50 protein-coding genes, 1 pseudogene and 2 riboswitches (1 of these 53 running past the window's edge) are annotated in these 56,976 nt (G+C 72.2%); of the genes and pseudogenes, 17 read left to right on the forward strand and 34 right to left on the reverse strand.

Annotation, left to right across the window (positions count from 1 at the left end; translation table 11 throughout):
- The first annotated feature begins 111 nt into the window (after positions 1-111).
- Positions 112-2,394, forward strand: coding sequence for a germacradienol/geosmin synthase (locus tag ABZX65_RS03785; RefSeq protein ID WP_355334158.1), 2,283 nt, complete (start codon positions 112-114; stop codon positions 2,392-2,394).
- 24 nt (positions 2,395-2,418) lie between these two features.
- On the opposite strand, the gene ABZX65_RS03790 is transcribed toward ABZX65_RS03785, so the two are convergent.
- The 5 genes from ABZX65_RS03790 to ABZX65_RS03810 all read right to left on the reverse strand — a co-directional run bounded on the left by ABZX65_RS03790 (position 2,419) and on the right by ABZX65_RS03810 (position 7,304).
- Positions 2,419-3,384 (reverse strand): hypothetical protein, encoded by a 966-nt coding sequence (locus tag ABZX65_RS03790; RefSeq protein WP_355334161.1) that lies wholly within the window; start codon positions 3,382-3,384, stop codon positions 2,419-2,421.
- A gap of 44 nt (positions 3,385-3,428) precedes the next feature.
- Positions 3,429-4,346, reverse strand: a complete 918-nt coding sequence (gene metF / locus ABZX65_RS03795; RefSeq protein WP_355334163.1) for a methylenetetrahydrofolate reductase [NAD(P)H] — start codon at positions 4,344-4,346, stop codon at positions 3,429-3,431.
- A gap of 612 nt (positions 4,347-4,958) precedes the next feature.
- On the reverse strand, positions 4,959-5,624 hold the full coding sequence (gene thiE, locus ABZX65_RS03800) for a thiamine phosphate synthase (RefSeq protein WP_355334166.1): 666 nt from the start codon (positions 5,622-5,624) through the stop codon (positions 4,959-4,961).
- 28 nt (positions 5,625-5,652) lie between these two features.
- Positions 5,653-6,027: an Rv2175c family DNA-binding protein gene (locus tag ABZX65_RS03805; protein WP_355334168.1), complete on the reverse strand. Its 375-nt coding sequence runs from the start codon at positions 6,025-6,027 to the stop codon at positions 5,653-5,655.
- A 65-nt stretch (positions 6,028-6,092) separates the two neighbouring features.
- Positions 6,093-7,304, reverse strand: a complete 1,212-nt coding sequence (locus ABZX65_RS03810) for an FAD-dependent oxidoreductase (RefSeq protein WP_355334171.1) — start codon at positions 7,302-7,304, stop codon at positions 6,093-6,095.
- 70 nt (positions 7,305-7,374) lie between these two features.
- A riboswitch (TPP riboswitch) is annotated at positions 7,375-7,487 on the forward strand.
- Between ABZX65_RS03810 and thiO the strand changes: the two genes are divergently transcribed.
- The 6 genes from thiO to ABZX65_RS03840 all read left to right on the forward strand — a co-directional run bounded on the left by thiO (position 7,483) and on the right by ABZX65_RS03840 (position 13,543).
- Positions 7,483-8,754, forward strand: coding sequence for a glycine oxidase ThiO (gene thiO, locus ABZX65_RS03815; protein WP_355334173.1), 1,272 nt, complete (start codon positions 7,483-7,485; stop codon positions 8,752-8,754). Its footprint overlaps the riboswitch before it by 5 nt.
- On the forward strand, positions 8,751-8,957 hold the full coding sequence (gene thiS, locus ABZX65_RS03820; RefSeq protein ID WP_355334176.1) for a sulfur carrier protein ThiS: 207 nt from the start codon (positions 8,751-8,753) through the stop codon (positions 8,955-8,957). Before thiO ends, thiS begins: the two co-directional genes overlap by 4 nt.
- Before the next feature lie 3 nt (positions 8,958-8,960).
- A complete protein-coding gene (locus tag ABZX65_RS03825; protein WP_355334179.1) occupies positions 8,961-9,773 on the forward strand; it encodes a thiazole synthase in 813 nt (270 codons plus the stop codon).
- A gap of 228 nt (positions 9,774-10,001) precedes the next feature.
- Positions 10,002-11,990, forward strand: coding sequence for a Stk1 family PASTA domain-containing Ser/Thr kinase (gene pknB / locus ABZX65_RS03830; RefSeq protein WP_355334181.1), 1,989 nt, complete (start codon positions 10,002-10,004; stop codon positions 11,988-11,990).
- 40 nt (positions 11,991-12,030) lie between these two features.
- The gene (locus ABZX65_RS03835) at positions 12,031-12,888 is read left to right on the forward strand and encodes a deoxyribonuclease IV (RefSeq protein ID WP_355334183.1); all 858 of its coding nucleotides are present in this window, start codon (positions 12,031-12,033) and stop codon (positions 12,886-12,888) included.
- 94 nt (positions 12,889-12,982) lie between these two features.
- Entirely contained in the window at positions 12,983-13,543 is a 561-nt protein-coding gene (locus ABZX65_RS03840) for a DUF4396 domain-containing protein (protein ID WP_355334186.1), read from the forward strand.
- A gap of 4 nt (positions 13,544-13,547) precedes the next feature.
- Here ABZX65_RS03840 and ABZX65_RS03845 read toward each other — a convergent pair whose 3' ends face one another.
- Positions 13,548-14,162 carry a sulfite oxidase-like oxidoreductase gene (locus tag ABZX65_RS03845; protein WP_355334188.1) on the reverse strand — a complete coding sequence of 205 codons (615 nt, stop codon included), beginning with the start codon at positions 14,160-14,162 and terminating at the stop codon, positions 13,548-13,550.
- A gap of 159 nt (positions 14,163-14,321) precedes the next feature.
- On the opposite strand from ABZX65_RS03845, the gene bfr reads away from it, so the two are divergent.
- Positions 14,322-14,801, forward strand: coding sequence for a bacterioferritin (gene bfr, locus ABZX65_RS03850; RefSeq protein ID WP_188284346.1), 480 nt, complete (start codon positions 14,322-14,324; stop codon positions 14,799-14,801).
- Positions 14,802-14,858: 57 nt separating this feature from the next.
- On the opposite strand, the gene ABZX65_RS03855 is transcribed toward bfr, so the two are convergent.
- Complete coding sequence (locus tag ABZX65_RS03855) at positions 14,859-15,188, reverse strand: (2Fe-2S)-binding protein (RefSeq protein ID WP_355334191.1); 330 nt, start codon at positions 15,186-15,188, stop codon at positions 14,859-14,861.
- A 151-nt stretch (positions 15,189-15,339) separates the two neighbouring features.
- Complete coding sequence (locus ABZX65_RS03860; protein ID WP_355334194.1) at positions 15,340-16,689, reverse strand: class II 3-deoxy-7-phosphoheptulonate synthase; 1,350 nt, start codon at positions 16,687-16,689, stop codon at positions 15,340-15,342.
- Positions 16,690-17,064: 375 nt separating this feature from the next.
- Between ABZX65_RS03860 and ABZX65_RS03865 the strand changes: the two genes are divergently transcribed.
- Positions 17,065-19,830, forward strand: coding sequence for an N-acetylmuramoyl-L-alanine amidase (locus ABZX65_RS03865; RefSeq protein ID WP_355334710.1), 2,766 nt, complete (start codon positions 17,065-17,067; stop codon positions 19,828-19,830).
- 262 nt (positions 19,831-20,092) lie between these two features.
- The gene (locus ABZX65_RS03870) at positions 20,093-22,045 is read left to right on the forward strand and encodes an anthranilate synthase family protein (protein WP_355334196.1); all 1,953 of its coding nucleotides are present in this window, start codon (positions 20,093-20,095) and stop codon (positions 22,043-22,045) included.
- Between the two features lie 84 nt (positions 22,046-22,129).
- Here the strand turns inward: ABZX65_RS03870 and ABZX65_RS03875 are convergent, their stop codons facing one another.
- From ABZX65_RS03875 to ABZX65_RS03895, 5 genes are all read right to left on the reverse strand, one after another.
- The gene (locus ABZX65_RS03875) at positions 22,130-22,786 is read right to left on the reverse strand and encodes a hypothetical protein (protein WP_355334198.1); all 657 of its coding nucleotides are present in this window, start codon (positions 22,784-22,786) and stop codon (positions 22,130-22,132) included.
- Positions 22,787-22,940: 154 nt separating this feature from the next.
- A complete protein-coding gene (locus ABZX65_RS03880; protein ID WP_355334200.1) occupies positions 22,941-23,969 on the reverse strand; it encodes a 6-phosphofructokinase in 1,029 nt (342 codons plus the stop codon).
- 71 nt (positions 23,970-24,040) lie between these two features.
- Positions 24,041-24,724 (reverse strand): response regulator transcription factor, encoded by a 684-nt coding sequence (locus tag ABZX65_RS03885; RefSeq protein ID WP_355334202.1) that lies wholly within the window; start codon positions 24,722-24,724, stop codon positions 24,041-24,043.
- Positions 24,721-26,043, reverse strand: a complete 1,323-nt coding sequence (locus ABZX65_RS03890; protein WP_355334713.1) for a DUF5931 domain-containing protein — start codon at positions 26,041-26,043, stop codon at positions 24,721-24,723. The genes ABZX65_RS03885 and ABZX65_RS03890 overlap by 4 nt, the downstream gene beginning before the upstream one ends.
- Positions 26,044-26,074: 31 nt before the next feature.
- Positions 26,075-26,923 (reverse strand): lysophospholipid acyltransferase family protein, encoded by an 849-nt coding sequence (locus ABZX65_RS03895; protein WP_355334204.1) that lies wholly within the window; start codon positions 26,921-26,923, stop codon positions 26,075-26,077.
- 265 nt (positions 26,924-27,188) lie between these two features.
- Between ABZX65_RS03895 and ABZX65_RS03900 the strand changes: the two genes are divergently transcribed.
- Positions 27,189-28,013 carry an alpha/beta fold hydrolase gene (locus ABZX65_RS03900; protein ID WP_355334207.1) on the forward strand — a complete coding sequence of 275 codons (825 nt, stop codon included), beginning with the start codon at positions 27,189-27,191 and terminating at the stop codon, positions 28,011-28,013.
- Positions 28,006-28,686, forward strand: a complete 681-nt coding sequence (locus tag ABZX65_RS03905; RefSeq protein WP_355334210.1) for a hypothetical protein — start codon at positions 28,006-28,008, stop codon at positions 28,684-28,686. Before ABZX65_RS03900 ends, ABZX65_RS03905 begins: the two co-directional genes overlap by 8 nt.
- 34 nt (positions 28,687-28,720) lie before the next feature.
- Here the strand turns inward: ABZX65_RS03905 and ABZX65_RS03910 are convergent, their stop codons facing one another.
- From ABZX65_RS03910 to ABZX65_RS03935, 6 genes are all read right to left on the reverse strand, one after another.
- Entirely contained in the window at positions 28,721-29,569 is an 849-nt protein-coding gene (locus ABZX65_RS03910) for an endonuclease/exonuclease/phosphatase family protein (protein WP_355334212.1), read from the reverse strand.
- A gap of 4 nt (positions 29,570-29,573) precedes the next feature.
- Positions 29,574-30,515 carry an ROK family glucokinase gene (locus ABZX65_RS03915; protein ID WP_355334214.1) on the reverse strand — a complete coding sequence of 314 codons (942 nt, stop codon included), beginning with the start codon at positions 30,513-30,515 and terminating at the stop codon, positions 29,574-29,576.
- 55 nt (positions 30,516-30,570) lie between these two features.
- Positions 30,571-30,975, reverse strand: coding sequence for a DUF5304 family protein (locus ABZX65_RS03920; protein ID WP_355334216.1), 405 nt, complete (start codon positions 30,973-30,975; stop codon positions 30,571-30,573).
- Between the two features lie 148 nt (positions 30,976-31,123).
- Complete coding sequence (locus ABZX65_RS03925; protein WP_355334218.1) at positions 31,124-32,407, reverse strand: ArsA-related P-loop ATPase; 1,284 nt, start codon at positions 32,405-32,407, stop codon at positions 31,124-31,126.
- A 4-nt stretch (positions 32,408-32,411) separates the two neighbouring features.
- Entirely contained in the window at positions 32,412-32,936 is a 525-nt protein-coding gene (locus ABZX65_RS03930) for an SRPBCC family protein (RefSeq protein ID WP_355334220.1), read from the reverse strand.
- Positions 32,937-33,045: 109 nt separating this feature from the next.
- A complete protein-coding gene (locus tag ABZX65_RS03935) occupies positions 33,046-33,807 on the reverse strand; it encodes a metallophosphoesterase (protein ID WP_355334223.1) in 762 nt (253 codons plus the stop codon).
- A gap of 242 nt (positions 33,808-34,049) precedes the next feature.
- Between ABZX65_RS03935 and ABZX65_RS03940 the strand changes: the two genes are divergently transcribed.
- Positions 34,050-35,846 (forward strand): AMP-dependent synthetase/ligase, encoded by a 1,797-nt coding sequence (locus tag ABZX65_RS03940; RefSeq protein WP_355334225.1) that lies wholly within the window; start codon positions 34,050-34,052, stop codon positions 35,844-35,846.
- Between the two features lie 10 nt (positions 35,847-35,856).
- Here ABZX65_RS03940 and ABZX65_RS03945 read toward each other — a convergent pair whose 3' ends face one another.
- Both ABZX65_RS03945 and ABZX65_RS03950 read right to left on the reverse strand, forming a co-directional pair.
- Positions 35,857-37,485: a GMC oxidoreductase gene (locus ABZX65_RS03945; protein WP_355334228.1), complete on the reverse strand. Its 1,629-nt coding sequence runs from the start codon at positions 37,483-37,485 to the stop codon at positions 35,857-35,859.
- 119 nt (positions 37,486-37,604) lie between these two features.
- Complete coding sequence (locus tag ABZX65_RS03950) at positions 37,605-38,735, reverse strand: glycosyltransferase family 4 protein (RefSeq protein WP_355334230.1); 1,131 nt, start codon at positions 38,733-38,735, stop codon at positions 37,605-37,607.
- A 100-nt stretch (positions 38,736-38,835) separates the two neighbouring features.
- On the opposite strand from ABZX65_RS03950, the gene ABZX65_RS03955 reads away from it, so the two are divergent.
- Entirely contained in the window at positions 38,836-40,116 is a 1,281-nt protein-coding gene (locus ABZX65_RS03955) for a glycosyltransferase family 87 protein (RefSeq protein ID WP_355334233.1), read from the forward strand.
- On the opposite strand, the gene ABZX65_RS03960 is transcribed toward ABZX65_RS03955, so the two are convergent.
- From ABZX65_RS03960 to ABZX65_RS03985, 6 genes and pseudogenes are all read right to left on the reverse strand, one after another.
- A complete protein-coding gene (locus tag ABZX65_RS03960; RefSeq protein WP_355334236.1) occupies positions 40,113-41,246 on the reverse strand; it encodes a M48 family metalloprotease in 1,134 nt (377 codons plus the stop codon). The genes ABZX65_RS03955 and ABZX65_RS03960 overlap by 4 nt on opposite strands.
- A gap of 134 nt (positions 41,247-41,380) precedes the next feature.
- Positions 41,381-42,661: a hypothetical protein gene (locus ABZX65_RS03965; RefSeq protein ID WP_355334239.1), complete on the reverse strand. Its 1,281-nt coding sequence runs from the start codon at positions 42,659-42,661 to the stop codon at positions 41,381-41,383.
- A gap of 53 nt (positions 42,662-42,714) precedes the next feature.
- Positions 42,715-43,773, reverse strand: coding sequence for an NlpC/P60 family protein (locus tag ABZX65_RS03970; protein WP_355334242.1), 1,059 nt, complete (start codon positions 43,771-43,773; stop codon positions 42,715-42,717).
- A 224-nt stretch (positions 43,774-43,997) separates the two neighbouring features.
- Complete coding sequence (locus ABZX65_RS03975; RefSeq protein WP_355334244.1) at positions 43,998-45,026, reverse strand: NlpC/P60 family protein; 1,029 nt, start codon at positions 45,024-45,026, stop codon at positions 43,998-44,000.
- A 346-nt stretch (positions 45,027-45,372) separates the two neighbouring features.
- Positions 45,373-47,025 carry an NYN domain-containing protein gene (locus ABZX65_RS03980; RefSeq protein WP_355334246.1) on the reverse strand — a complete coding sequence of 551 codons (1,653 nt, stop codon included), beginning with the start codon at positions 47,023-47,025 and terminating at the stop codon, positions 45,373-45,375.
- A gap of 176 nt (positions 47,026-47,201) precedes the next feature.
- A pseudogene (locus ABZX65_RS03985) lies at positions 47,202-47,432 on the reverse strand (hypothetical protein); the annotation flags it as partial.
- Positions 47,433-47,569: 137 nt separating this feature from the next.
- Between ABZX65_RS03985 and ABZX65_RS03990 the strand changes: the two are divergent.
- Positions 47,570-48,349: a rhomboid family intramembrane serine protease gene (locus ABZX65_RS03990; RefSeq protein ID WP_355334249.1), complete on the forward strand. Its 780-nt coding sequence runs from the start codon at positions 47,570-47,572 to the stop codon at positions 48,347-48,349.
- Positions 48,346-48,627 carry an Lrp/AsnC ligand binding domain-containing protein gene (locus ABZX65_RS03995; protein ID WP_188281460.1) on the forward strand — a complete coding sequence of 94 codons (282 nt, stop codon included), beginning with the start codon at positions 48,346-48,348 and terminating at the stop codon, positions 48,625-48,627. Before ABZX65_RS03990 ends, ABZX65_RS03995 begins: the two co-directional genes overlap by 4 nt.
- A gap of 70 nt (positions 48,628-48,697) precedes the next feature.
- Here ABZX65_RS03995 and ABZX65_RS04000 read toward each other — a convergent pair whose 3' ends face one another.
- Positions 48,698-49,285, reverse strand: coding sequence for a helix-turn-helix domain-containing protein (locus ABZX65_RS04000; protein ID WP_355334252.1), 588 nt, complete (start codon positions 49,283-49,285; stop codon positions 48,698-48,700).
- Between the two features lie 19 nt (positions 49,286-49,304).
- A complete protein-coding gene (locus ABZX65_RS04005) occupies positions 49,305-49,859 on the reverse strand; it encodes a GNAT family N-acetyltransferase (protein WP_355334254.1) in 555 nt (184 codons plus the stop codon).
- Positions 49,860-49,913: 54 nt separating this feature from the next.
- Between ABZX65_RS04005 and ABZX65_RS04010 the strand changes: the two genes are divergently transcribed.
- A complete protein-coding gene (locus ABZX65_RS04010) occupies positions 49,914-50,810 on the forward strand; it encodes an NAD(P)-dependent oxidoreductase (protein ID WP_355334256.1) in 897 nt (298 codons plus the stop codon).
- Here ABZX65_RS04010 and ABZX65_RS04015 read toward each other — a convergent pair.
- From ABZX65_RS04015 to ABZX65_RS04035, 5 genes are all read right to left on the reverse strand, one after another.
- Positions 50,807-52,177, reverse strand: coding sequence for an aminotransferase class V-fold PLP-dependent enzyme (locus ABZX65_RS04015; RefSeq protein WP_355334257.1), 1,371 nt, complete (start codon positions 52,175-52,177; stop codon positions 50,807-50,809). The genes ABZX65_RS04010 and ABZX65_RS04015 overlap by 4 nt on opposite strands.
- A gap of 164 nt (positions 52,178-52,341) precedes the next feature.
- Positions 52,342-52,458, reverse strand: a riboswitch (SAM riboswitch).
- 111 nt (positions 52,459-52,569) lie between these two features.
- Positions 52,570-53,634, reverse strand: coding sequence for an anthranilate phosphoribosyltransferase (gene trpD, locus ABZX65_RS04020; protein ID WP_355334260.1), 1,065 nt, complete (start codon positions 53,632-53,634; stop codon positions 52,570-52,572).
- Between the two features lie 176 nt (positions 53,635-53,810).
- Positions 53,811-55,445 carry a cytochrome bc complex cytochrome b subunit gene (locus ABZX65_RS04025; RefSeq protein ID WP_355334263.1) on the reverse strand — a complete coding sequence of 545 codons (1,635 nt, stop codon included), beginning with the start codon at positions 55,443-55,445 and terminating at the stop codon, positions 53,811-53,813.
- Complete coding sequence (locus ABZX65_RS04030) at positions 55,442-56,503, reverse strand: Rieske 2Fe-2S domain-containing protein (protein ID WP_355334266.1); 1,062 nt, start codon at positions 56,501-56,503, stop codon at positions 55,442-55,444. Before ABZX65_RS04030 ends, ABZX65_RS04025 begins: the two co-directional genes overlap by 4 nt.
- A protein-coding gene (locus tag ABZX65_RS04035) for a c-type cytochrome (protein WP_355334269.1) crosses the window boundary here: on the reverse strand, positions 56,500-56,976 show its 3' portion. Its footprint extends 333 nt past the window's final position; 477 of the gene's 810 nt are visible here — the last part of the coding sequence; the start codon falls outside the window, past its right edge; it ends in the stop codon at positions 56,500-56,502. Before ABZX65_RS04035 ends, ABZX65_RS04030 begins: the two co-directional genes overlap by 4 nt.

A 56,976-nucleotide genomic window follows, 5' to 3' on the forward strand; every position in this document is an offset into this window, starting at 1 on the left:
CCCGGATTCAACCGATCGGACGGAAAAGCCCGGCGGGCGCTCCGGGGGCGCGCGGTGGCCGCCTAGCGTGAACGGCGGCCCGTGATCACCGAGCGGAAGGCCGTACGAAGCATGCCGCAGCCCTTCGAACTCCCGCAGTTCTACGTGCCGTATCCGGCGCGGCTCAACCCCCACCTGGAACGGGCCAGGGAGCACTCCAAGGCGTGGGCCCGCGAGATGGACATGATCGAGGGCTCAGGGATCTGGGACGAGGCGGACTACGACGCCCACGACTACGCGCTGCTGTGCGCGTACACCCATCCCGACGCGTCGGGTCCCGAACTGGACCTGGTCACCGACTGGTACGTGTGGGTGTTCTTCTTCGACGACCACTTCCTGGACATCTTCAAGCGCAGCCAGGACATGCAGGGCGCGAAGGCGTACCTGGACCGGCTGCCCGCCTTCATGCCGGTGGATCCCGGACAGCCGGTGCCGGAGCCGACCAACCAGGTCGAGGCGGGGCTCGCGGACCTGTGGGCGCGCACGGTGCCGACGATGTCGCAGGACTTCAGGGAGCGGTTCCACGAGAGCACGTACTACCTGCTGGAGGAGTCGCTCTGGGAGCTGTCCAACATCAACGCGGGCCGGGTCTCGAATCCGATCGAGTACATCGAGATGCGCCGCAAGGTGGGCGGCGCGCCCTGGTCGGCGAATCTGATCGAGCACGCGGCGGGCGCCGAGGTACCGGCGCGGATCGCCGGGAGCCGTGCGATGCGGGTGCTGCGCGACTGCTTCGCGGACAGCGTGCACCTGCGCAACGACCTGTTCTCGTACCAGCGCGAGATCGAGGACGAGGGCGAACTCTCCAACGCCGTCCTGGTCCTTGAGCGGTTCCTCGGTCTGACCGCCCAGCAGGCCGCGGACCGGGTGAACGACCTGCTGACCTCGCGGCTGCACCAGTTCGAGCACACCGCTCTCACCGAAGTGGAGCCGCTGTTCGGGCAGTTCGGCCTGACCCCGCAGGAACGTCTCGGCGTCTTCGCGTACGTCAAGGGACTCCAGGACTGGCAGTCGGGCGGCCACGAGTGGCACATGCGCTCCAGCCGGTACATGAACGGCGCGGACGGCAGTTCCCGCGCGGTGGGCGCGGGCGCCGGTATCGGCGGCGGCGCGATCGGCGGGCCGACGGGCCTGGGCACCTCGGCCGCGCAGATCCTGCACTCGCTGGCCGCGACCTTGCCGCAGCGCGCCCGGTCCTTCTCGCACGCCCCGCACCAGCGCACCGACACGGTCCGGCGCGCCGAGATCCACATGCCGTTCGAGACCACGCTCAGCCCGCACTTGGACACCGCCCGGCGGCACAACATGGAGTGGGGCCGGGCGATGGGCATCCTCGGCGCGGAGCCCGGCTTCCCCGTCCCCGGCGGGCTGTGGAACGAACGCAAGCTCGCCGACTACGACTTCGCGCTGTGCGCGGCGGGCATCCACCCGGCGGCCTCGCCGGAGGAGCTGAACCTCACCACGGACTGGCTGACCTGGGGCACCTACGGCGACGACTACTACCCGCTGGTCTTCGGCCGGTCCCCCGACACCGGAGCGGCCCGGCTGGCCACCGAGCGGTTCAAGCTGTTCATGCCGCTGGGCGACGAGCCCGCGCCCACGCCGGTGAGCGCGCTGGAACGGGGTCTGGCGGACCTGTGGCGGCGCACCGCGGGCCCGATGTCCCCCGACGCGCGGGGCAAATTCCGCTTCGCCGTCGAGGACATGTGCGAGAGCTGGCTGTGGGAGCTGGCCAACCAGAAGCAGAACCGGGTGCCGGACCCGGTCGACTACATCGAGATGCGCCGCAAGACCTTCGGCTCCGACCTGACGATGAGCCTGTCGCGGATCGGCCACGGTGACGCGCTGCCGGACGCCGTCTACCGCTCGCGGCCCGTGCAGTCCATGGAGGTGGCCGCCGCCGACTTCGCCTGCCTGCTCAACGACGTGTTCTCGTACCGCAAGGAGATCGAGTTCGAGGGGGAGATCCACAACGCGGTGCTCGTCGTGCAGAATTTCCTGGACTGCTCGCCGCAGGAGGCGATGGACGTGGTCGGGGATCTGATGGCCGCGCGGATGCAGGAGTTCCAGCACATCACCGAGAACCAACTGCCCACGCTCTTCGAGGAGTTCGCACTCGACGACGCGGCGCGCGAGGTGCTGCTCGGCTACGCGCAGGAGCTGCGCGACTGGCTGGCGGGCATCCTCACCTGGCACGAGGGCTGCCACCGCTACGAGGAGGAGACGCTGCGGCGGGACTTCCCACACGTGGCCGCCGTGCTGCCCGCCCAGACCTGGGCCGCGCCCAACGGCCTGGGCACGGCGGCGGCCCGGCTGCCGTCACTGCTGCACGCGGCCCGCACCCAGGCCGGGTAGCGGGCCGGGCGGCGGGGCGAACTCTCAGTAGCGGTAGGGGTCGTACGGGTCGGCGTACTGCGGCTGCTGCTCCTGCTGGGGCGGTTGCTGCTGCTCGTACGGCGACTGGTACTGCTGCTGGGGGATGTACGGCTGCGCCTGCGGGTCGGGCTGCTGCTGGTACGGGTAGCCGTACGGGTCGCTGCCCAGCGGCTGTTGCTCCTGCTCCTGCTGACCGCCGTAGGTCTCGTACCGCGGCTGCGGTTGGGGCTGCGGATACGGGTACGGGTAGGGCTCGCCGCCGCCGGCCGGGGTGTCGTAGCCGTAGGGGGCGGGGGCGGGCTCCTGGTAGGCGCCCGGGTCGTAGCCGTACTCGTGGCCGCCCCAGCCGGACTGGTCGGAGCCGTCACCGGCGTAGGAGGCCGCCGCGGGCTGGGGTTCGCCGCCCCAGCCCGCATAGCCCTGCGCGCCGTACCCCTCGTAGCCGCCGCTGGTGTACGGGTCGGGGGTGTACGTCGACTGGCCGTCGTAGACCGGGTATTCGCCGCTGTCCTCGTGCATCGGGACCGGCTGGTAGATCTGGCCGGAGTCCAACGGCCGCCCGCCGCCGAACAGATCGGGCTCGTCCGCGTCGAGTTCGTCGCGCGGACCCGGCTGCCGGGCGGCGGCGAATTCCTCCGGGTACTCCTCCTCGACCGGGCTGACCTCCAGCACCGGCTCGGTCACCCCGCCCTTCCTGCGGCGGCTGGAGCCGGGACGCCCGCCGAGCGCCCAGCCGGTGGAGAAGCCGCGCTTGTAGGAGAGCGTCACGAAGGACTGGCCCGCGCCGAAGGCGAGCGCGCCGAGCACGATGATGATCACATTGCGCTGGGACACGCCGACGACCACGCCCAGGAACCCGGCGAAGGCCAGTACGCGATAGCGCAGCCGCGCCTTGTACTGGAGCAGTACCTCACCGAGCAGCCACAGCGCGACGATTCCGAAGGCGACGTACAGCACCGAGTAGCCCATGCGCCCACTTCCTTAACTGGACCGAGCCGACTGTACCGAGCCGGTCACGTCCGCTGGTGCAGACCGAGGTTCTCGTAGATCTCCAGCGACGCTGTCGAGTGGTTAAGAGTAATGAAGTGCAGCCCCGGAATGTCCTCCGCCATCAGACGGCGGCACATCTCGGTGGTGAACTCGATGCCGATCGCCCGGACCGCGACCGGGTCGTCCTGCACCGCGAGGATGCGTTCGGCCAGGTCGGAGGGGAAGGGGGCGTTGCCGAGCTGGGCGAAACGCTCGATCTGCCGGACGTTGGTGACCGGCATGACCTCGGGGATGATCGGGGTGCTGCACCCCGCCGCGTCGACCCGGTCACGCAGCCGCAGGTAGTCCTCCGCGTCGAAGAACATCTGCGTGATGGCGAAGTCGGCGCCCGCGCGGCACTTGTCCAGGAAGTGCCGGGTGTCCTCGGCCGGGTCGGTGGAGCGCGGGTGCATCTCGGTGAACGCGGCCACGCCGACGCAGAAGTCGCCGGACTCCTTGATCAGCCGGACCAGTTCCGCCGCGTACGTCAGGCCCTCCGGGTGCGGCACCCACTCCGCGAGCGGGTCGCCCGGCGGGTCCCCGCGCACAGCCAGGATGTTGCGGATTCCGGCGTCCGCGTACTGACCGATGATGTTGCGCAGCTCGGCCACCGAGTGGTTCACGGCCGTGAGGTGCGCGCACGGGGTCAGCGTCGTGTCCGACACGATCCGGTCCGTGGCCCGCACCGTGCCCTCCCGCGAGGAGCCGCCCGCGCCGTAGGTCACCGACACGAACGTGGGGCCGACCGCCTCGATCCTGCGGATCGCGTTCCACAGCGTCCGCTCGCCCTTCTCCGTCCTCGGCGCGGCGAATTCGAACGAGTACGAGCGCTCGCCCCGCGCCAGGAGCTCACGGATCGTGATCGCCCGGTCTGTTCGCGTGGAAGGTGTCCCCAAAGCCATGCCTTGAAGGCTAGCCCCGGCTGGCCACCGTCCGTAACCGGACGGGGCGATATGACCTCGTACGTCCGTTTCCTGGCCACCGGCGGTCCACGGATTGGACACCGGGTGGGCTTGGCGCCCATGCCCGCGCCTTCCCCGGGGCTCGCCCCCCGTCAGGCCCCGCCGAAGCCACCTTCCCCTCCCACGGGTCCCCGCTCTCCCGGGATGCGACCCCGAGCGGTCCCTCTGCCAGGGCGGCACAGCGGGTTTTCCGGGGCGCGGCCCCGGGCGGCCTCCTTGCGCTGGGCGGCACGCCGGGCTTTCAGGGGGCGCGAGCCGGGCGGTCCCTCTGCCGGGGGCGGCACGCCGGGTTTTTAGGGGCGCGGGGAACTGCGCGCTCAGCCCGCGCGGTGGTGCGCCTTTGAGAACCGGCCCCAGCGGGGCAGATGCTGTTGTTTTCGGGCTGAAAGCCCGGTGGGGGCTGGTCGCGCAGTTCCCCGCGCCCCTGAAAAGACCGGCCAGCCGCCCTGGCAGAAAGACCGCCTCGGGGCCGCGCCCCGAAAAGACCGGCTTGCCGCCTGCGGGAGAGGACCGTCCAGGGGCCGGGCCCCGGGAATGCTCACCGCCTAGGTGTCAGGCGAGGGCGGCGCGGAGGGCGGAGGCCGCGCCGGCGGGATCGGCGGCCTCGGTGAGGGCGCGGACGACGACGACGCGGCGCGCACCGGCGGCGCGGACCTGGGCGATGTTGTCGAGGGAGATGCCGCCGATGGCGAACCAGGGCCGGTCGGTCGTGAGCCCGGCGGCGTGCCGGACCAGGTCGAGCCCCGGGGCGGGACGCCCCGGCTTGGTGGGCGTGGGCCAAACGGGCCCGGTGCAGAAGTAGTCGGCGCCGGGCTCCACGGCGGCGGCGTCCACCTCGGAAGGGGCATGGCAGGAGCGCCCGATCAGCACCTCCTCGCCGAGGATGGCGCGCGCGGCCGGGACCGGCAGGTCCCCCTGGCCGAGGTGCAGGACGTCGGCCCGGGCCGCGTGCGCCACGTCGGCGCGGTCGTTGACCGCGAGGAGCTTGCCGTGCCTGCGGCAGACCTCGGCGAGGACGGCGAGGGCCGCCAGTTCGGCCCCCGCCTCGATGCCCTTGTGCCGGAGCTGGATGACGTCCACCCCGCCGCTCAGTACCGCGTCCGCGAACTCGGCGAGGTCGCCGCGCTCGGTCCTGGCGTCGGTGCACAGATAGAGCCGGGCGGCGGCGAGCCGGTCACGGGCGGTGCCCACGGCGATGGCGGCGGCGGTGGTCGTCATGCGGGCGGTTCCCCCTGAGGCGTACGGGTTACACGGCGAGCGCCTGCGCTCGGCGCTTCACCTCGGTCCCGCGATTCTCGCGCAGTGCCTGGGCGGGGGTGCCGGGGAGGCTCGGGTCGGGCGTGAAGAGCCATTCCAGCGCCTCATCGTCCGAGAACCCGTCGTCCTTGAGCACGGTGAGCGTGCCGGACAGGCCCTTGGTGATGGCGCCTTCGCCGACGAAGTCCGCGGGCACCATGAGCACCTTGTTCTCACCGCGGCGGACCGCGATGAGCTGGCCCTCCTTGATGAGGGGGCGAATCCGGGTGATGTCGAGTCCGAGCCGCTCCGCGACCTCGGGCAGCGTGAGCCACGAGGGGACGAGAGCGTCAATGTGTGCGTCAACCGACGAGAAAACAGTCACAGGACAAGGGTGCCACCCGCCGCCGACAACCGCTGCGGCACTGCGCCGTTAGCGGGACGCCCCGCTCAGCGCAGGGCCGCCGACTTGAGCTGCACCGCCGGGTCGGCGGCGAGCGCCGGGTCCAGCACCGCCGCGCGGGCGACCAGCTTGCGGGCCTGCGCCAGGTCCCGCGGCCGGTCCACGGCCAGCAGCGCGGCCAGGGCGCCGCCGCGCAGCCAGCACACCGACCAGGACGGGCTCGCCGGGTCTCCGCGCAGCAGCATCGTGTCGGCGCCCGTGTGGTGCCCTGCGTACTGCACGAAGCGGCCGAACTGCTCGGACCAGAAGTACGGCACCGGGTCGTACGCCTCGTCGCCGCCGAGGACGTTGGCGGCGGCGGTCCGCGGGCCCTGCACGGCGTTGTCCCAGTGGTGGATGAGCAGCCGCTCGCCGTAGCGCGCGGACGGGAACGACGCGCAGTCGCCGACCGCGTACACGTCGGACGCGGTGGTGCGCAGCCGGTCGTCGGCGAGTACCGCGCCGTCCGGGCCGAGGCCGACGCCGGAACCGGCCAGCCAGCCGGTGGCGGGCCTGGCGCCGATGCCGACCACGACGGCCGCGGCGGGCAGCCGGGTGCCGTCGGCGAGCACCACGGCGCCGGGTTCGACCTCGGCGACGGCGGTGCCGGTGAGCAGCCGTACCCCGGCGTCGGCGTACCAGGCCCGCATGTGGCCGGTGATGGTCGCGGGCAGCGCGCCGGACAGCGGCCGGTCCGCGGCCTCCACGACGGTCACCTCGCAGCCCGCCTGCCGCGCCGCGGTGGCGAATTCGGCGCCGATCCAGCCCGCGCCGACCACCACGACGTCCTTGTGGGCGTCCAGCACCGGGCGCAGCGCCGCCGCGTCGTCCAGGGTGCGCAGCAGGTGGACGCCGGGCAGGCCCGCCGTGCCGGGCAGCGCCACGGGGTAGGCGCCGGTCGCGACGACGAGACGGCCGTAGCGCAGGCCGCCCTTGTCGGTGACGACCTCGTGGTCGGCTGGCCGCAGCCCCTGCGCCCGTACGCCCAGGCGCAGATCCACGTCCAGGGCGTCGAAGTCGACGTCGAAGCGGACGTCGGTGTCCTCGCCCGCCGTGCCGAGCAGGACCGCCTTCGACAGCGGCGGGCGGTCGTACGGAGGGTGCGGCTCGTCGCCGACCAGCACGATGCCGTCCCGCCAGCCCTGCTCGCGCAGGCAGACCGCCGTCTGCACCCCGGCCATCCCGGCCCCGACAATCACGACGTCGTTCACATGATTCACGGTAGTCGGTACGGGCCGCCGACGACGCCGGGCCACCCCCGGGCGGCGGGCGGGGATATGGTGTCGGGGCCAGAGAACACGCGGGAGCCCGGACGCACCGGGCTGAGAGGGCGGCTGGACGGCCGCCGACCGTACGAACCTGATCCGGGTCATTCCGGCGAAGGGAGGGCGGTATTCGATGGGTACACCTGAACCGGCGGCGCCGAGCGGACCGGCGGCTCCGACGGCCGCGCCGCGGAGTTCCCGCGCGGCGGCGTCGTACGACGTCCTGGTGGTGGGCGGCGGCATCATCGGCCTGGTCACCGCCTGGCGGGCGGCGCAGCGCGGCCTGCGGACCGCCGTGGCCGACCCGGACCCCGGCGGCGGCGCGGCGCGGGTGGCGGCGGGCATGCTGGCCGCGGTCACCGAATCGCAGTACGGCGAGCAGACGCTGCTGGACCTCAATCTGGCGTCGGCGCGCCGATACCCGGATTTCGTGGCCGAGTTGACCGAGGCGACCGGCCTCGACGTCGGCTTCCGCGCCTGCGGCACCCTGACCGTCGCGCTGGACGCCGACGACCGCGCGCACCTGCGCGATCTGCACGCCTTCCAGACCTCGCTGGGCCTGCCCTCGGAGTGGCTGAGCGGCCGGGACTGCCGCCGCCTCGAACCGCTGCTCGCCCCCGGTGTCCGCGGCGGACTGCGGGTGGACGGCGACCACCAGGTCGACCCCCGCCGTCTCGCCACGGCGCTGCTGCGGGCCGCGGAGCTGGCCGGTGTGGTCCTGCACCGCTCGGCGGTGGCCCGCGTCGAGATCTCGGGCGGCCGGGCCGTCGGCGCGCTGCTCGACGACGGTACGGCGGTCACGGCCGGTCGTACGGTGCTGGCCGCGGGCAGCGACAGCGGCCGGATCGCGGGCGTGCCCGAGGCCGCGCTGCCGCCGGTACGGCCGGTGAAGGGGCAGATCCTGCGGCTGCGCATCCCGCCGGGCCACGCGCCGTTCCTGTCCCGTACGGTCCGGGCGGTGGTACGCGGCAGCCATGTGTACCTGGTGCCGCGCGAAAACGGGGAGCTGGTACTCGGCGCGACCAGCGAGGAGTTGGGCTGGGACACCACGGTGACCGCGGGCGGGGTCTACGAACTCCTCCGGGACGCCCACGAGTTGGTGCCCGGCATCACCGAACTGCCGCTCACCGAGACCCTGGCGGGCCTGCGGCCGGGGTCCCCGGACAACGCTCCACTCCTCGGCCGCGGCGCGCTGGACGGCCTGCTGCTGGCCACCGGCCACCACCGCAACGGCGTGCTGCTCACCCCGATCACCGGCGACATCATGGCGGAGGCGCTGGTCACGGGCGAACTGCCCGCGTACGCGCGGCCGTTCGCCGCCTCCCGCTTCGCGGCCGTCCCGGTGCCCGTCTTCCCGGTATCCGGACCCCCGGCCGCCGCCGCGCGTGAGGAGCAGACCGTATGACGATCACGGTCCTGGTGAACGGCGAGCGCCGCTCCCTGCCCGCGCCCCTCGCCCTCGACGCCCTGGTGGCCGACCTCACCCCGGCCGCCTCCGGCGTGGCCGCCGCCCTCAACGAGACGGTCGTCCCGCGCGCCCGGTGGGCGGCGACGCCGCTGTCCGACGGTGACCGCGTGGAAATCCTCACCGCCGTGCAGGGGGGCTGAGGGATGACGACTTCCGCTGTCGACGTCAGCGACCCGTTGCGGATCGGGGACGCCGTCTTCTCCTCGCGGCTGATCATGGGGACCGGCGGGGCGCCGAGCCTGGAGGTGCTGGAGCAGGCGCTGCTCGCGTCCGGTACGGAGCTGACCACCGTCGCCATGCGGCGGCTCGACCCCACGACGAAGGGGTCGGTGCTGTCGGTGCTGCGGCGGCACGGCATCCGTGTGCTGCCCAACACCGCCGGGTGCTTCACGGCCGGTGAGGCCGTGCTGACCGCGCGGCTGGCGCGTGAGGCCCTCGGCACCGACTGGGTGAAGCTGGAAGTCATCGCGGACGAGCGGACGTTGCTGCCCGATCCGGTCGAACTCCTCGACGCCGCCGAGACGTTGGTGGACGACGGCTTCACGGTGCTGCCGTACACCAGCGACGATCCGGTGCTGGCGCGGAAGCTGGAGGATGTGGGGTGCGCGGCGATCATGCCGCTCGGGTCGCCGATCGGGTCGGGGCTCGGAATCCGCAACCCGCACAATTTTCAACTCATCACCGAGCGGGCCGGTGTTCCCGTCGTCCTCGACGCCGGGGCGGGGACGGCGTCCGACGCCGCGCTCGCCATGGAACTCGGGTGCGCCGCCGTCATGCTGGCCTCGGCCGTCACGCGGGCGCGGCAGCCGGTTCTCATGGCCGAGGGCATGCGTCACGCCGTTTCGGCCGGGCGCCTGGCCTTTCGTGCCGGGCGTATCCCCCGCCGCCACTTCGCCCTCCCGTCCTCCCCGCCCGAAGGTCTCCCCTCTCTCGACCCCGAACGCCCCGCCTTCTAGGCCCCGGGGCCCCGCGTCCACCGCGCACAGGACGTGCCCTCCGCGACCCTTGAAGGATCGGCCCGCCGCCCTCCGTGAAGGGGCGTACAGGGGCGGAGCCCCGGGGAAGGGCGCCGACCCGGGCAGGGGGACGGGAGGTCACGGAAGCGTTGCGGCACGCAACAGGTGGGGTACAGACCGGGCGCGCAGCGCCGTTCGGGGCATTCCGGCCTCGTAGAATCGGCGATCGTGGACACGACCGTGCAGGACCCGCTCGTCGGGCAGACGCTCGACCGCCGTTACCGGGTCGAGGCGCGCATCGCTGTCGGGGGGATGGCCACGGTGTACAGGGCCGTGGACACCCGCCTCGACCGGGTGCTCGCGCTCAAGGTGATGCACCCGGCCCTGGCGACCGACACCGGCTTCGTCGAGCGCTTCATCCGCGAGGCCAAAGCCGTGGCGAAGCTGGCGCACCCGAATGTCGTCGGGATGTTCGACCAGGGCGCCGACGGCACCTACGTGTATCTGGCCATGGAGTACGTGGCCGGCTGCACGCTGCGTGACGTGGTGCGCGAGCGCGGGGCGCTCCAGCCGCGGGCGGCGCTGGACATCATGGAGCCGGTGCTGGCGGCGCTCGGCGCCGCGCACCGCGCGGGCCTGGTCCACCGCGACATGAAGCCGGAGAATGTGCTGATCGGGGACGACGGCCGCGTGAAGGTCGCCGACTTCGGCCTGGTCAGGGCGGTGGACACTCAGACCAGCGCGTCGACCGGCTCGCTGCTGGGCACCGTCTCGTACCTCGCCCCCGAGCAGATCGGGCACGGCGTGGTCGACCAGCGCACGGATGTGTACGCGTGCGGGGTCGTGCTGTACGAGACGCTGACCGGCCGCAAGCCGTACGACGGGACGACGCCCGCGCAGGTGATGTTCCAGCACCTCAACGAGGACGTGCCCGCCCCGTCCTCGGTCGTCGCCGGTCTGGCACCCGCGCTGGACGCCCTGGTGGCGCGGGCCGCCTGCCGTGACCCGCGGGGCAGGCCCGCGGACGCCGTGGACCTGCTGGCCGAGGTGCGCGACGTGCGGGCGGCGCTGACCCCGGCGCAGCTGGACCGCGAGCCCGCGGCCACCATCGGCGAGATGAGCGGCGCCGGGTCCGAGGACCCGACCAGCGTCGTCCACCGCTATCCGTCGGCGGCCTTCGCGTCGGAGCCGATGCCCGCGTCCGCGCCGCCGGTACCGGCGGCGGCCGACAGCGGCGAGCTGAACCGTACGAGCAGGCTGCTGCTGCCGCCCCCGCCGCCCGACGAGCCGCCCGCGGGTCCTCGGCAGCCGCGGCGGCGGGGCCGCGGGGACGGTGCGCCGCGGCGGCGCGGGCCGCTGGCGGTGGTGCTGGCGCTGCTGGTGCTGCTCGGGGTCGGCGCGGGCGTCTGGTACATCAGCGACGGGCAGTTCACGAAGGTGCCCGCGGTGCTGGCGCTGTCGCAGGCCGACGCGGAGAAGAAGCTGGACGCGGCGGGGCTGCGCGCGAAGGTGACACGGGACTTCTCGATCACGGTGCCGCGCGGCAAGGTGATCTCGACGGATCCGGGTCCCGGCAAGCGCGTCCGGGACAACGGTACGGTGACGCTGAAGGTCTCCAAGGGCCCGCAGCAGGTCCAGGTGCCCGACGTCCGGGGCAAGCCGCTGGAGACCGCGCGCAAGGAGCTGAAGGACGCGGGTCTGACGCCCGGCACGGTGGCCCGGGAGTTCAGCGAGGACGTGCCCCGCGGTCAGGTGGTCTCCACCGACCCCGCCGGCGGCATCCGCCGGGCGCCCGACACCCCGGTGGCGATCAAGGTGTCGCGCGGGGCTCCGGTCGACGTGCCGGACGTGATCGGCGACTCGGTCACCGACGCGCAGCAGCAGCTCGAGGACGCGGGTCTGAAGGTCGTCCTGGCGCCGGACAAGGTGTTCTCCGACGTCGCGGACAAGGACCAGGTCGCGCTGGCGTCCCCGGAGGTGGGGACGCAGGTCGGCACCGGCGACACGGTGACGATCACCGTGTCCAAGGGCCAGCAGCAGTTCGACGTGCCGGGCGTGACGGGCAAGAAGAAGGACGAGGCCAAGCAGATCCTCCAGGACGCGGGCTTCGACGTCCGGGTGATCACCGTGTTCTTCGGCGACACCGTCTTCAGCCAGTCCCCCGACGGCGGCGGGCAGGCGCCCAAGGGCGCGACGATCACCATCTGGGTGCGCTGATGCGCGTGGTGACGGACGCGCCGACGGGTGCGGCGGGCTGATGCGGTCGCGCAATCCGGTGGGCAGCCATGTGCCGGTGGCCGGCGGGCTGGCCACCGTGGGGCTGGGGTACGCGGAGCGGATCGGCGCGGAGACCGTCCAGGTCTTCGCGGCCAATCCGCGCGGCTGGGCGACTCCGCCCGGCAGCCCTGCCCAGGACGAGGAGTTCCGGACGCGCTGCGCGGAGCTGGACCTGCCCGCGTACGTGCACGCGCCGTATCTGATCAACTTCGGCTCGCACACCGAGGCGACGGTGGACCGCTCGGTGGAGTCGCTGCGGCACTCGCTGCGCCGGGCGCGGGCGATCGGCGCGCTGGGCGTGGTGGTGCACACCGGCTCGGCGACCGGCGGCAGGACCCGCGAGGTGGCGCTGGCGCAGGTGCGCGAGCGGGTACGGCCGCTGCTGGACGAGCTGACGCACGACGACGACCCGTGGCTGCTGCTGGAACCGACGGCGGGGCAGGGCTCCTCGCTGTGCTCGCTGGTCGCGGACCTGGGCCCGTACATGGCGGCGCTCGACCGGCATCCCCGGCTCGGGGTGTGCCTGGACACCTGTCACGCCTTCGCGGCGGGGCACGACATGGCGGCGCCCGGCGGGATGACGGCGATGCTGGACGAGCTGGCGGCGACGGCGGGCGAGGGGCGGCTGCGGCTGGTGCACGCCAACGGCAGCAAGGACGTGTGCGGGGCGCGCAAGGACCGGCACGCGAACATCGACGCGGGTCATCTGGGCGCGGAGCCGTTCCGTGAGCTGCTGCGGCACCCGGCGACGGAGGGCGTGCCGCTGGTCATCGAGACGCCGGGCGGCCCCGAGGGGCACGCGTCGGACGTGAAGCTGCTGAAGGAGCTGCGCGGATAGGGGCTGTTTCCGCCCCTCAGGAATACCCCCAGGGGGTATGTGGTTGTGCTGACCGCAAGGCACCGCACGCACTTCCTGAGGACGGGGACATCCCATGGCGTACGAGCACACGGCCCACGACCACGCGGCGCACGATCAGGCAGCTCATGGCCAGGCAACTCACGACCACGCGGCCCACGACCACGCGGCGCACGCGCACCACGGCGGCAGCGGCGGCGGGGCGGGCTGGCGGACGGCCGCCCAGGCGACCCTGCACTGCCTCACCGGCTGCGCCATCGGCGAGGTCCTCGGCATGCTGATCGGCACGGCGCTCGGCTGGGACAACGTGCGGACGATGCTGCTGGCGATCGTGCTCGCCTTCGTCTTCGGCTACTCGCTCACCATGCGCGGCGTGCTGCGCGCGGGCCTGGACCCGCGCTCGGCGCTGCGGGTGGCGCTCGCCGCCGACACCGTGTCGATCATCTTCATGGAGCTGGCCGACAACGGCACGATCCTGGTCTTCCCCGGCGCCATGGACGCGACCTTGGCCGACGCCCTGTTCTGGGTGAGCCTGGCGCTCTCCTTCGTGGTGGCCTTCGCCGTCACGACCCCGGTCAACAAGTGGCTGATCGGGCGGGGCAAGGGCCACGCGGTGGTGCACCAGTACCACCACTGAGCCGCTACAGCTCGGGCCCGTCGCCCGGCTCCTCCTGGTACGAGTACCGCTGCTCGTTCCAGGGGTCACCGAGGTTGTGATAGCCGCGCTCCTCCCAGAAGCCGCGGCGGTCCGCCGTCATGTACTCCACCCCGCGGACCCATTTGGGGCCCTTCCAGGCGTAGAGGCCGGGGACGACGAGGCGGACCGGAAATCCGTGTTCCGCGGTGAGGGGTTCGCCGCCCTTATGGGTCGCGAATATCGACTTGTCGTCGATGAAGTCCTCGATCCGCAGATTCGAGCTGAATCCGTATTCGGCCCACACCATCACATGCGTGACGTCGTCGGCGGGCGGTGCCAGTTTCAGCACGGTATCGGTGGAAACCCCGCCCCATTCGATGCCGAGCATCGAGAACTTCGTGACGCAGTGGAAGTCGGCGACGACCGTGGCATACGGCAGCGCGGAGAACTCCTCGTGGTTCCAGCAGGTCTTGTCGTTGTCGGCGGTCGCGCCGAAGACCCGGAACTCCCAGCGGTCCGCCGTGAAACGGGGTACGGGGCCGTAGTGCGTGACCGGCCAGCCCCGCTGGATCCGCTGCCCCGGAGGAAGCTCCCCCGTCTGGCGTTCGGACTGACCCATGTCTCCATGGTGACAGACGGGGCGTGATGCTTCCGACCGGGCGGGGTCTTTCCGGGCAAGCCGGGCCCCGGAACGTAAGCCTGCACTTACTGGATCAGATGCCTGAGCAGTGGGAAGATGCGCGGAACCTGACAGCCCGATCGGAAGGACGGCGTTGCCATGCAGGGCGACCCCGAGGTCATCGAGTTCCTCAACGAACAGTTGACCGCTGAGCTGACCGCGATCAACCAGTACTTCCTGCACGCGAAGATGCAGGAGAACTTCGGCTGGACGAAGCTCGCGAAGTACACCCGGTCGGAGTCGTTCGACGAGATGAAGCACGCGGAGATCCTGACCGACAGGATTCTCTTCCTCGACGGGCTGCCGAACTACCAGCGGCTCTTCCATGTCCGGGTGGGCCAGACGGTCACCGAGATGTTCCAGGCCGACCGCCAGGTCGAGGTCGAGGCGATCGACCGCCTGCGGCGCGGCATCGAGGTCATGCGCGCCAAGGGCGACATCACCTCGGCGAACATCTTCGAGTCGATCCTGGAGGACGAGGAGCACCACATCGACTACCTCGACACCCAGCTCGAACTGGTCGAGAAGCTGGGCGAGCCGCTGTACATCGCGCAGCTCATCGAGCAGCCGGAATCCTGACGGACGGTCCCGCCGGCCGGCGCGCCGCGGTCCCGTAGCCGCGCTTCGCGGCCCCGGTCAGGCCGCCTGCGCGGCGGCGGGCGGCTCGTTGGCGCCGGGCACGGCGATCCGCTCGGCGCGGGCCGCCGCCGGGACGTCCGGCTCGACCCGTGCCGCGACCGGCTGCTCCGCGCCGCGGGCGTCCGCGAGCATCGCCGCGAGGCGCTGGGTGCGGGTGGTGGCCGGGGCGGCACCGCGGCCGAGGAGGCCCTGGATGCGCTTGACGCAGGAGCCGCAGTCGGTGCCCGCCTTGCAGGCGGAAGCGATCTGGCGCGGGGTGCAGCGGCCGTCGTCGGCGTGCTGCTTGACCTGCTGCTCGGTGATGCCGAAGCAGGAGCAGACGTACACGCGGTCACCGCCGATCAGGGCCCAGGAGTGCCTCAGGAGCTGAGGTTACCCTTACCTTACCCGGCGCCCCTGGTCAGGAAAAGCGCCGAGGGGCGCGGATCGGTGTGATCCGCGCCCCTCTGGACGAAACGGCCGGTGGGGCCGCCGCGCGCTACTGCCCGCGGTACATCTCGGCCACGAGGAAGGCCAGGTCCAGCGACTGGCTGCGGTTGAGCCGCGGGTCGCAGGCCGTCTCGTACCGCTGGTGCAGGTCGTCGACGAAGATCTCGTCGCCGCCGCCGACGCACTCGGTGACGTCGTCACCGGTCAGCTCGACGTGGATGCCGCCCGGGTGCGTACCGAGGGCGTGGTGCACCTCGAAGAAGCCCTTGACCTCGTCGAGCACGTCGTCGAAGCGCCGGGTCTTGTGGCCGGAGGCCGCCTCGAAGGTGTTGCCGTGCATCGGGTCGGAGACCCAGGCGACCTGCGCGCCGGACGCGGTGACCTTCTCCACCAGCGTCGGCAGCTTGTCGCGCACCTTGTCGGCGCCCATCCGCACGATGAAGGTCAGCCGCCCCGGCTCGCGCTCCGGGTCGAGGCGCTCGATGTAGGAGAGCGCCTCCTCCGGGCTGGTGCCGGGACCGAGCTTGATGCCGATCGGGTTGCTGATCCGGGACGCGAACTCGATGTGCGCCCCGTCGAGCTGCCGGGTCCGCTCGCCGATCCACACCATGTGGCCCGACACGTCGTACAGCCGGCCGGTCCGCGAGTCGGTACGGGTCAGCGCGGTCTCGTAGTCGAGCAGCAGCGCCTCGTGGGAGGCGTAGAACTCGACCGTGCGGAACTCGGCCGGGTCGGTGCCGCAGGCGGCCATGAAATTCAGCGCGTTGTCGATCTCGCGGGCCAGCGCCTCGTAACGCTGCCCGGACGGCGAGGACTTGACGAAGTCCTGGTTCCACGCGTGCACCTGGCGCAGGTCGGCGTAACCGCCGGTGGTGAAGGCGCGCACCAGGTTCAGCGTGGACGCGGACGCGTGGTACATCCGCTTGAGCCGCTCGGGGTCCGGGATGCGGGCCTCGGGGGTGAAGTCGAAGCCGTTGACCGAGTCGCCGCGGTAGGTCGGCAGGGTCACGCCGTCGCGGGTCTCGGTCGGCTTGGAGCGCGGCTTGCTGTACTGCCCGGCGATCCTGCCGACCTTGACCACCGGCACGGACGCCGCGTAGGTGAGCACCGCTCCCATCTGGAGCAGCGTCTTGAGCTTGTTGCGGATCTGGTCCGCGCCGACGGCGTCGAACGCCTCCGCGCAGTCACCGCCCTGGAGCAGGAACGCCTCACCCTTGGCCACAGCCGCCAGGCGACTGCGCAACTGGTCGCACTCCCCCGCGAAGACGAGCGGCGGATACGAGGCGAGGTCGGCGATCACATCGCGCAGAGCCTCGGAGTCGGGCCACTCAGGCTGCTGCGCCGCGGGAAGAGAATGCCAGGTGTTGTCACCGGCGTGGATATCTGCGTTCACGGTCACGGGCCCAACATTACGGGGTCGTGTCACGTGCTTATGGCCCCGCTCAGGAAGTGAGACGGACCCGGTGGCCACCATCGGTCGAAAACGGAGGCGAAAGGTCCGGCGGGCGACACGGACCCGGTCCACTCCTGCCCCTTCCGTGACTGCTAATGTCTGGCCGCCTAGGCCCGTCGGGCTGATTGCACGAGCGGTCCAGCAGCCGAAGGGGCCGTTCGCGATCCGCCGGACCGGCCTCAGGGCCGGTGACCGCCAAACCCCGCGGTCATCAAGGGGAGGGCGCGCGACTCGCGTGCCGGAATAGCCGAGGGCTGCGCGTTGACACGTAGACACCGCCGGAAGAAATCACTGATCGCTTACGGAGCCGCCGCCGTCGTGCTGGCCTCCGTCGCCACCTACGGCACCATCGCCATCGCGACACCGTCATCCGGGGGCGGGACGGACGCGAAGGCGGATGGCTCCACCACCGCGTTGCAGGACGCCTTCGCGTCCGCGGCGAAGGAGTTCAAGGTCCCGCAGAGCGTGCTGATGGCCGTTTCGTACCAGCAGACGCTGTGGGAAGCGCACAACGGACAGCCGAGCACCACGGGCGCGTACAACGTCATGGGGCTGACCCAGGTCGAGCCCGAGGACCTGGAGGAGTCGAGCACCGCCGACAAGCTGGCGGAGGTGAACCTCAGCGGCGACCCGGTGGTCACCAAGCACTTCAACGCCGCGCGGGCGCTCAGGTCCGACCCGGCGAAGGTGAACACCGACGACCCGCGGCTGCACACGCTGGACGCGGCGGCCAAGCTGACCCGTACCTCGCAAGAGGACGTACGCACCGACGAGCGGCAGAGCGTCCGCGCGGGCGCCGCGCTGCTCGCGCGGTACCAGAAGGAGGCCACCGGCTCGCTGCCGGCCGACCCCGGCCAGTGGTACGCGGGCATCGCGCGCTACAGCCAGTCGACCGACCCGCAGGGCGCGCAGCTCTTCGCGGAGCGCGTGCTGGGCTCGGTGAAGACCGGCGTCAGCCGGGTCACCACCGACGGCCAGTCGCTGACGCTGCCCGCCGACCCGACGGTGCGGGTGGTCAAGCCCGCCAAGGTCCCGGTGACGGCGACGTTCGCGAGCACGGCGGCCGTCCCGACCCCCGAGTGCCCGGCCGAGCTGCACTGCACCTTCGACCCGGCCGCCTACGCCAAGGCCGGTTCCGCGGCGGACGACTTCGGCAACTACAACGAGTCGAACCGGCCCGCCAACGGCGAGGACATCCGCTACATCGTCATCCACGACGCCGAGGGCACCTTCGCGGGCACCCTGGCGACATTCAAGGACGTGTCCCGGTACGCCAGCGCCCACTACGTGGTCGGCGGCCAGGGCCAGGTCGCCCAGGCCGTGGAGACCAAGAACGAGGCGTGGCACGCTGCCAACAAGACCGTGAACATGCACTCGGTCGGCATCGAGCACGAGGGCTACGCGATCAAGAAAGGCCAGTGGGTCTCCGAGCAGGAGTACCAGTCCTCGGCGACGCTGGTGAAGTACCTGGCCGCGAAGTTCAACATCCCGCTGGACCGTGAGCACATCATCGGCCACGACGAGGTGCCGGGCGTGCTCGACACCAATGTCAGCGCGCAGCACTGGGACCCGGGACCGTTCTTCGACTGGAACCACTACATGTCGCTGCTCGGCGCGCCCGACGGCGCCGGCGGCGCGGGCGGTCCGGTCAAGGCCGGCCAGCTCGTGCGGGTCGTCCCGCCGTACAGCACGGCGAACCAGCCGAAGCTGACCAACGGCGGCACCGCGGTGGCCGCGCAGCCCGCGAACTTCCTGTACCTGTACACCTCGCCGTCCACCACAGCCGCGCAGCCGACCGACCCGTACGTCGGTACGGGCCCGCTGCCGACCGAGGGCTCCAACTGGTCGAACAAGGTCCTCGCGGGCGGCGCCTACGTCGTCGCCGAGGCGCAGAACGACTGGACGGCCATCTGGTACGGCGGCAAGAAGCTGTGGTTCCGCAACCCCGGCGGCCAGTACACCTCGGTCGTCACGCCGACCAGCGTGATCACCCCGAAGACCGGCGCGACCTCGATCCCGGTCTACGGCCGGGCGTACCCGGAGGACGCGGCGTACACCGGCACCAACGTGCCGGTGCAGTCGCAGAACAACGCGTCGCTGACGAAGTACAGCGTGCTGTCCGGGCAGGCGTACCCGACGGCGGGTGTGCAGAAGGCGGGCGACTACTGGTTCGCGGGGACCTTCGCGGGCACCGCGGCCGGTGACCGCACGCTGGTGCAGGGCAAGACGAACCTCTTCTACCCGATCCGGTACAACCACCGGATCGCCTGGGTGAAGGCCAGCGACGTCCAGCTCAAGACCAGCACGGCTGCGGACTCCGGCACCACGCGCTACAACCTGCTGGCCCGCGACGCCTCCGGCGGCCTGTACCAGTACCAGGGCACGGGCAGCGCGACCACGCCCTTCTACACGAAGTTCAAGGTCGGTCCCGGCTGGCAGATCTTCAACACGGTCACCGCGATGACCGCGCTGCGCGCGGACGGCACCGGTGATCTGGTGGCCCGCGACACCTCGGGCGTGCTCTGGTACTACCAGGGCAGCGGCAAGCCGTCCGGGCCGTTCAAGGCGCGGCTGAAGACCGGGGCGGGCTGGGGCGTCTACAACATGATCATCGGCGCCCGGGACATCACCGGGGACGGCAAGCCGGACCTGATCGCGCGCGACTCCTCGGGCAACCTGTGGCTGTACAAGGGCACGGGCAACCCGGCGGCGCCGTTCGCGGCCAAGGTGAAGATCGGTCCCGGCTGGAACATCTTCAATATGCTGATCAGCACGGGTGACATCACCGGCGACGGCAAGGCGGACCTGCTGGCCCGCGACACCGCCGGTGTGCTGTGGCTGTACAAGGGCACCGGCAGCCCCACCGCCCCGTACGCGGCGCGGGTGAAGGTCGGCGGCGGCTGGAACGCGTACAACACCATCGTCGGGGTCAGCGACCTCAACGGCGACGGGAAGCCGGACGCCGTGGCGCGGGACGCCTCGGGCACCTTGTGGTTCTACAAGGGCACCGGGACGGCGACGAGCGGACCCTTCGCGGCCAAGTCCCAGATCGGCGGCGGCTGGAACGCGTACAACCTGCTGTTCTGACCCACCGCCGCCGCGCGTGACCACGGGCCCGGCCCGCGGGTGGAACCGGCTGTCCCACCCGCGGGCCGTGCGCTAAGGTCGGCGGTATGAACGCGCCGACAACGACGATTCAGTCGCTGAACCAGAACTGGTGGTGGACCGCTCCTCCGGCGGCCCACTGATCGCGCGCACGACACTTCGCGAAGGCCGCCCCCAGGGGCGGCCTTCGGCGTTTCCCCGCCGGGCCGGCCGCCCCTTCCGAACTCCCTTGGAAGGAACCGCCGTGCACGTCACCCAGCCCACCCCGCACGCCCTCGTCGAGCGCCTGACCGCCCCCGGCTGCCCGCCGTTCGCGCTGCTGCACCGCCGTACGCCCGGCCGCCCGGACGCCGTGGTGGAGGTGCTGCTCGGCCCGGTCGGGTCCGTCGAGCGGCTGGCCGACATCCCGCTGCCGACGGGTGCGCCCGCCGACGGCTCCCCGGCCACCGACGCGCTCGCCCTCGTCCCGTTCCGGCAGATCCGCGAGCGCGGCTTCGACGTCCACGACGACGGCACCCCGCTGACCGTCCTGCGGCCCGACGAGTCGTACGCGTTCGCGCTCGCCGACCTGCTGGCCGCGCTGCCCGACCGCGAGGTACGCGTCGAGGGCGGCGACTTCGACGTGGACGACGACACGTACGCGGGCATCGTCGAGCGGGTCATCGAGGACGAGATCGGGCGCGGCGAGGGCGCCAACTTCGTGATCCGCCGCACCTTCCGGGGCACGGTCGCCGACTACGGCCCGGACGCGGCGCTCGCGCTCTTCGCCCGGCTGCTGCGCGGGGAGCGCGGCGCGTACTGGACGTATGTGGTGCACACGCCCGAGCGCACCCTGGTCGGGGCGAGCCCCGAGGTGCACGTACGGATGTCGGGCAGCGCGGTGGTGATGAACCCGATCAGCGGCACCTACCGCTATCCGGCCGAAGGGCCGTCGGCCGAGGGGCTGCTGGCGTTCCTGCACGACCCGAAGGAGGTGGAGGAGCTGACGATGGTCGTGGACGAGGAGCTGAAGATGATGTGCACCGTCGGCGACCTCGGCGGGGTCGTCGTCGGCCCGCGGCTGAAGGAGATGGCCCATCTCGCGCACACCGAGTACGAGTTGCGCGGGCGCTCCACCATGGACGTGCGTGACGTGCTGCGCGAGACGCTGTTCGCCGCGACCGTGACCGGCTCACCGATGCAGAACGCGTGCCGGGTCATCGAGCGCTACGAGCCGGTCGGGCCCGACGGCGCGGGGCGCGGCTACTACGCGGGCGCGCTCGCCCTGCTCGGCCGCGACGCGGGCGGCGCGCAGACCCTGGACTCGCCGATCCTCATCCGCACCGCCGACATCTCCCCGGCCGGGGAGCTGAAGGTGCCGGTCGGCGCGACCCTCGTCCGGCACTCCGATCCGTACGGCGAGGTCGCCGAGACCCACGCCAAGGTCGCCGGGGTGCTGACCGCCCTCGGGGTCCGCCCGGCCCCCGCGGCCCCGGCGAGCGGGGTACGGCCGAGGCTGGCCGACGACATCCGGGTACGGGCGGCGCTGGACGCCCGGCGGGCGCACCTCGCCCCGTTCTGGCTGCGGATGCGGACCGCGCGCACGGACGAGGCGCCGCCGGCCGGGCACGCGCTGGTGGTGGACGGCGAGGACACCTTCACCGCGATGCTCGCGCACGTCCTGCGCTCCTCGGGGCTGGCCGTGACGGTACGGCGCTTCGACGAGCCCGGTCTGCGGGAGGCCGCCCTGGGCCACCCGGGGCCGGTCGTCCTCGGCCCCGGGCCCGGCGACCCGTCGGACACCGCCGACCCCAAGATGCGGCTGCTGCGCGGCCTGGCGGCCGATCTCGTCGCCCGGCACCGGCACGGCATCCTCGGGGTCTGCCTCGGCCACGAACTGCTCGCCGCCGAACTCGGCCTCGACATCGTCCGCAAGGCGCGTCCCGCGCAGGGTGCCCAGGAGCGGATCGACTTCTTCGGGCGCCCCGAGACCGTCGGCTTCTACAACACCTTCACCGCCCGCTGCGCCCCCGGTTCCGCCGTCGCGGAGGAACTGGCCATGCACCAGGTCGAGTTGAGCCTGGACCCCGCCACCGGCGACGTCCACGCCCTGCGCGGCCCCGGCTTCGCCGGCGTCCAGTTCCACCCCGAGTCCGTCCTGACCCTGAACGGCCCCGCCGTGGTGGCCGAGCTGCTGACGTCGGTGACGGTCGCCTGAAGGTCCGCCCGGCGGGCGGCGGTTCCTCGTTCCTCAGGGGCGCGAGGAACCGCGCGGCCACGTCCCACCGGCCGGTGGGAGGGATCAGACCGCGAGCGGCTCGGCCTGCGGGGCGAGTGCCGCCACGCTGTGGCTGATCGCGCAGTTCCCCGCGCTCCTCGGGGGCAGCGTCATGAGCGCGGTCACCGCACGCAGCATCGACGCGCCGTCCGCCGTGCCGTCGAGCACGAGATCGGCACGGGCCCGGGACGGGGCGACGTAGGCCGCGTGGCGTTCGCGTCCGCTCTGAAGGTAGTTGAGGAGGGAGAGCCGCGGGTCCTGGCCGAGGACGTCGATCTTGCGGAGGATCTTCCGGGCCAGCCGGATGTCGTCCGGCGTGTCGACGTAGACGCGCCAGGTGGCGCGGGCGACGACGGCGGGGAGGGTGAGGGCGAACAGGCCCTCGACGACGACCAGCCGGTACCGCCCGCCGGAGGTCGCGGCGTCGACGGCCGCCGTGACGGCCCCCTCGTCGATGGAACCCGGATGGTTCCAGTCCAGCGTGTCGGCGCCCGAGGCGCTCCGCGTACGTACCCCGCGCACAGGATCGTGCGCGGGGACGTAGAAGTCGTCGAGATGGATGAGACCGACGGTCTCCGGGTCATGCCGCGCCAACGCCTCGGCAAGCGTGGACTTGCCGGATGCGGTGCCGCCTGCGACCGCCAGTAGGGGCACGTGCTGCCCACTCGCCACACCCGTCATACCGGGCGCTCCTCATGTGCTCAATGGGGGGAAACGAAGCGGCGGGACTGGACAGGTCCGATGCCGGGTGGAGGGAGAATAGGGCGAGGAGATCGCTGGTGACAAGCGGTGTCGGGCAAGCGACGGGCAAAAGAATTTCCGGCGGGGAGCAGCCCTAGCCGAAGAAGACGCCGACCTCCTCGTAGAGCAGCGGATCGACGGTCTTGATACGGGCGGTGGCGTCCGCGATCGGCACCCGGACGATGTCGGTGGCGCGCAGCGCGACCATCGTGCCGAAGTCCCCGTCGCGGACCGCCTCGATGGCGTGCAGGCCGAAGCGGGTGGCGAGCCAGCGGTCGAAGGCGCTGGGGGTGCCGCCGCGCTGGACGTGGCCGAGGACGGTGGTCCTGGCCTCCTTGCCGGTGCGCTTCTCGATCTGTTTGGCCAGCCATTCGCCGATCCCGGAGAGCCGGACGTGGCCGAAGGAGTCCAGGGTGCCGTCCTTGAGGACCATGTCGCCGTCCTTGGGCATGGCGCCCTCGGCGACGACCACGATCGGCGCGTAGCGGATCTTGAAGCGGCTCTCGACCCACGCGCAGACCTGGTCGAGATCGAAGCGCTGTTCCGGGATGAGGATGACGTTGGCCCCGCCCGCGAGGCCGGAGTGCAGGGCTATCCAGCCCGCGTGCCGTCCCATGACCTCGACGACCAGGACGCGCATGTGGGACTCGGCGGTGGTGTGCAGCCGGTCGATGGCCTCGGTGGCGATGTTGACCGCGGTGTCGAAGCCGAAGGTGTAGTCGGTGGCGTCGAGGTCGTTGTCGATGGTCTTGGGGACGCCGACGACCTTGACGCCGTGTTCGTCGTGGAGGGTGGCTGCCACGCCGAGGGTGTCCTCGCCGCCGATCACGATGAGCGCGTCCACGCCCTGTTCGACGAGATTGCGCTGGACGCGCTCCACGCCGCCCTCGACCTTGAGCGGGTTGGTGCGGGAGGACCCGAGTATGGTGCCGCCGCGCGGCAGGATGCCGCGCACGGCCGGGATGTCGAGCGGCACGATGTCCCCTTCGAGGGGACCGCGCCAACCGTCCCGGTAGCCGGTGAATTCGTACCCGTACTCCTGGACGCCTTTACGGACGATGCCGCGAATGACCGCGTTGAGACCTGGGCAGTCACCGCCGCCGGTCAGAACTCCGACCCGCATGGACTCTTCCCTTCGTCGCAAGCCAGCTGTGCCGGATGTGACAAACACCGGCCAAGCTAGCGTGACTTGGGTCACATGTCGCCGTCCAGGTCGCCGTCAAGACCGGCCTCGATCGCGTATCGGACAAGCTCGACGCGATTGTGGAGCTGGAGTTTGCCGAGGGTGTTCTGCACGTGGTTCTGCACGGTCCGGTGGGAGATGACCAGGCGCTGCGCGATCTGCTTGTAGCTCAGGCCCTTGGCGACCAGCCGCAGCACCTCGGTCTCGCGTTCGGTGAGCCGGGGCGCGGCGGGTTCGCCGGTCGTGGCGGGCGGCGGCACGGTCGCGAGCCTGCGGTACTCGCCGAGCACGAGTCCGGCCAGGCCCGGTGTGAACACCGGGTCGCCGACGGCGGTCCTGCGCACCGCGTCGACCAGTTCGTCCCGGCCCGCGGACTTCAGCAGATAGCCGGTGGCACCGGACTTCACCGCCTCCAGGACGTCCTCGTGCTCGCCGCTGGCGGACAGCACCAGGACGCGAATGGCGGGGTCGTCCGACATGACCTGCTTGCACACCTGCACGCCGGAGGCGCCGGGCAGGTTGAGGTCGAGGACGATCACCTGCGGGCGGGCGGCGCGCGCCCGCCTGATCGCCTCGGGGCCGTCGCCCGCGGTGGCCACCACCGTGAAGCCGGAGTCGGACAGATCGCGGGCCACGGCGTCGCGCCACATGGGGTGGTCGTCGACGACCATCACCGTCACGGACTGATCGGTCATGCGGTCCTGCTTCCCTCTGTCTCGCTGAGTACGGGCACGGGCCGGGACACGGGGTCAGGGCCGGATACGGGCGCGGGGTCGGTGTCCTCCGGCTCGGACACGGGCGGGGGGCCGGGCTCGGACACGGGCGCGCGGTCGGGGTCGGGCTCGGCAGCGGGCTCGAACGCGGGCGCGGGGTCGGTGTGCTTCGACGCCCCCCTGGGCAGCCGCAGTTCGACCTCCGTGCCCTGGCCCGGCACCGACTCCACCACGGCGGTGCCGCCGAGGTCCCGCAGTCGGCCGCGAATCGACTGGGCGACACCGAGCCGCCCCTCGTCCTCCGCCGCGGCCAGCCGCCCCTCGGTGATGCCCGGGCCGTCGTCCCGCACGCTGACCAGCACCGCGTCCGGCTCGTCCTCGACCAGAATCCAGGCGTGCGCGCCGTCACCCGCGTGCTTGCGCACATTGTCCAGCGCCGCGCCCACGGCGGCGGTCAGTTCGGCCGCCGCGTCCGGTGCGAGCAGGACGGGCGTGCCGGGCGCGGACAGCGTGACGCTCGCCGAGGCGTACGGCGTGAGGAGCGTGGTGAGGTCGTGCGGGCCTGAGGTCAGGGCGTCACCGGCGCCGCGCGCCTCGGGCAGCGGGCCGCCGGTGATCAGGGTGCGCAGCGCGGCCTCCTGCTCGCCCGCCATCCGGCCCAGCTCCGCGGCCTCTCCCCCGGCCTGGTTGCCGCGCCGCTGCACCATGGCGAGCACCTGGAGGACGCCGTCGTGGATGTCGCGGGCCAGCCGCTCGCGCTCCCGGGTGGCGGCCTCGATCTGGAGGGCGCGGGCCAGGGTGCGCTCACTGGCCCGCGCGACCTCGACCACATAGCCGATGGCGATGCTCGCCACCCAGATCAGCACGACATTGTGCAGGGTGTCGCGGCTGGGGGTGCCGCGCTCGATCAGGTCAGCGGCGGCGACCAGCGTGGAGGCGACCGCGGCCCACCGCCAGCCGCCCTTGACGGCGAAGGCCAGCACCGAGCCCGCGGTCCATATCGACGGCAGCGTGAAGGAGCCCGAGTCGATCCTGGCCTGGGTGTCGACCACGGCGGTGAGCAGGATGCCGGTGATCGCGACCGTGAGGTCGATGGTCAGGAAGCGCTTGGTGCAGCGCTCGGCCGACATCACGCGGCCGAGCGTGGACAGCGTCCACACCGCGAGCACCAGCATGTACGCGCCGGCGCCGAGCGGGTGCAGCAGGTCGTGGTACGCGTAGACGTACAGCGACAGCGCGTAGCCGAGGGTCAGGACACGGTAGGCGACCAGCGCGCGCCACAGCGGCTGTTCGACGGACATCCTCATGCCGGGTCCCCTCCCCCGCGGCCGGTCACTGGCCTGCGGGTTGCTCCTGCTTTATGTCGCCGGGGCCGCCCTCGCCGGTTCCCCCGGAGCCGGAGTCCCCGGTGCCGGAGTCCCCGTCCGTACCGGATTCCCCGCCCGTACCGGAGTCGCGGCCCCCGGCCTTCTCCAGTTCGGCGGCGCGCTTGGCGGCCTCGGCGATCTGGCGCTTGGCGGCGGTGGCGTAGATGTCCACGTACTCCTGGCCGGACAGCTTCATGATCTCGTACATCACCTCGTCGGTGACCGAGCGCAGGATGAAGCGGTCGCCCTCCATGCCGTGGTAGCGGCTGAAGTCCAGCGGCTTGCCGATCCGGATGCCGGGGCGGATGGAGAGCTTGGGCATCACCTGGCCGACCGGCTGCACCTTCTCGGTGTCGATCATCGCGACCGGGATCACCGGGGCGCCGCTGGCCAGCGCGACACGGGCGAGGCCGCCGGGCTTGCCGCGGTAGAGGCGGCCGTCGGGCGAGCGGGTGCCCTCGGGGTAGATGCCGAACAGCTCACCGCGCTCCAGCACCGCGATGCCGCTCTTGACCGCGGCCTCGCCCGCGCCGCGCGCGCCCGAGCGGTCCACCGGGAGCTGTCCGACGCCCTTGAAGAAGGCGGCCGTCAGCTTCCCCTTGACCCCGGGGGAGGTGAAGTATTCGGCCTTCGCGATGAAGGTGACCTTGCGGTCCAGCATCGCGGGCAGGAAGAAGGAGTCCGAGAAGGACAGGTGGTTGCTCGCCAGGATCGCCGGCCCTTCCCTGGGGATGTTCTCCAGGCCCTCCACCCAGGGGCGGAAGGCAGCCTTGAGCGGCGAGCCGATGGCGATCTTCATCGCACCGTAGAACAACCGAGGACCTCCTGTAGCCGACGGGAAGACCTTAACGCCAGTCGGGCCCGGTCTCTCCCCACGCACCCCGGCACCGCGGCCACGCCGTGACGACATCACGGCACCGTCGTGCCGCCGCCATGAAGGTGCCATGGTCACGCCACGGCCGCCCGGGCCACGCTCGCCGCGGCCACCGACGGGGCTTACCGCTTGGTATCCGGTCCGCGTACGCTGAACCTCTCACCTTCGTGTACCCGCGATCGCGCCCTCGAACAGGAGACCCACGGTGCCGCTCATGCCCGGAGCCGAGCCGTACCGCCATGACGGCGGCGAGATCGGCGTCCTGATCTGTCACGGATTCACCGGTACACCGCAGTCCATGCGTCCCTGGGGCGAATATCTGGCCGCCCGCGGGCTGACCGTCTCCGTTCCCCTGCTGCCCGGCCACGGCACCCGCTGGCAGGACATGCAGGTCACCGGCTGGCAGGACTGGTACGCCGAGGTCGACCGCGAGCTGCGGTCGCTGTCCGACCGCTGCTCGCAGGTCTTCGTCTGCGGTCTGTCGATGGGCGGCACACTGGCGCTGCGGCTGGCCGAGCGGCACGGCGCCGCGATCAGCGGGCTCGTGCTGGTGAACCCGTCGGTGAAGGCCGACAGCCTCCAGCTCAAGGCGGTGCCCGTGCTGCGGCACCTGGTGCCGTCGGTGCCCGGTATCGCCAGCGACATCGCGCGTGAGGGCGGCGCCGAACTCGGCTACGACCGGACGCCGCTGCACGCCGTGCACTCGCTCAGCAAGTTCTGGCCCGTCGTGCACGCCGGGCTGCCGCAGGTCACCCAGCCGCTGCTGCTCCTGCACAGCAGGGTCGACCATGTGGTGCACCCGTCGAATTCGGCGGTGGTGCTCAGCAAGGTCTCCTCGACCGATGTCACCGAGCGGGTGCTGGAGCGCAGCTTCCACGTCGCCACGCTCGACCACGACGCCGAGCAGATCTTCACGGAGTCGTACGACTTCATCCAGCGGCTGTCCCGGCCGGGTGGGGAGCCCGCAGGGGACCTCGCCGAGGGCGGCGCGGCCGACGAAGCGGTAAAGGGGGGTACGGCCGGTGGCTGACCGCGAGGACGAGGGCACCGCACCGCAGGAGGAGCCGGCCCGTCCGCCGCTCGACGAGGACGCGGCGTGGGCCGCGCTGATCGCCGGATACGACGACGAGCCCGAGCCGGGGTCGGTGGCGTGGCCGGACTCGGAGAACGTCGCGGAGACGGCCTCGGGACCCACCACGTCGGGCACGGGTCAGCGGCCGGGCGACCGGTCGGCGGACGGCTCGGGGGCCGGCTCCGGGCGTGCCTCGGGGAACAGCCCGGGGGACGGCTCGGCGGACGCGGAGAAGGACGGCGAGAAGGACGACGAGGGCGAGGCCGGGACCGGCACGAAGGCGGACGCCGGACGTCCCGCGCTGCCCGGCTCCAGCCGCAGCATCGTCGTGCACCCGGTCATCCAGGGTCCGCGCGACTACGAACTGGCCGACGACGACGAGGACGCGCATTACGTGCCGCCCGAGCCGCCGCCGCTGCCCGACGCGGACGTCACCACGAAATTCGCCTGGATCGCGGTCCTGGGCGGACCGCTGCTCATGCTGGGCTTCGTCCTCTTCCAGGTCGAACTCACCTGGTGGGCCATCCTCTTGGGCGTCGGCGGATTCCTCGGCGGCTTCACGACGCTGGTCGCGCGGATGCGCACGGGAGAGGACGACGACGACCTGCCGGGCGGCGGGGCCGTCGTCTGAGGCCCCGCGTCCCTGACGAGGAGCGGCGGCGGGGCTAACCCGCCGCTTCCGCCTCGGCTTCGGCCTCGGCACCGGCCCGCCGCGCGTCCGCCCCGGCCTCCGCTTCCGCGTCGCCCTCCGCTTCCGCCTCCATCGCGGTGGCGGGTACGCGGAGCGCGGCGAGCACCGGCATGTGGTCGGTGGCCGCGTACAGATCGGCCTCGTTGACTCCGGGCAGGCCCAACGGGACCCCGCAGCCCAGCACCTCGATGCCCGGTGTGCTGAAGACGGCGTCGATCCGCTGGAACGGCGCCCGGTGGTTGGTGATCTCGGCGCCCCACGGCGCGGTGGCGTAGCCGTCCTGGAGGACGTCGGCGATCCGGGAGAAGCCGGGGCGGTCCGGCGGCTCGTTGAAGTCGCCGCCCAGCACCACATACGGCTCGCCCATCGCGGCCACCCGGTCCAGTACGTATCCGGCCTGCTCGTACCGCTCGGCGGGCGACAGGCTCAGGTGGGTGGAGACGGCGGCCAGCCGCGCGCCGCCGATCCTGAGCACGGCGGTCGCGAACCCCCGCTGGTGCAGCGGGGGCCGGTGCGGCATGAGCGGATCCTCCACCCGCTCCACATGCGCGCGGAGCGAGGAAAGGATCATCGGGCCCGCGGCGGTCGCCCCGCCGGTCACGTACACCAGGCCGGACGCACGGGCGAGGCGGGCCGCGGCCTTACGCCATCGGAAGAACCGCGGAGCCTCTTGGACGAGGACGAGATCGGGGGCGCAGGCTCGGATCACCCGGGCCAGCGCCGCCGTGTCGTCCCGCATGGAACGGATGTTGTAGCTGAGCACGCGGACGACCGCCGAGCCCCCCGGCTCGGTGGCGGAACTCGGCAGATCCTCCACTGTCATCGTGTCAGCCCTGTCGTGCCAGGTCGGCCGCGCCCACCAGCCCCGCCTTGCCGCCGAGTTGGGCGGCAAGCACCTGCGCGTGCGGACGCCACTCCCCGCCGATCAGCCAGCGCCGGAAGGACTTGCGGATCGGGTCGAGGACCAGTTCGCCCTCGTCCGACACACCGCCTCCGACGATGAACGCCGACGGGTCGAAGAGCGAGGCCAGGTCGGCCAGCCCCGCGCCCGCCCAACGGGCCAGCTCGCGGAAGGAGTCGACGGCGACCGGGTCGCCCTGGCGGGCGGCGGCACTGATGTGCCTGCCCTCGATGCCGTCGACCGTGCCGTCGCCGAGGGCGAGCAGCACTTCCGCGTTCTCCGGGGTCGCGTTGGCCCGCTGCTTCGCGTACCTGACCAGCGCGCGCCCGGACGCGTACTGCTCCCAGCAGCCCTGACTGCCGCAACCGCACAGCAGCCCGTCGGGCACGACCCGGATGTGACCGAACTCGGCCGCGACGCCGAACCGGCCACGCCGCAGCTTGTTGCCGATGATGATGCCGCCGCCGAGACCCGTTCCGAGCGTGATGCAGATCACATCGGAATGGCCCTGCCCGGCACCGAACCGGTACTCGCCCCAGGCCGCCGCGTTGGCGTCGTTCTCCACGACCACGGGGAGCCCGACACGCTGCTCGACCTTGTCCTTCAGTGCCTCGTGCCGCCAGTTGATATTGGGGGCGAAGAGGACGGTGGCGCGCTTGTCGTCGACATAGCCGGCGGCGCCGATGCCGACGGCTTCGATCTGGTGACCGGTGCTGACCTGGCGTACCGCCTCCACGATCGCGTCGATGACGCCCTCGGGAGTCGGCGGCGTCGGCACCTTGACGGTCTCGAGAATCGAGCCTTCCTCGTCGACCACGCCGGCCGCGATTTTGGTGCCGCCGATGTCGACGCCGATGGTGAGTCCCATGTGTCCCTCAGTTTTCGGTCGATCCCCGCTTAGGAGAACCGTACCGGAGGGGAGGTCAGTCGAGGTCGATGTGTTCAGTCGGTGAACTCGGAGCGCGGTCCTCGCCCGTCCACCGCGTCTCGTGTTGGGCCACCGCAGAGCGGTATGCGGCGAGCAGTTCGGCTCCCGCGGCCGTCAGATGGTCGAACACATCCGGATTACGGTCCTTGATGGGTTCGACAACTGAACGCACCTGGGACATGACGCCCTGGGCGGCCATCTGTACCGCGGGGTTCCGCAGCGCCCCCAGCTTGTCCGTGACGGCCTCGCCGAACGCCTCCGCGAGGCGGCGCAGCTCCTCGCCCGCGCTGCCGACTCCCTGCCCCGCCTGCTCGCGCCGTCTGGCGTGCTCGGCCGCGATGTCCTCGGCGCTGGCCTTCGCCCAGGCGTCGGCGTCGGGACGTTCCGTGGATTCGCTCATGATCGGCTCCAAAAGGGGCGCTCCGGGCTGGTTGCGTCGGCTCCCTCGACGGTACCCGACCGGCCGACGGGACAGCGGGTACCGGCGGCGGGCAGCCGGGAACGGGCAGCCGGCGCCGGGGAGCCCGGGGAGAGCCGGGGGCGCCCGCTCAGTTCGGCCAGAGCGCCGGGTCGGGCGTGAACCGTACGCGCAGCACGCCGTCCCGCAGCGCGGCGCCGGAGACCGTACAGCGGCGCAGGGCGGACGGCAGCGGCACGATCCGCCGGAAGCCGCCCGCGTCCAGGACGAGTTCGTCGCCGCGGCGGACCAGGTCGAGCCCTTCGCGGCTCGCGCCGGGCAGCGGCAGCGACCACACGAAGTGGCCCTCGGCCGCGAGGCGGTCGTCGACGGTCCAGGGGTCCGCGGCCCGCGAACCCGAGACACCGGCTTGCGGAGAGCGGTGCTCGAAGGTGTCGACGGCCAGCGCCGCCAGTTCCGCGGGTCCTCGCGGTTCCGCGCCCAGGTGCGGCAGTTCGCGCAGCGCCACCGCGTCGGCCGCGCAGGTCTCGGCCATCGCCTTGAGCCGGTCCTGCTGGCGGGCGCCGAGCCCGGCGAGGAAGGGGTCGGCGGAGTCGGCGGGCAGCAGCCGGTTGGCGACCACGGCTTCGAGGCGGTGGCCGAACAGGGCGAGTCCGGTACGGGCGTCGCGCAGCACGCGCTCGGCGTGCGGTCCCGGCTCCACGACGACCGCCACGGTCGTCCCGGTGTCCTCGATCACCGACTGCACGGCGGACAGCTCGCGGTCGGCGCGGGCGGCGGCCTCGTACGCCCACTCGGCGGGCATCGGGACCCCGGCGAGCTGGGCGAGCACCGGGCGCAGCGCGCGGGCCGCCTGCCGGTCGGCGGGCAGCAACCGCCGCAGGTAGCGCCGCAGTTGTTCCGGCAGGGCGAGCAGCGCGACGGCGTCGCGCACGGGCGGCAGGTCGACGACGACCAGGTCCCACGGCGGCCGGTCGTCGTGGCCGACGGTGTGCACGTCGCGCAGCGCCCGCAGCAGGGCGAGCGCGTCGGCGCCGGGGACCTCGGTCAGCTCCTCGGGGTCGAGGGGGGCCGCGCCGAGCATGTCGAGCAGGGTGCCGATCCGCTGCTGGAGGTCGAGGGTGGCGGCCCGGTAGGAGGCGGCGGTGTCGACGGCCGCGACCCGCAGTTCCGGCACGCCGTCCACCGCGCTGGGGCGGCCGAGCGCGGGTGATCCGGACAGCGGTCCCGCGGCCTCGGGCGCGGCGGACAGCGGCAGCAGGGCGGCCACGTCGGCGCGGTCGCCGGTGAGCAGCACCGTACGGACGCCGTCGTGGGCGGCGGCCACGGCGGTCGCCGCCGCGACCGTGGTGCGGCCCGCGCCTCCGTGGCCGGTGACGAGCAGGGTGCGGGGCGGTCGCGGGGCGCGGGTCACCGGGTCAGGCCGGGTCGTCGGGCTTGGCGGCGGAGTCGGCCGCGGCGTCGGCGGAGTCCGGCGTGCCGGCCGCGTCCCCGCCCTCACCGCTCCCGGACTCGACGCGCTTCTTCAGGCCCGCGAGCGCCCGGTCGATGATGACCTTCTCCGCCTTGCGCTTGATCATGCCGAGCATGGGGATCTTGACGTCCACGGTGAGCTGGTACGTCACCTCGGTGCGCGTGCCGCCGTCGCGCGGCGCGAGGGCGTAGGAGCCGTCGAGGGTGCGCAGCATCTGGGACTTGACCAGCGACCAGCGCACCTCGGTGGCGCTGATCCAGGTGTACGCCAGGGTGTGGTCGTCCTTGATCGCCCCGGCGTCGAGCACCAGCCGGACCTGCTCGGCGCGGCCTTCGGCGTCGGTGGCGAGGACTTCCGCCTCCTTGACCTCTCCCGTCCACTCCGGGTAGCGGCCGAAGTCGGCGATGACGCCCATGACGGCGGCCGGAGCCGCCTCGATCGTGATGCTCGACTTCGTGTGTTCCGCCATCGCCGTAGCCCCTCCGGGACATCGCATGCCATTGCTGCTGAAGGCTACCGCGTGCAGGTGGGGCGGCCGTCACCGCTGCGGGCGCCGCCGGTCGCGTCCGGCGGCGCGGTCACCACTCCAGGACCCACGGCCGGCGGGTGTGGTTGAAATGCCCGACGTTGACGCATTCGGTGCGGCCGATCCGGGTGCGCGGCACCAGCGGCTGGTGGACGTGGCCGAAGAGCGCGAATTTGGGCCGGACGGTGTGGATCGCCTCCAGCAGCGCCTGGCTGCCGCGCTCGAAGCGCCGGGCGGCGGTGTCGTAGCAGAGTTCCGGGATCGCGGGCGGGATGTGGGAGCAGAGCACGTCGACCGGGCCGAGGGCGGCGACCTTGGCCGCGTACTCCTCCTCGGAGATTTCGTACGGGGTGCGCATCGGGGTGCGCAGGCCGCCGCCGACGAAGCCGAAGACCCGGCCGCCGATCTCGGCGGTCGCGCCGTCCAGGACGGTGGTGCCGGGGCCCGCGTACTCCGGCCAGAGGGCCGGGATGTCGACGTTGCCGTAGGTGGCGTACGTCGGGGCGGGGAAGGCGGCGAACAGCTCCGCGTACTGCTTGCGTACCGCGGACTCGATGGCGGTGCGCCGGTCGGTCCCGGCCCACAGCTCCTGGTCCAGGACCCTGGCCTCGTCGAAGCGGCGGGCGGTGCGCAGCTCGACCATCCGGTCGGCGTTGGCGACGCCGAAGAGGTCGGGGAAGATGCCGCGGGAGTGGTCGGCGTAGTCGAGGAAGAGGACCAGGTCGCCCAGGCAGACCAGCGCGTCCGCGCCGTCCCCGGCCCGGCTCAGGGCCTCGGCAGCGCCATGGACGTCACTCACCACATGGACCCGCATGCGGACACTTTATAGCCGGACAGACCCTAGCGGGTCAGCGGCGGCCCGGCCGGGCGCTGGACTACTCTTCCGGGCAGGAACCCAGCCGCTCCGCCCCGGTGTGTGAAGCGCGTGTGATGTGTGTGTGACGCTGAGAACATCTGTACGGCCCCCCTATCGCCAGAGCTTTACCGATGGGTAACGTCCACGCCGTCCACATCTTCCCTCCGGGTGCGCCGTGGCACCGATGAGGAGCAGCCGCCTTGCGTGAGTTCAGTCTTCCGGCCCTGTACGAGGTCCCCGCGGACGCCAATCTGACGGATCTGATCCGCCGCAACGCCGCTCAGCATCCGGACACCGCCGTCGTCGCCCGCAAGGACTCCGCGGGCCGGTGGCAGGACGTCAGCGCGACGGGTTTCCTCGCCGAGGTGCGCGCCGCCGCCAAGGGTCTGATCGCCTCGGGCGTGCAGCCGGGCGACCGGGTGGCCGTGATGTCCAGGACGCGGTACGAGTGGACGCTGCTGGACTTCGCGATCTGGAGCGCGGGCGCGGTCACCGTGCCGGTCTACGAGACGTCGTCGGCGTCCCAGATCGAGTGGATCCTCAGCGACTCGGGCGCGGTCGCGGCGGTCGTGGAGTCCGAGCCGCACGAGAGCGCGGTGGAGTCCGTACGGGAGCGGCTGCCGCGGCTCAAGCACCTGTGGCGGATCGACACCGGCGCGGTGGACGCGCTGAACGCGGCGGGTACCGACATCTCCGACGCGGTGGTGGACGAGCGCAGCGCGAGCGCGGGCGCCGACTCCCCCGCGACCGTCGTCTACACCTCGGGCACCACGGGCCGCCCCAAGGGCTGTGTGCTGAGCCACCGCAGCTTCTTCGCGGAGTGCGGCAACGTGGTGGAGCGGCTGAGCCCGCTGTTCCGTACCGGGGACTCCTCGGTGCTGCTCTTCCTGCCGCTGGCCCACGTCTTCGGGCGGCTGGTCGAGGTGGCGGCCGTGATGGCGCCGATCAGGCTCGGCCATGTGCCGGACGTGAAGAACCTCACCGACGACCTCGGCTCGTTCCGGCCGACGATGGTGCTGGGGGTGCCGCGGGTCTTCGAGAAGGTCTACAACACCGCGCGGGCCACGGCGGAGGCGGGCGGCAAGGGCAAGATCTTCGACCGCGCGGCGGCCACCGCGATCGAGTACAGCCGGGCGCTGGACACCACGGCGGGCCCGTCGCTGAAGCTGCGGTTCACGCACAAGGTCTTCGACCGGCTCGTCTACGCCAAGCTCCGCGCGGTCCTCGGCGGCCGGGCCACCCACGCGATCTCCGGCGGCGCGCCGCTGGGCGAGCGCCTCGGCCACTTCTACCGCGGTATCGGCTTCACGGTGCTGGAGGGCTACGGCCTCACCGAGTCCTGCGCGGCCACGGCCTTCAACCCCTGGGACCGTACGAAGATCGGTTCGGTCGGCCAGCCGCTGCCCGGGTCGACCGTGCGGATCGCGGACGACGGCGAGGTGCTGCTGCACGGCGAGCACCTGTTCACCGGGTACTGGAACAACGAGGCGGCGACCGCGGAGGCGGTCTCCGACGGCTGGTTCCACACCGGTGACCTGGGCTCGCTCGACGAGGACGGCTATCTGTCGATCACCGGCCGGAAGAAGGAGATCATCGTGACGGCGGGCGGCAAGAACGTCGCGCCCGCGGTGATCGAGGACCGGATCAGGGCGGACGCGCTGGTCGCCGAGTGCATGGTGGTCGGTGACGGGCGCCCGTTCGTGGCGGCGCTGATCACCCTGGACGAGGAGTTCCTGCCGCACTGGGCCGAGCAGCACGGCAAGGCGGGCGCGGGCGTCGCCGAGCTGGCGGCCGACCCGGAGCTGCTGGCGGCCGTGCAGCGCGCGGTGGACGAGGGCAACGCGGCCGTCTCCAAGGCCGAGTCGGTGCGGAAGTTCCGTATTCTGCCGACCCAGTTCACGGAGGAGTCCGGCCACGTCACGCCGTCGCTGAAGCTGAAGCGGAATGTCGTCCTGACGGACTTCGCGGCGGAGATCGAGGCCCTTTACCAGCGCTGAGGTTCTGTCCTCAAACGCCGGACGGGCTGATTTCGGCGAGGGCGCTGTCCATGAGCCGCTCCGCGAGCGCGGTGATCGTCACGAACGGGTTGACGCCGATGGAGCCGGGGATCAGGGAGCTGTCGGTGACGTAGAGGTGGTCGTAGCCGCTGACACGGCCGTACGCGTCGGTGGCGCGGCCGAGCGGCAGGCCGCCCAGCGGGTGGTAGCAGAAGTCGTCGGCGAAGGCTTTGTTGCCGCCGAAGAGGTCGTAGCGGTAGATCGTGCCCTGCTTGCGGTTGATCCGGTCGAAGAGGGTCTTGGCGGCCTTGACCGAGGGCTGGTTCTGGGCGAGCGTCCAGTTCAGCCGGGCGGAGTCGGTGGCGGCGTCGTAGGAGAAGGTGCCGCGTTCGGGGTTCTTGGTGATGGCCAGGTAGAGGCTGATCCAGGTCTCGAAGCCGATCGGGAGCGGGGCGATCTCGGCGAAGACCGGGTTGCTCGCGTTGGACCAGTCGTCGATGCCCATGACGGGGATGGTGGACTGGTGCGCCCCGGTGGGATTCCACAGGTAGTTGGCGCGGGCGAGCATGATGTTGCCGTTGCCGCCCCAGGCGGTGCCCACGCTCGCGTTGAGCCGCGGGAGGGTGCCGGTCTCGCGGGCCCTGACCAGGATCTCGGTGGAGCCGAGGCTGCCCGCGGCGAGGAAGAGGTAGCGACAGCCGACCTCGCGGGTCTCCACGACCGCGCCGGTCAGGTCGATCCGGTCGACGGTGAGGACGTACGTGCCGTCGGCCGCTCTTCTCACGGCTCTGACCCGGCTGAGGGTCTCTATGGTGACGTGTCCGGTGCCGAGCGCCGAGGCCAGATAGGTCTTGTCGACGCTGCGCTTGCCGTGGTTGTTGCCGTAGATGACCTCCTGGTCCAGCGCGGACTTGGTGGCGGTGCCCGCGGCCTCGGCCTTCATGTACGAGAAGTCGTACACGTTCGGCACGAAGGTGGTGCTGAGGCCGGCGCTGTGGGCCTGGTCGCGGGAGACGCGGGCGAACTGGTACCACTCGGTGGACTCGAACCAGGCGGGGTCGACGGTGTTGACGCCGAGCATGCTGGTGGCGCGCGGGAAGTACGTGGAGTACATCGCGGTGGAGTCGACCTGCGGGAGGACTTCCTCGAAGTACGCGCGGGACGGGGTGACGGCCATGCCGCCGTTGACCAGGGAGCCGCCGCCGACGCCGCGGCCGACGTAGACGGACATGTCGCCGTAGTGCACGCGGTCCAGGACGCCGGGGTAGGGGGTGATGTCCTTGTTGACGAGGTCGAGCCAGAGGAAGGTCGCCAGCGGCGCCTCGGTGCGGCTGCGGAACCACATCGACCGCTGGTCGGGCGAGCTGGTGTTGCAGAAGATCTTGCCGTCGGCGGCGGGGGTGTCCCACAGCCGTCCCATCTCCAGGACGGTCGTGGTGACACCGCGCTGGCCGAGCCGGAGGGCGGCGACGGCGCCGCCGTAGCCGGAGCCGATCACGATCGCGGGGCTGAAGGTGGTGGCGGCGGGCTCCGCCTGCGCGGGGGTCGCGGAGAGCGCGATACGGGTGAGGCCGAGTGCTGCTGCGGTCTGGAGGGCGCCGAGTCCCAGAAAGTGACGGCGCGTCAGGTCTGATGTCATGCGCGCATGATGGGCGGGTCCGCGTGAACCCTCCATGCCCATGACGCATGGTCTTTTACGGCGGCCGGTTCTCGTACGACGACGGCGCCGGGACGGCGGCCGTGACCGCGCCCATCGGGTTACAGCAGGGACGTGAGCCGCTGCGCCAGCAGGTCCCAGCGCCAGGCGTCCTCGACCCAGCGACGGCCGCGCTCGCCCATCCGGGCGCGCAGTTCGGGGTCGCGCAGCAGGGTCAGGACGCGGTCGGCGCACTGCGCGGGCGAGCCGCCCGCGACCACCCAGCCGGTCTCGCCGTCCAGGACCGCGTCGGGCGCGCCGCCGGAGTCGCCCGCGATCACCGGCAGCCCGGTCGCGGACGCCTCCAGGTAGACGATGCCGAGCCCTTCGACGTCCAGGCCGCCGCGCCGGGTCCTGCACGGCATCGCGAAGACGTCACCGGCGCCGTAGTGGGCGGGCAGCTCCTCCCACGGCACGGGCCCGGTGAAGCGCACCGCGTGGCCGACGCCGGTCCGCTCCGCCAGCTTCTCCAGGTCCCCCCGGTACGGTCCGCCGCCGACGATCAGCAGCGCGGTGTCCGGCACCTCGTGCAGAATCCGGGGCATGGCCTGGATCAGCGTGTCCTGGCCCTTGCGCGGCACCAGCCGCGATACGCACACCACCACCGGGCGGTCGGCGAGGCCGAGCCTGGCCCGTACCACCGCGCCGCCCGAGCCGGGGTGGAAGGTCTTCTCGTCGACGCCCGGCGGCAGTTGGACCATCCGGGCGGCGGCGGCCGGGGTCAGCGCGGCGGCGATCCGGGAGCGGGTGTACTCGCCGAGGTAGGTGAGGGTGTCGGTGCCCTCGCCGATCCGGCGCAGCAGCGAGCGGCTGGCGGGGAGCTGCGCCCAGCCCGCCTCGTGCCCGTGCGTGGTGCCGACCAGCCGCCGCGCCCCGGCCTTGCGCAGCGCGGGCGCCATCAGGCCGAGCGGGGCGGCGGCGCCGAACCAGACGGAGGAGCAGCCGTGTTCCCGCAGCAGGTCGGCGGCGCGCCGGGTGACCCTGCGGGTGGGCAGCAGCATCGAGGTGCGGTCGCGGACCACGGGGAAGGGCTGCTCCGCGTCGAAGCGGGCGACCTCGGCGCCGTCCTTCCAGGTGGAGGTGTAGACGACGACCTGTCCCGGGTCCATCCGCAGCGCCATGCTGTGCACGAAGGACTGGATGCCGCCGGGCCGGGGCGGGAAGTCGTTGGTCACGATCAGGGTCTTGTCCATCGCCGCCGACAGTACCCGCTCACGCGGTGTTCACCCGGCTGGCCGCCACCGGCCGCGTCCGTCCCGCGACCGGGCCGCCGCTCACCGCATGATGCGTATCGTGACAAACACACATATCAGCGGTCGGGGCTGGGCCGTGCTCACCTGGGTCGTCACCCGAGCCGCGTTCTTGTTGTTCGTGTTCGAGGTCGTCCACTTTCCCGGCCAGTACATCGCCCACGATGTCTCGTCCGTCTACCACCGCTGGTACGGGGTACTGAGCACGGGCAGCTTCCCGCTGCACGACGTGACCTGGCAGTACCCGCCGGGGGCCGCGCTGGTGATCCTCGCGCCCGGCCTGCTGCCCTTCCTCAGCTACACCGCCGCCTTCTTCTGGCTGGCCTTCCTCGCGGACGCGGTGATCCTGGCTGTGCTGCTGCGCGACTCGCGGGTCAGGCGCGGCGGCCGGATGGCCGGGGTGTGGGTCTGGGTCGGCGGCGGCGCGCTGCTCGGCCCGATCATCTACGCCCGCTACGACGTGATGGTCACCGCCGTCGCCGTGGCGGGGCTGCTCCTGCTGCCGCGCCGCCCGAAGGCGGGCGGGGTGCTGGCCGGGGTGGGCGCCATGCTCAAGGTGTGGCCGCTGCTGCTGCTCATCGGGACGCCCCGCGGCCGTACCACCCGGCGGTCGTGGATCTCGGCGGCGGTGACGATGGCGGTGATCGCGCTCGCCTTCCACCTGGCCATGCCGGGCTCGCTGTCCTTCCTCACCTTCCAGCGCGACCGCGGCACCGAGGTCGAGTCGCTGGGGGCCACCGTCTTCCACATCGCCCGGCACTTCGGCTGGCACGGCACCGCGCGGATGCACTACGGGTCGGTCGAGTTCATCGGCCCGCATGTGCACCTGGTGAGCACCGCGGCGATGGCGCTGTCCCTGCTGGCCTTCGCCTGGCTGCTGCTGTGGCGGGTGCGGGCCCGCTCGTACTCGGTCGCCACGCCCTTCGACGCGGCCTTCACCGCGGTGCTGGTCTTCACCACCACCAGCCGGGTGATCAGCCCGCAGTACATGGTGTGGCTGGTCGGCATCGGCGCGGTCTGCATGACGCTGCGGGAGTCGGTGGTACGGCGGCCGGTCGCGCTGATGCTGGGCGCGACGCTCTTCACCACGCTGGAGTTCCCGATCTTCTTCGAGGACATCGCCCACAGCGACAAGCTGGGCGTGGCGCTGATCGTCACCCGTAACGGCCTGCTCGTCCTGGCGTCCCTGAGCGCCTGCCGTCGGCTGTGGGCGGCCACCGTGCCGCGCCGCGCGGCGCGCGGCGCGGTCGAGGGGGAGCCCGCCGACGCCCCGGCCGCGGTGCTGACCCGAGCCGAGCGGGTCGGGGTGCACGACAAGGGCTAGAACGTGTCCTGCGGGGCGGCCGGGCGCCAGGCGCGGGCGGCGGCGATGCGTTCGGCGGGGGTGGGGTGGGTGCCGAACATCAGGTGCAGGGCGCGCGGCGGGTCGGGGTCGCCGATGTTCGCGACCGTCAGGCGGCGCTGCATCGCGATGAACTCGGCCGGGTCCGCGGTCAGTTCGAGGGCGTGCCGGTCGGCGCGCCGCTCGACCCCGCGGCTCACCGCGCAGCCCAGCGGCCCGGCGACGGCGCCGCCGACAGTGGCGACGGCCGCCAGCAGCCAGGCGGAGCGCGGGTCCGCGAAGTCGTCGGCGCCCGCGAGGTCGAGCAGGGGCCGCCAGGTCACCACGGCGGCCAGGACGCACACGCCGACGGCCGCGCCCAGCGCGCCGAGCGCGGTGCCGCGCGGCACGTCCCGGTGCACGACGTGGCCGAGTTCATGGGCGACCACCAGTTCCACCTCGCGCGGCTGCGCCGTGGTCAGCAGGGTGTCGTAGACGACGATGCGGCGGGTGCGGCCGAAGCCGGACACGTACGCGTTGAGCGCGGTCGTACGGCGCGAGGCGTCGGCGACCAGCACATCCTCGACGGTGACGCCGTCGCGGGCGGCGAGCGCCAGCAGGGCGTCCCTGAGGGGGCCCGGCTCCATCGGTGTGAAGCGGTTGAACAGCGGCTCGAAGATCATGGGCGCCGCCCAGGACATCAGGACGGTCAGCGCGGCGGCGCCGAGCGCGGCCCACACCCACCAGTGGCCGGTCGCCCCGGCGAGGGCGTAGACGGCGAAGAGCGCGCCGAAGGTCAGCGGCAGCGAGATCAGCAGGCCGCGCAGCACGTCCGCCCACCACCCGCCCCAGCCCTGCGTCACCAGGCCGAACCGGCGGCGGACCACGCGCCCGCGCGCCGCGAAGGGCAGCCCCAGCACCTCGGGCAGCAGCACCAGGGACACCGCCGCGCCCGCCACCCGGCCGCTCCACGTCCCGCCGCCGAACGCCGCGACCAGCCCCGCTCCCCCGGCCGTCAGCCCCAGCCCCAGCATCAGCCCCAGCGCTGCCACCCGCCCGCCGAGCGCGACCGGCCACACCCCCCGCCGCAAAGCCCGCGCCCGCCCGACCTCCTCCGCACTGAAGTCCCCCACCCCCGCAGCCGAAGCCCCGGCATCCGCCGAGGGCGAAGATCCTGTTGGCGGCGGGGTGTGCGGGGGGCGTCCTGGGGCGGCGTTCGACGGAGGCGGGGGCCGGTGGGCCGGGGGTTCCGCGGCGGGGTCACGGGTCATGGCAGCTCCTGGTGGAGGTAGGCGCGCCAGCGGGCGGTGAAGGCGGGGAGGGTGGTGCCGAGAGTGGTGCGCAGGTGGGAGTCGACGGTGCCGCCGGAGGCGACGGCGCGGTAGAAGGCGACGAGCGCGTCCGGGGACCACTGGTCGGCGATCAGGCGGCAGGCGAGCCAGCCGCCCTCGTAGGCGCGGGAGAGGGTGTCGGCGTCGGCGGAGTGGAAGTCGGCGTCGGCGGGCAGCGCGGCGGGGACGCGGCCCGCGGCGACGGCGGCGGCCAGTTCCGGGGCGAGCTCGCGGGCGGTACGGCCCGCCGTACGGTAGGCGGTCCAGTCGGCGGCGCCCTCGGAGAGCCACAGCGGGGTGCGGGCGGTGGTCCACGCGCGGGTGGCGACATGCGTGGTCTCGTGGGTGAGCACGGTCTGCCGGCCGAAGGCGGAGAGCCCGCTGAACGCCTCGGGGTTGATGATCACCCGGTCGGAGCCGACCCGCGCGCTGCCGCCGCCCTCCCCCGTGGTGACGGCGGCGATGTTGCGGTAATCGGCCGGGTCCGCGGCGGCCAGCGCGGCCATCTGGTCCAGCGTGCGCGGCACCTCGACCACCACCGTGCCCGACCACCCGGCGCCGCCCCAGGTCCGCCGGACCTGCGGCACCGCCCGGTCCACGTCCTCGGCGTAGCCGCGCAGCCCGGCGGCGTCGCCGAGCCCGAGCACCAGGCTGTCCGTGCCGCGCACCACCGTCACCCGGCCCTGGTCCCACAGCTGTACGGCGCCGCGGTGCCCGGACGCGGCGCCGTCGTCGTCCCCGGCCACGTACCAGCTCCCGCCCCGCCGGGACAGCGTCAGGTAGTCGGTCGCGGCGACCGGCGCCGCGTCGAATCCGCTGAGCCGGTAGCGCAGTTGGACCTCGGCCGCGGCCCGTACCGTGCCGTCGGCGGTCGGCGGCAGGCCGAACGCGCCGGTCCGCACCAGCCGGTAGGACCAGTCGGCCAGCGGCACGTCCGCGATGTCGGTGAACATCGCCTTCTGCCGGTCGAGGAAGCGCGTCGCCCGCGGGTCGATCCCGGCGAGGAAGGCCGCCCGGTCGTGGTGCAGCACCGCGGCGGCCCGCCGGTCGAGCGCCTGCCGGATCCCGGCGTCGGTGGCGTCCGCCGTGGGCCGCCCGCCCGAGGCGGTCCCGCCGCACCCGGCGACGAGCGCCGCCAGCAGTGCCAGGGACAGGCCGAGCGCCGCCGCCCGGACACGGGAAGCGGTCGGCGTACGTCGGAGGGGCGCCACGGCCATGGGCCCGATCGTACGGCCCCGAGGACGCCCCCCACGGCCGGGGCGCCGCGCCCTTACGGCCGGGTCACGGCCGTGATCGGCATCATGCCGACCGGGTCGTAGCGGACCCTGGCGCCGGGGTAGGGGGCGTGGATGACCTGGCCGCCGCCGACGTACATCGCGACATGGCTGGCGTCGCCGCGGTAGATCACCAGATCGCCGGGCCGCGCCTGGTCCAGCGGCACCCGCTGCCCGGCGTTCATCTGCTCCTGCGAGGTGCGCGGCAGCGCGACCCCGGCCCGTGCGTACGAGTACTGCATCAGGCCCGAGCAGTCGAAGGAGTTGGGCCCGGTGGCGCCCCAGACGTAAGGGGCGCCGACCATCTGGCGGGCGGCGGCCACGGCCATCGCGCCGCGCCCCGAGGCGGCGGGCAGATTCGGGATGGCCGGCAGGTCGGCGGTCGTACGGTCGCGGGAGGCGCGCCCGGCGTCCATGCCGGGCCGGTATCCGGCGCGCTGGGCGGCGGGCATCGCGTTGAGCAGCCGCTGGGCCTCGGCGAGCGCCCGCTGCACCGACCGCTTGCGGTCCTGGAGCACCGCCCCGGCCTTGTCCAGTTCGGCGAGCTTGCCCGCGGCCTGGGAGCGCTGCTGGAGCAACAGCCGCTCGGCCTCCTGGAGTTGGCGCAGCCGCCCGGCCTGCTGGGCGCTGAGCCGGTCCAAGGTGGTGGCCCGGTCCAGGTACTGGTCGGGGTCCGAGGACATCATCAGGGCGAGCGAGGGGTCGATGCCGCCGCTGCGGTACTGCTCGGAGGCGAGCGAACCCAGCTCCTGCCGCATGTCGTTGACCCGCTGCTGCCCTTCGGCGGCCCGGTCCTGGAGGGTGGTCAGGTCGGCGCGGAGCCGCTTGGCGTGCTCCTGCGCCGCGTTGTACTTCTCGGTGGCCTGCTCGGCCTGCTGGTAGAGCCGGTCGAGCCGGGACGCCGTGTCGGGTGCGCCCCCGCCGGGATCGGCCGAGGCGACCTGCGCCGCACCGCCGGACAGCGCCGCGGTGGCCGCGGCGGCCGCGGACAGCACGGTGACCCGGGTGGTGCGGGCGGCGAAGCCCGGCTGTGGGGAGCGTCGATGGGAAGCCACGGAAGCTGACAGTAGTCAGCGCGACGCGGAGAGTTCAAAGAAGGCGCGGCCCCCGCATCGCCGCGCCGCGCCTCCCGCCCAGGTCACACACCCGCACCGGGCGGCACCGGGCACTTGTTCATCACCCGAACGCCGTAGGAGTCCGAACGCCGTATGAACGCACCGGGGTCCGCGGGAGACTCCCGCGGACCCGTGAGATCGGTGAGGAACGACGCCGGAAGGCGTCAGATGCGGACGCCGAACTGGAACGGCATGTTGCCGATCGACTCGTAGCGCACCGAGGCGCCCGGCTTCGGCGCGTGCAGCACCATGCCGTTGCCCGCGTAGAGGCCGACGTGGTGGTAGTCGCCGTAGAAGATGACGAGGTCGCCGACGGCGAGCTGGGAGGTGGAGTAGATCCGGGTCCCGGCGTTCGCCTGGGCCTGCGAGGTGCGCGGTATCGTCACGCCGGCCTGGTTGTACGCCCACGAGGTGAGGCCGGAGCAGTCGAAGGAGCTGGGGCCCGAGGCGCCGTACACGTACGGCAGGCCGACCCTGGACTGCGCGGCGGAGAAGGCGGCGGCGGCGCGCTGCGAGGCGGGCTTCGCGTCGCCGAGGTCCACGCGGGTGGTGGAGCGGTTGGCGCGGGCGTCGGCGGCGGCGATGGACGCGCGCTGCGCGGCCGTCAGCGAGTTGAGGATCTGCTGGGCCTGGGCCAGCTTGTCCTTCGCCTCGGCCTTGCGCTTGGCCAGCTCGGTGCGGGTGGTCTGGAGCTCGGTCAGCTTGGCGGTCGCCTCGGCGCGCTGCTGGTCCAGGGTCCGCTTGGCGTCCTGGAGTTGGTGCAGCGAGTCGGTCTGGATCGACGTGAGCTGGTTGAGCGTGGTCGCCTGGTCCAGGTAGTTGTCCGGGTTGGACGACAGGAAGAGCTGGAGCGACGGGTCGATGCCACCGCTGCGGTACTGGGACGCGGCGATGGCGCCGAGGCCGTCCCTGAGCTGGTTCAGGTGCTGCTGCTGCCTGGCCACCTGGTCCTGGAGAGTGCCCGCCTCCTTCTGGAGGGTGTGCAGCTTCTCGTTGGCCCCGTCGTACTTCTCTGAGGCCTGCTCAGCCTGCTCGTACAGCGCGTCCACCTTCGCCTTGGCGTCCTTGACGGTCGGCTTGGCGGGGGCGGCCTGGGCCGCCTGGGAGGTGAGGGCCACCGCGGCTGCGGCGGTGGCGGTCAGCACGGTCACGCGCGTGCGGCTTGCCGGCTTGGGACGACGGTGGGACGCCACGAAGGCGAGCTCCTTCTTCCTTCAGCCGCCTACCGGTTGACTGGCGGGCGGCCCCCGGCGCGCCATCCGGATTGGATGATCGACTGCGCGGAGGTTCGACGCCCGACCTTAGTGACCTATCTGTGATCGGTTCAAATCCTTGTTGGCAAAATCTCGACCGGTTCGCACATTCTTTACGACCTTCGTACGCGCAGTGAGGGTGGATCAACGCTCCGTCGACGATGGCGCGTTCGCGAACCGAATACTCGAACGAATAGTGATGTGTTCGGTGGTTCGGTGCTGCGGCGGTGCGGCGACCGGGAGCCGGGAGGCCGGAGGCGCGGGCGGCGCGAGCGGCAGGCGCGGTTCAGACGCGTGCGAGACGTTTCAGCAGCAGGACGGAGGCGACCGGGCGGGCGCCCGCCTTGGCCACCCCGTCGGCGACTTCGCGGTCCGCGGAGACCACCACGATCTGCCGGCCGGGCGGTTCCGCCCGCACCAGCCGCCGGATCAACTCGTCAGCGGTCTCACCGGCCTTGCTGAACAGCACCCGCACCCCGCGCGGCGGCGCGAGCAGCACCGGCATGTCCAGGTCGGCGCCGTCGAAGACACAGGTGACCTCGGCGCCGCTCTGCGCGGCCAGCGCCGCGAGCCCGCCGAGCAGCCGCAGCCGCTGTTTCTCCAACGGCATCGACGGATAGCCGGTCTTGGTGACGTTGTAGCCGTCGACGACGAGGTGCGCCTGCGGCAGCGCGAGCAACTGGTCGAGCAGCGCCGGGTCGGTCTCGGACAGCGCGCGGGTGGCGATGTCACGCGGGCTGAAGGCCCCGGGCGCGACCGCGTCCACCGTGTCGGCGGGGCGTACGCCCAGGGTGTCGCGCGGCGGCAGCGCCAGTTCACGGCGGAGCCCCGAGGCCGCGTCGAGGACGGTGTCCAGCAGCAGGCGCAGCCGTACGTCCTCGATGCTGCGGCCCTCACGGGCGGCGCGGCGGCCCGACTCGACCGCCGCCTCGGCCTCGGCGAGCCGGGTGCGCAGCCGCCGTGCCTCGCTCTCCGCGGCGGCCTTGTCCTGGGCGGCGGCGGCCCGCGCCTCGTCCAGTTCCGCCTGGATCTTGCGCTGGGCGGCCTCGGCGCGCTTGACGTCGCTGAGGGCGCTGCGCAGCTTGCGGTGCACCGAGTCGCCCTCCTTGCGGACGGCGTCCAGTTCGGCGCGGGCCCGTACGGCGTCCGAGCGCAGCTGCGTGTGCAGGCCCTGGACCTCCTCGCGGAGCTTGGCCAGTTCGCGCAGCGTCTCCTCGTCGGCCCGCTCGGCGTGCGCCCGTTGGGCCTCCTCGCCCGCGGTGGTGACAAGCTTGGCCCAGCCCGCGGGGCGCAGCAGATAGGCCGCGGCGGCCACGTCGAGCGGATCCGCGGCGGGCGGCGGGGTGCCGGCGTCCAGCGCCCCGGTCAGCTCCGGCTGCGCCTCGCGCAGTTTGCCCGCGACCTTGTGCCGGAAGGCCGGGTCGCCCTCCAGCGCGGTGGCCAGCGCGGTGGCCGCGTATTTCACACGTCTGGACGGGGTGAAACGGGCGTACGGCCGCAGCGAGACCGGCAGTTCGGCGAAGGTGAACCCGCCGAAGGCGTCGGCGGCGATGGCGACGACGCGGTGGCGTACGCCTTCGGGCAGCGGCCGGTCGAGCGCCGGTTCATGAGCGGCGTCGTCATGAGCGGCGTCGTCATCGGCAGTGACACCGGGGTCGGCGGGGTCGGCGGTATCACCGGTGTTGGCGGGGTCACCGGGAGCGTCGGCGCCGGGGGCAGCGTTGCCGTCGGGAGCGCTGCCGGAGACGCTGCCGGTAGAGCCGTCGGGAGTGCCGCCGCCGTCACGGCCGGGCGGTACTTCGGCGCCCGGTTCGTCGTCGGCCCGCGGTGTGTCGGGGTCCTGCGCCGCGGCGCCGGACGCGTCGGCGCCCGGCCCGTCGGCGGCATCCGTCTCGGACCCCCTCGCCTCGGCCCGCGGAAAGCCGCCGATACCGTCCACCAGTCACTCCCGTCCGGTTACACGGCGCCTCCCCGGCCCCCTTCGATCCCTCCGGCCGCCGCCTCTTGCATCCATTGTCCCCGTAAGGAGGCTCAGTCCCGCGCCGAACCGGTCTCCGCGTCCGCGCCGGAGTCCGTTTCCCCGGCCGTTCCCTCGGACGTTCCCTCGGCCACGGCCGCGCCCGGCCGGTCGACCAGCTCGATCTGGTCCGCGGCGTTGCACCAGCGGCACCGCACGGACTCGACCGTCTCGGTCAGCACGTCGGTCTCCTCGATCCGCGGCTCGCCGCCGAGGTCGAGATGGACGTACTCCACGACCCGCGTGGAGCGGGTCACGTCGAACCGGGTCAGATTGCCGCACTGCGTGCAGCGCCACCGGGTGGTGGCGGTGGGCATGGGCACCGGCATCGGTCCTGCACCTCTTCCTCGGTCGGGCGTATCAGTGCTGACGGGCGTACGTCGGGGTCACCTTACGGCCTCCGACCCGCGACGCGCTGCGGCGAGGCGGCCTATGTCCGTTACGACCGCTGCGTCATCATCGGTCCATGGTCATCCCGGTGTACGACAAGAACCCGGTCCGCCGCACGCCGGTCGTGACGTATGCGCTGATCGCCCTGTGCACCGTGGTCTTCCTCCTCGGACCGCTGTCCGGCTTCAACCCCTCCTACGGCACGGGCGACAAGCTCCAGTGCGCGCAGGCCGTCTACTTCGCGCACTGGGGTGTCATCCCCAGTGAGCTGTTCCACGGCCGGCTCCCGATGGACCGGCTCGACCTGCCCGCGGGCTGCGCGGCCCCGCACGCGTACGCGAAGTCGCCGCTGCTGTCGGTGCTCACGGCGATGTTCCTGCACGGGAGCTGGCTGCACCTGATCGGCAACATGCTCTTCCTCTACGTCTTCGGCGACAACGTCGAGAACCGGATGGGCCGGGTGCGCTTCGCTCTCTTCTACCTGGTCGCGGGCTATCTGGCGACGTACGGCTTCGCGCTCGCCAACCCCGAGTCGACGCAGAGCCTGGTCGGCGCGTCCGGGGCGATCTCCGGGGCGCTGGGCGCGTATCTCTATCTGTATCCCAAGGCCCGGGTGACGAGCCTGTTCCCCTTCCTCTTCTTCATCCCGCTGCGCTTCCCCGCGTGGATGGTGCTCGGCTTCTGGTTCGTCCTCCAGTGGCTCGCCGCCCAGACCGGCAACAACGGGCCGGGAGTGGCGTATCTCGCCCATGTCGTCGGCTTCGCCTTCGGGTTCCTGTGCGCCTGGGTGTGCTACCGGCCGCGTCGTAAGCTGAGCGTCGTAGTCGGGTCGACCCAAGGAGACATCCAGCCGTGATCACCGCGATCGTGCTCATCAAGACTTCCGTCGACCGGATTCCGGAGATCGCCGAGGCCATCGCCGCGCTGGACAACGTCAGCGAGGTCTACTCCGTGACCGGCACGTACGACCTCGTCGCGCTGGTCCGCGTCGCCCGCCACGACGACCTGGCCGACATCATTCCGGGCCGGATCTCCAAGATCCCCGGCGTCGAGGCCACCGACACCCATGTCGCCTTCCGTACGTACTCGCAGCACGACCTGGAGGCCGCGTTCGCGATCGGCCTCGACGCCTGAGGCTGATTCCCTCTACGGATTCCGCCTACGGGTCCGTCCTACGGATTCGTCCTGCGCTCCCGGTACGCGGTCACGCGCGGGCCGCGTCCAGCAGCGGGCCCAACTCCCGTGCGGCGGTGGTGAGGGCGCGGACGTCGCGCTCCGCCCTGGCGATCAGGATCGCGCCCTCCAGGGTGCTGATCATGAGGGTCGCCAGCGGTACGGACCGGTCCTCGGGAACGCCCATGCCGGTCAGCGCCGCGGCCACCGGCGCGGTCCAGGCCGCGAAGGCGGCGGCGGTCGCCTTCCGGGTGGACTCGGTGGTCCGCGCGCAGTCCACCGAGGCGGCGGCGACCGGGCATCCGGCGTCGAAGCCGTCGGCCGCGTACTCGTCCGTCCACTGGCCGACCATCGCGGCGAACAGCCCGCCGGGGGTCGGCTCGGGCAGCGCGGCCAGGAAGCGGGCGACGCGCTTGGCGGCGTAGTTCCCCGCCCAGACGACCGCCTCGTTGACGAGCTGTTCCTTTCCGTCGGGGAAGTAGTGCTGGAGCGAGCCGCGCGGGGCGCCCGCGTGGGCGGCGACCTCGCGCATGCCGGTCGCGCCGACGCCCTCGCGCCGGATGAGCTGGGCCGCGCTGAAGACCATCCGCTCGCGCGGTCCGCGTTCTGACCCGGCCATCGTCGACACCTCCACGGAGCTACTGCGTTCCGACCCCCGCCGCCCGGGTCGTCCGGGCCACCTTATAGACGGCGGTCAGACCGTCCGGGGTGTACGACGCGCGGACCGGTTCCAGGCGGCGGCCGAGCGCGGCGAGCAGGCCCCGCCTGCCGTGCGGGACGTTCACCGTCACGTGCTCGACACCCCTGGCCCGCGCGCGGGCGAGCAGCAGGCCGACCATGGCGGTGCCGACACCCCGGCGCTGCCAGGCGTCCACCACCAGCACGCCCAGCTCGCCGCCGGTTCCCGGCCCGGCGGTGTCGTCCGCCGCGAAGCCCGCGATTCCCACCAGGCGGTCCCGGCCGCCGCGGTACGCGACCACGGCGTCGTGCGCCGCGGGCGGTCCTGCCAGCAGACGGTCCAGGTGGGCGCGGGGGAACTCGCGCGCGCCGCCGAGGAAGCGCAGCCGGACCGTCTCCGGGGAGCAGGCCGCGAAGAGGGCGGCCACCGCGTCCGCGTCGGCGGGCCTGAGCAGGTCTATCCCGTCGGCGGGAGCGGCCGTCCGCCGCTCCGCACCCTCTATGACCACTGTCATAACGACCAGTATTATGACGGCGGTCATAAACGGCAAGAGAGGCGGCGGTGCGTCGTGGACATCGGTTTCCTGGGGCTCGGGGTCATGGGCCGGCCCATGGCGCTCAATCTCCTCCGCGCCGGGACCCCGCTGGTGGTGTGGAACCGCAGCGCGCCCGCCGCCGAGGCCCTGCGGGCGGCGGGCGCCGAAACCGCCGACAGCCCCGCCGACCTCTTCCGCCGCGCCGGGACCGTCTTCGTGATGCTCGCCGACGGCGCCGCCATCGACTCCTGCCTCGGCCGCGGCACCCCCGCCTTCGCGGCGAACGTCGCGGGGCACACCCTCGTCCACATGGGCACGACCTCGCCCGAGTACTCGCTCGGCCTCGAAGCCGAGGTCCGCGCGGCGGGCGGCCGCTACGTCGAGGCCCCGGTCTCCGGCTCCCGCGCCCCGGCCGAGGCGGGCCGCCTGGTGGCGATGCTCGCGGGCGAGGACGCCGCCGTCTCAGCGGTACGGCCGCTGCTGGCGCCCATGTGCCACGAGACCTTCGTCTGCGGGGCGGTGCCCGGCGCCCTGCTCATGAAGCTGTCGGTCAACCTCTTCCTGATCACCGTGGTCACCGGGCTCACCGAGGCGTTCCACTTCGCCGAGCGGCACGGCGTCGACGCCCGTCAGTTCCTCGCCGTGCTCGACGCGGGACCGATGGCCAGCGGCGTCTCCCGTATGAAGTCCCCCAAGCTGCTCGCCCGCGACTTCACCGTCCAGGCCGCCGCCGCCGACGTCCTCATGAACAACCGCCTCATCGCGGAGGCCGCCCGCGCCTCCGCCACCGCCACTCCCCTGCTCGACACCTGCCTCGCCCTGTTCACCGAGACCGCCGCCACCGACCCGGCCGCGGACATGATCGCCGTCCTGAAGGCCATCGAGTCCCGCACCGAGGGCGCCGTTCGTATCCGGCCGGACAGGCGCTAGCGCCTGTCCGGCACGCAGCGGCCGTCCTCCGTGCGGTAGTTCCACTGGGCGCCGTCGCGCACGAGGGTGCGGACGGCGTGGACGAAGCGGTCGACGTGCTCCTCGGGGGTGCCCGCGCCGAAGCTCACGCGGATGGCGTTGAGGACGCGCTCGCCGGGCGCGGCCTCGGGAGCGCCGCACTCGCCCGGGTCGTCGCCCTCGGCGCCGAGGAGCGTACGCACCAGCGGGTGGGCGCAGAAGAGACCGTCACGGACACCGATCCCGTACTCGGCGGAGAGCGCGGCGGCGAAGTGCGAGCTGTTCCAGCCCTGGACGACGAAGGAGAGCACGCCGACCCGGGGCGCGTCCTCGCCGAACAGGGAGAGCACCCGCACCTCGGGCACGGAGGCGAGCCCTTCCCGCAGCCGGGCGAGCAACCGCTGCTCACGGGTGACGAGTTGGTCGAACCCGGCCTCGGTCAGCGCCTTGCAGGCCGCGGCGATGGCGTAGACGCCGATGACGTTCGGCGACCCGGCCTCGTGCCGCGCCGCGGTGGTGTGCCACTCGACGTCGACTCCGCCGTCCGCGCGCCGCGCGACCTTGCGGCTGGCGCCGCCGCCCGCGAGGTACGGCTCGGCCTCGCGCAGCCAGTCGGCGCGGCCCGCGAGGACACCGGAGCCGAAGGGCGCGTACAGCTTGTGGCCGGAGAAGGCGACCCAGTCGACGTCGAGCGCGGCGATGTCCACCGGGTGGTGCGGGGCCAGTTGGGCGGCGTCCAGGACGATACGGGCGCCGTGCCGGTGCGCGGCGGCGGCCAGCTCCCGCACCGGCCACAGCTCACCGGTGACGTTGGAGGCGCCGGTGACGCAGACCAGCTTGGGCCCCTTGGGGGCGCCGTGCAGGGCCACGTCGAGCGCGGCGACGGCCTGCTCGGGCGTCCGCGGCGCGCCCAGGACGGTGACCCGCGCGTCGTCCCGCGTCTGCCACGGCAGCAGCGAGGCGTGGTGCTCGGTCTCGAAGACGAAGACGTGGGTGCCCGCCGGGATGACGGCGGCGAGCAGATTGAGCGAGTCGGTCGTCGAACGGGTGAAGATCACCTGGTCCTCGGCCCGACAGCCGAGGAATTCCGCGACCGTGACCCGGCTCTGCTCGAACAGGTCGGTGGAGAGCTGCGAGAGGTAGCCGGCGCCGCGGTGCACGCTGCCGTAGTAGGGGGCGTAGGCGGCCACGTCGTCCCACACCCGCTGGAGCGCGGGGGCGCTGGCGGCGTAGTCGAGCGCGGCGTACGTCACTTCGCCGCCCGTCACGAGCGGCACGAGGACGTCCCGGCCCAGAACGGGCAGCGGGGTACAAATCTCACGGTCGGTGGCAGCGATGGACACAGTCATGGCGATCTCCCGGATTACGGCAGGCGAAATCACCGCACGTCTGAAGCCGAAAAGGAATGGCTCGCGGTACAGAAGCGCGGGATGGAAACGTCGAACGAAAGGCGGAACGGCGGAACCGGGCCGACAGGCCCTATCGCATTCGCTTGCTCATGAAAGAACTCCCCAAGTCCGGCTTGCCATGAGCCTCGCTGCTCACGGCCTGGTCATCACCCGGGGCACCCCGCCTCGGACGGAGGGTTGCCGGACAGCGAGCCGGGGCCTTGACGCTGTCACTCGTGACCTGGACAGCATTCTGCCACAAGGCGCCGAACGCACAAGACGCCGTCCAGAAATTGGACAGCGTCGTGTGCTCGGTCCCCGCGGGACCTATCCGAATTCCGCCACAGTGGCGATTACGCGTTGCTCGCCGCCGCCCACCGCTCCAGCGTCGCCGCCGCCGCGCCCGAGTCGATCGACTCGGCCGCCGTCACCAGACCGGCCGCGATCTGCTCCTCCAACGGCCCGCTGCCGGGCCGCAGGGCCACCAGCGCCGCCGCCGAGTTGAGCAGCACGGCGTCCCGTACGGGCCCGGTCTCGCCCGCGAGCAGCCGCCGGGCGACGTCCGCGTTGTGGGCCGCGTCGGCGCCGCGCAGCGCCTCCACGGGCACCAGGGGCAGGCCGACATCCCGCGGGTCGAAGGCGGTCTGCTCCACCTTGCCGTCGCGCACCACCCACACCTGGGAGGTGGCGGTGGTGGTCAGCTCGTCCAGGCCGTCGTCACCGCGGAACACCAGTGCGGACGAGCCGCGTTCGGCCAGCACCCCGGCCATGATCGGCGCCATCCGCGGGTCCGCGACCCCGGTGGCCTGCGCCCGCACCCGGGCCGGATTGGTCAGCGGGCCGAGGAAGTTGAAGACGGTCGCCACCCCCAACTGGCTCCGGGCGGTGCCCGCGTGGCGCAGCGCGGGGTGGAATTTGATCGCGAAGCAGAAGGTGATGCCCGCCTCCTCCGCGACCTCCACGACCCGCTGCGGCGTCAGTTGCAGATTGACGCCGAGCTCTCCCAGGACGTCGGAGGCGCCGCTGGCCGAGGACGCGGCGCGGTTGCCGTGCTTGACGACCTTCGCCCCGGTGCCCGCGACCACGATCGCCGACATGGTGGAGATGTTGACGGTCTTCGCCCGGTCGCCGCCGGTGCCGACGATGTCCACGGTCGCGCCGGGCACCTCGATGGTGTTCGCGTGCGCGTACATCGACCGCACCATGCCGGAGACCTCTTCGACGGTCTCCCCCTTCGCCCGCAGCGCGACGACGAACCCGGCGATCTGCACGTCGCTCGCCTCGCCGCGCATGATCGCGTCCATCGCCCACGCGGTGTCGTCCCCACCCAGATTCCGCCCTGCCAGCAGCGTGGTCAGCACGTCCGGCCAGGACCGCGTCGCCGGACTCTCGCCGCCTGCCGGGGTCACAACGCTCATGGTCCACGCTCCTGGTGGTGGGATGGGGAACTGCGCGCTCAGCCTATCCGCGCCGCGGAGCCCGACGGCTCCCTGCCCGCACTGCGGACGGCGGACGCCGAAGGGCCGGGCCCGGGACTCCCCTGAGGGGGATTCCCGGGCCCGGCCCGTGGGTGGCTCAGCTCAGCGGCGGCGGCTCAGTGGTGGCCGTGTCCGCTGGTGATCTCCTCGTACTCCTCGGCCGTGGGCTTCGGAATCTGGCTGTGCTCGCCGTAGAAGCCGCGGGAGAGCTTGGCCCGCGCCTTCTCGATCGGGTTGAGCTTGCGCTCCACGCCGTTCTCGTCCACCTCCGGGCCCGCGTCGATCGGCTCCGGCTGGACGTGCGCGGTGAGGATGTGCCGCTGCTCCTGCGAGATCGGCTCGTGCACCTCGATGTACTCACCGTGCGGCAGCCGCTTGATGATGCCGGTCTCGCGACCGTGCAGCACCTTGTCGCGGTCACGGCGCTGGAGACCCAGGCAGATCCGCTTGGTGATGATGAAGGCCAGGACCGGCGCGACGAAGAAGCCGACGCGGACGAACCAGGTGATCCAGTTGATCGACAGGTGGAAGTGCGTGGCCCACAGGTCGTTGCCGCCACCGATCAGCAGCACGAAGTACTCGGTCAGCCAGGCCACACCGAAGCCGGTGCGCACCGGGCGGTTGCGCGGCCGGTCCAGCAGGTGGTGTTCGCGCTTGTCCCCGGTGACCCACGCCTCGATGAACGGGTAGACGGCGATGGCCGCCAGCACCACCGGGAAGACCATCAGCGGGATGAACACGCCCAGGACGAGTGTGTGTCCCCAGGCGTTGATCTCCCAGCCGGGCATCACACGGATCAGGCCCTCGGAGAAGCCCATGTACCAGTCCGGCTGGGCGCCGGTGGACACTTGGTCCGGCCGGTACGGTCCCATCGACCAGATCGGGTTGATCGACACGGTCGCGGCGATGGCCGAGATCACGCCGAAGACCAGGAAGAAGAAGCCGCCCGCCTTCGCGGTGTAGATCGGCAGCAGCGGCATGCCGACGACGTTCTTCTCGGTCTTGCCCGCACCCGGGAACTGCGTGTGCTTGTGGTAGAAGACCAGGATCAGGTGGGCGGTCAGCAGACCGGCCATCAGACCCGGCAGCAGCAGGATGTGGATCGAGTAGAACCGGCTGACGATGTCGTGGCCGGGGAACTCCCCGCCGAACAGGAAGAACGACAGGTACGAGCCGACCACCGGGGTGGCGAGCACCGCGCCGTCGGCGAACCGGATGCCCGTGCCGGACAGCAGGTCGTCCGGGAGCGAGTAACCGGTGAAGCCGGTGAACATGCCGAGGAACAGCAGCGTCCAGCCGAACAGCCAGTTGATCTCACGCGGCTTGCGGAAACCGCCGGTGAAGAACACGCGCATCATGTGCACGATCATCGCCGCGATGAAGATCAGCGCGGCCCAGTGGTGGATCTGCCGGATCAGCAGACCGCCGCGCACCTCGAAGCTGATGTGCAGGGTGGAGGCGTACGCCTCGGACATCCGCACGCCCTGGAGCGGCGCGTACGGGCCGTGGTAGACGACCTCGTTCATGCTGGGGTGGAAGAACAGCGTCAGATACACACCCGTGAGGATGAGGATGACGAAGCTGTAGAGGCAGATCTCGCCCAGCATGAAGGACCAGTGGTCCGGGAAGATCTTCCGCATGTTGGCCTTGGCCAACTTGTAGATACCGAGCCGGGGGTCAGTCCACTCGGCGGCCCGCTGGCCGACCGGCTTTTTGCCCCGACGGGTCGAGCTTTCCGTCGTAGTACTCATCCGCGCTCCCAGAATGCCGGACCGACGGGCTCATCGAAGTCGCCGAGAGCGACGAGATTGCCCTCACCATTGACGCTGATCCGAAGCTGCGGCAGCCGGTGCCCCGCCGGGCCGAAGATCACCCGCGCGCCGTCCGACAGGTCGAACGTCGACTGGTGGCACGGGCAGAGCACGTGGTGCGTCTGCTGCTCGTAGAGGCTGATCGGGCAGCCCACGTGTGTGCAGATCTTGGAGTAGGCCACGATTCCCTCGTGGGCCCAGTCACGCTCGCGCTTGTCCTTGATGTCGTCCGGCTTGATCCGGACGATCATCAGAGCCGCCTTGGCGATCTGCTCCTGGAAGTCCTCCTGGGACTCCTCCAGACCCTCGGGCATCGCGAAGGTGAGCGAGCCCACCACGATGTCCTCGGGGCGCAGCGGCTTGTTCGTGTTCTGGTTGATCAGCACCTTGCCCTTGGCCCACAGGGTGTGCCGGAGCTTGTCCTCCGGCAGCGGGCCGAGGTCGCGCAGGATCACGACACCGGCCAGCGGGACCAGGGTCAGGGCGCCGAACATCGTGTTGCGGATCAGCTTGCGCCGTCCGAACCCGCTCTCGCGGGCGCCCTGCGCCCACTGCTGCTCGATGTTCTCGCGCAGTTCCTCGTCCGCGCCCGCCGCGTGGCGTTCGTCGGCGAACTCCTCGTCGGACATCAGGGTGCGGGCCCAGTGGACCGCGCCCGCGCCGATGCCCAGCAGCGCCACGGCGAGCGTGAGGCCGAGCGAGAAGTTCAGCGCGCTCACGTTGCCGAACGGGAAGATGAAGACGATCTTGTCGACCGGGAAGATCACGAAGCAGGCGATGAACGCGACGGTGCCGAGCATCGACAGGCCGAACAGCCCCGCCACGACCCGCTCGGAGTGCTTCTCGGCCCGCTCGTCGATGTCCTGACGGCGGTACTCGTGGGGGGGATGGCCGGGGTTGGCGAACGGGTCGTCGGGGACCGCTGGTTCGCTCCCGTGAGCGCCGTGCTCACTTGGCAGGTTCTCTGACACGTCTTTGTGAGATCCAGTCTCGCTCATGACTTCTTGGCCTTGGTCGTCCGGGCGGCGATCCAGGTGGTGCAGACGAGCAGGAAGCCGAGGCCGAAGACCCAGGCGACCAGACCCTCGGACACCGGACCGATGCTGCCCAGCGAGAGACCGCCGGGGTTCTTCGTCTCGCTGCTGTTGACCTCGTGGAGGTACGCGATGATGTCCGCCTTCGTGTCCTGCGGCATCGTGCTGTCCGGGAAGGACGGCATGCTCTGCGGACCCGTCAGCATGGCCTCGTAGATGTGCTTGGGCGAGGCGCCCTGGATCGTCGGCGCGTACTTGCCGTTGGTCAGCGCACCGCCCTTGCCGACGAAGTTGTGGCACTGGGCGCAGTTGGTGCGGAACAGCTCCCCGCCCTTGCCGGCGTCCGCGCCCGCGGGGTTGTACTGGTCCTTGCTCGGCACGGCGGGGCCGGGGCCGAGGGACGCGATGTACGCGGCGAGCTGGTCGATCTCGGCCTG

Origin of the sequence: Streptomyces sp. NPDC003300 (assembly GCF_040610915.1) — a bacterium.
GTDB lineage: Bacteria > Actinomycetota > Actinomycetes > Streptomycetales > Streptomycetaceae > Actinacidiphila.

Coding starts and splice junctions, on each gene's coding strand:
- ABZX65_RS03875 (WP_355334198.1), bottom strand. CDS start 22,786: ATGACGGGTGTGGCGAGTGGGCAGCACGTGCCCCTACTGGCGGTCGCA.
- ABZX65_RS03790 (WP_355334161.1), bottom strand. CDS start 3,384: ATGGGCTACTCGGTGCTGTACGTCGCCTTCGGAATCGTCGCGCTGTGG.
- thiE (WP_355334166.1), bottom strand. CDS start 5,624: ATGACGACCACCGCCGCCGCCATCGCCGTGGGCACCGCCCGTGACCGG.
- ABZX65_RS03965 (WP_355334239.1), bottom strand. CDS start 42,661: ATGGCCGTGGCGCCCCTCCGACGTACGCCGACCGCTTCCCGTGTCCGG.
- thiO (WP_355334173.1), top strand. CDS start 7,483: ATGGGTACACCTGAACCGGCGGCGCCGAGCGGACCGGCGGCTCCGACG.
- ABZX65_RS03890 (WP_355334713.1), bottom strand. CDS start 26,043: ATGTCCGTCGAACAGCCGCTGTGGCGCGCGCTGGTCGCCTACCGTGTC.
- ABZX65_RS03835 (WP_355334183.1), top strand. CDS start 12,031: ATGCGGTCGCGCAATCCGGTGGGCAGCCATGTGCCGGTGGCCGGCGGG.
- trpD (WP_355334260.1), bottom strand. CDS start 53,634: ATGAGCGTTGTGACCCCGGCAGGCGGCGAGAGTCCGGCGACGCGGTCC.
- ABZX65_RS03920 (WP_355334216.1), bottom strand. CDS start 30,975: ATGAGCGAATCCACGGAACGTCCCGACGCCGACGCCTGGGCGAAGGCC.
- ABZX65_RS04000 (WP_355334252.1), bottom strand. CDS start 49,285: ATGGCCGGGTCAGAACGCGGACCGCGCGAGCGGATGGTCTTCAGCGCG.
- ABZX65_RS03930 (WP_355334220.1), bottom strand. CDS start 32,936: ATGGCGGAACACACGAAGTCGAGCATCACGATCGAGGCGGCTCCGGCC.
- ABZX65_RS04025 (WP_355334263.1), bottom strand. CDS start 55,445: ATGAGTACTACGACGGAAAGCTCGACCCGTCGGGGCAAAAAGCCGGTC.
- ABZX65_RS03845 (WP_355334188.1), bottom strand. CDS start 14,162: ATGGGTCAGTCCGAACGCCAGACGGGGGAGCTTCCTCCGGGGCAGCGG.
- ABZX65_RS03950 (WP_355334230.1), bottom strand. CDS start 38,735: ATGGACAAGACCCTGATCGTGACCAACGACTTCCCGCCCCGGCCCGGC.
- ABZX65_RS03910 (WP_355334212.1), bottom strand. CDS start 29,569: ATGACAGTGGAGGATCTGCCGAGTTCCGCCACCGAGCCGGGGGGCTCG.
- ABZX65_RS03935 (WP_355334223.1), bottom strand. CDS start 33,807: ATGCGGGTCCATGTGGTGAGTGACGTCCATGGCGCTGCCGAGGCCCTG.
- ABZX65_RS03785 (WP_355334158.1), top strand. CDS start 112: ATGCCGCAGCCCTTCGAACTCCCGCAGTTCTACGTGCCGTATCCGGCG.
- ABZX65_RS03825 (WP_355334179.1), top strand. CDS start 8,961: ATGACGACTTCCGCTGTCGACGTCAGCGACCCGTTGCGGATCGGGGAC.
- ABZX65_RS04005 (WP_355334254.1), bottom strand. CDS start 49,859: ATGACAGTGGTCATAGAGGGTGCGGAGCGGCGGACGGCCGCTCCCGCC.
- ABZX65_RS03915 (WP_355334214.1), bottom strand. CDS start 30,515: ATGGGACTCACCATCGGCGTCGACATCGGCGGCACCAAAATCGCGGCC.
- ABZX65_RS03840 (WP_355334186.1), top strand. CDS start 12,983: ATGGCGTACGAGCACACGGCCCACGACCACGCGGCGCACGATCAGGCA.
- ABZX65_RS03990 (WP_355334249.1), top strand. CDS start 47,570: ATGGTCATCCCGGTGTACGACAAGAACCCGGTCCGCCGCACGCCGGTC.
- bfr (WP_188284346.1), top strand. CDS start 14,322: ATGCAGGGCGACCCCGAGGTCATCGAGTTCCTCAACGAACAGTTGACC.
- ABZX65_RS03880 (WP_355334200.1), bottom strand. CDS start 23,969: ATGCGGGTCGGAGTTCTGACCGGCGGCGGTGACTGCCCAGGTCTCAAC.
- metF (WP_355334163.1), bottom strand. CDS start 4,346: ATGGCTTTGGGGACACCTTCCACGCGAACAGACCGGGCGATCACGATC.
- ABZX65_RS04015 (WP_355334257.1), bottom strand. CDS start 52,177: ATGACTGTGTCCATCGCTGCCACCGACCGTGAGATTTGTACCCCGCTG.
- ABZX65_RS03885 (WP_355334202.1), bottom strand. CDS start 24,724: ATGACCGATCAGTCCGTGACGGTGATGGTCGTCGACGACCACCCCATG.
- ABZX65_RS03945 (WP_355334228.1), bottom strand. CDS start 37,485: ATGACATCAGACCTGACGCGCCGTCACTTTCTGGGACTCGGCGCCCTC.
- ABZX65_RS04030 (WP_355334266.1), bottom strand. CDS start 56,503: ATGAGCGAGACTGGATCTCACAAAGACGTGTCAGAGAACCTGCCAAGT.
- thiS (WP_355334176.1), top strand. CDS start 8,751: ATGACGATCACGGTCCTGGTGAACGGCGAGCGCCGCTCCCTGCCCGCG.